The organism is Nocardioides acrostichi (assembly GCF_015319165.1).
Lineage (GTDB): Bacteria > Actinomycetota > Actinomycetes > Propionibacteriales > Nocardioidaceae > Nocardioides > Nocardioides acrostichi.
In genome coordinates, this window is the sequence record NZ_JADIVZ010000001.1 from 226,460 (window position 1) to 284,130 (window position 57,671).

At 72.3% G+C, this 57,671-nt stretch carries 51 protein-coding genes and 2 tRNA genes (2 of these 53 running past the window's edge); 43 read left to right on the forward strand and 10 right to left on the reverse strand.

Features of this window, described 5'->3' with window-relative positions:
• The 4 genes from ISG29_RS01080 to ISG29_RS01095 all read left to right on the forward strand — a co-directional run.
• Positions 1-1,339: the 3' portion of an ATP-grasp domain-containing protein gene (locus ISG29_RS01080; protein ID WP_207792624.1), read on the forward strand. It extends 101 nt beyond the left edge of the window; only the last 1,339 of its 1,440 coding nucleotides appear in the window; its start codon lies beyond the left edge, outside the window; its stop codon occupies positions 1,337-1,339.
• 1 nt (position 1,340) lies between these two features.
• Positions 1,341-2,450 carry a D-alanine--D-alanine ligase family protein gene (locus tag ISG29_RS01085; protein WP_194502198.1) on the forward strand — a complete coding sequence of 370 codons (1,110 nt, stop codon included), beginning with the start codon at positions 1,341-1,343 and terminating at the stop codon, positions 2,448-2,450.
• The gene (locus ISG29_RS01090) at positions 2,447-3,229 is read left to right on the forward strand and encodes a TauD/TfdA dioxygenase family protein (protein WP_207792626.1); all 783 of its coding nucleotides are present in this window, start codon (positions 2,447-2,449) and stop codon (positions 3,227-3,229) included. Before ISG29_RS01085 ends, ISG29_RS01090 begins: the two co-directional genes overlap by 4 nt.
• 61 nt (positions 3,230-3,290) lie before the next feature.
• Positions 3,291-3,794: a CoxG family protein gene (locus ISG29_RS01095; protein ID WP_194501522.1), complete on the forward strand. Its 504-nt coding sequence runs from the start codon at positions 3,291-3,293 to the stop codon at positions 3,792-3,794.
• A 17-nt stretch (positions 3,795-3,811) separates the two neighbouring features.
• Here the strand turns inward: ISG29_RS01095 and ISG29_RS01100 are convergent, their stop codons facing one another.
• Complete coding sequence (locus ISG29_RS01100) at positions 3,812-4,399, reverse strand: helix-turn-helix transcriptional regulator (protein WP_194501523.1); 588 nt, start codon at positions 4,397-4,399, stop codon at positions 3,812-3,814.
• Positions 4,400-4,646: 247 nt separating this feature from the next.
• Here ISG29_RS01100 and idi point away from each other — a divergent pair, with 247 nt between their 5' ends.
• Genes idi through ISG29_RS20585 form a run of 4 tightly spaced genes read left to right on the forward strand, consistent with a single transcriptional unit; the run spans position 4,647 to position 9,737 of the window.
• A complete protein-coding gene (gene idi / locus ISG29_RS01105; RefSeq protein ID WP_194501524.1) occupies positions 4,647-5,234 on the forward strand; it encodes an isopentenyl-diphosphate Delta-isomerase in 588 nt (195 codons plus the stop codon).
• Positions 5,231-6,334: a polyprenyl synthetase family protein gene (locus ISG29_RS01110; RefSeq protein WP_194501525.1), complete on the forward strand. Its 1,104-nt coding sequence runs from the start codon at positions 5,231-5,233 to the stop codon at positions 6,332-6,334. Before idi ends, ISG29_RS01110 begins: the two co-directional genes overlap by 4 nt.
• Entirely contained in the window at positions 6,331-7,836 is a 1,506-nt protein-coding gene (locus ISG29_RS01115; protein ID WP_194501526.1) for a phytoene desaturase family protein, read from the forward strand. Before ISG29_RS01110 ends, ISG29_RS01115 begins: the two co-directional genes overlap by 4 nt.
• Positions 7,833-9,737 carry a DUF5914 domain-containing protein gene (locus ISG29_RS20585; RefSeq protein WP_235958409.1) on the forward strand — a complete coding sequence of 635 codons (1,905 nt, stop codon included), beginning with the start codon at positions 7,833-7,835 and terminating at the stop codon, positions 9,735-9,737. Before ISG29_RS01115 ends, ISG29_RS20585 begins: the two co-directional genes overlap by 4 nt.
• A 4-nt stretch (positions 9,738-9,741) precedes the next feature.
• Here the strand turns inward: ISG29_RS20585 and ISG29_RS21465 are convergent, their stop codons facing one another.
• The 5 genes from ISG29_RS21465 to pepN all read right to left on the reverse strand — a co-directional run bounded on the left by ISG29_RS21465 (position 9,742) and on the right by pepN (position 15,460).
• Entirely contained in the window at positions 9,742-11,358 is a 1,617-nt protein-coding gene (locus ISG29_RS21465) for an FAD-dependent oxidoreductase (protein WP_328827455.1), read from the reverse strand.
• Positions 11,313-12,065 (reverse strand): class I SAM-dependent methyltransferase, encoded by a 753-nt coding sequence (locus ISG29_RS01135; protein WP_194501527.1) that lies wholly within the window; start codon positions 12,063-12,065, stop codon positions 11,313-11,315. The genes ISG29_RS21465 and ISG29_RS01135 overlap by 46 nt, the downstream gene beginning before the upstream one ends.
• Positions 12,062-12,379: a lycopene cyclase domain-containing protein gene (locus tag ISG29_RS01140; RefSeq protein ID WP_194501528.1), complete on the reverse strand. Its 318-nt coding sequence runs from the start codon at positions 12,377-12,379 to the stop codon at positions 12,062-12,064. The genes ISG29_RS01135 and ISG29_RS01140 overlap by 4 nt, the downstream gene beginning before the upstream one ends.
• A 4-nt stretch (positions 12,380-12,383) precedes the next feature.
• Complete coding sequence (locus ISG29_RS01145; protein ID WP_194501529.1) at positions 12,384-12,758, reverse strand: lycopene cyclase domain-containing protein; 375 nt, start codon at positions 12,756-12,758, stop codon at positions 12,384-12,386.
• A 269-nt stretch (positions 12,759-13,027) separates the two neighbouring features.
• The gene (pepN, locus tag ISG29_RS01150; protein ID WP_194501530.1) at positions 13,028-15,460 is read right to left on the reverse strand and encodes an aminopeptidase N; all 2,433 of its coding nucleotides are present in this window, start codon (positions 15,458-15,460) and stop codon (positions 13,028-13,030) included.
• Positions 15,461-15,730: 270 nt separating this feature from the next.
• Here pepN and ISG29_RS01155 point away from each other — a divergent pair, with 270 nt between their 5' ends.
• The 6 genes from ISG29_RS01155 to ISG29_RS01180 all read left to right on the forward strand — a co-directional run bounded on the left by ISG29_RS01155 (position 15,731) and on the right by ISG29_RS01180 (position 27,967).
• Positions 15,731-16,411: a 50S ribosomal protein L25/general stress protein Ctc gene (locus ISG29_RS01155; protein ID WP_194501531.1), complete on the forward strand. Its 681-nt coding sequence runs from the start codon at positions 15,731-15,733 to the stop codon at positions 16,409-16,411.
• Positions 16,408-16,998, forward strand: a complete 591-nt coding sequence (gene pth, locus ISG29_RS01160) for an aminoacyl-tRNA hydrolase (protein ID WP_194501532.1) — start codon at positions 16,408-16,410, stop codon at positions 16,996-16,998. Before ISG29_RS01155 ends, pth begins: the two co-directional genes overlap by 4 nt.
• Before the next feature lie 221 nt (positions 16,999-17,219).
• Positions 17,220-20,180 carry a hypothetical protein gene (locus ISG29_RS01165; protein ID WP_194501533.1) on the forward strand — a complete coding sequence of 987 codons (2,961 nt, stop codon included), beginning with the start codon at positions 17,220-17,222 and terminating at the stop codon, positions 20,178-20,180.
• 4 nt (positions 20,181-20,184) lie between these two features.
• Positions 20,185-21,504, forward strand: coding sequence for an ABC transporter substrate-binding protein (locus ISG29_RS01170; protein WP_194501534.1), 1,320 nt, complete (start codon positions 20,185-20,187; stop codon positions 21,502-21,504).
• A gap of 58 nt (positions 21,505-21,562) precedes the next feature.
• Entirely contained in the window at positions 21,563-23,608 is a 2,046-nt protein-coding gene (locus ISG29_RS01175) for a serine/threonine-protein kinase (protein WP_194501535.1), read from the forward strand.
• A gap of 18 nt (positions 23,609-23,626) precedes the next feature.
• Positions 23,627-27,967 (forward strand): FtsK/SpoIIIE domain-containing protein, encoded by a 4,341-nt coding sequence (locus ISG29_RS01180; protein WP_194501536.1) that lies wholly within the window; start codon positions 23,627-23,629, stop codon positions 27,965-27,967.
• Between the two features lie 104 nt (positions 27,968-28,071).
• On the opposite strand, the gene ISG29_RS01185 is transcribed toward ISG29_RS01180, so the two are convergent.
• Positions 28,072-28,365: a WXG100 family type VII secretion target gene (locus tag ISG29_RS01185; RefSeq protein WP_194501537.1), complete on the reverse strand. Its 294-nt coding sequence runs from the start codon at positions 28,363-28,365 to the stop codon at positions 28,072-28,074.
• A gap of 188 nt (positions 28,366-28,553) precedes the next feature.
• Here ISG29_RS01185 and ISG29_RS01190 point away from each other — a divergent pair, with 188 nt between their 5' ends.
• The 5 genes from ISG29_RS01190 to ISG29_RS20605 are packed head-to-tail and all read left to right on the forward strand — an operon-like array spanning position 28,554 to position 31,878.
• Positions 28,554-29,327 carry a 3'(2'),5'-bisphosphate nucleotidase CysQ gene (locus tag ISG29_RS01190; RefSeq protein ID WP_328827465.1) on the forward strand — a complete coding sequence of 258 codons (774 nt, stop codon included), beginning with the start codon at positions 28,554-28,556 and terminating at the stop codon, positions 29,325-29,327.
• A gap of 28 nt (positions 29,328-29,355) precedes the next feature.
• Positions 29,356-29,982, forward strand: coding sequence for an HAD family hydrolase (locus ISG29_RS21470; RefSeq protein ID WP_194501538.1), 627 nt, complete (start codon positions 29,356-29,358; stop codon positions 29,980-29,982).
• A gap of 7 nt (positions 29,983-29,989) precedes the next feature.
• Positions 29,990-30,745 carry a lytic murein transglycosylase gene (locus tag ISG29_RS01200; RefSeq protein WP_328827468.1) on the forward strand — a complete coding sequence of 252 codons (756 nt, stop codon included), beginning with the start codon at positions 29,990-29,992 and terminating at the stop codon, positions 30,743-30,745.
• Positions 30,746-30,760: 15 nt separating this feature from the next.
• Positions 30,761-31,399 carry a tRNA (adenosine(37)-N6)-threonylcarbamoyltransferase complex dimerization subunit type 1 TsaB gene (tsaB, locus tag ISG29_RS01205; RefSeq protein ID WP_194501539.1) on the forward strand — a complete coding sequence of 213 codons (639 nt, stop codon included), beginning with the start codon at positions 30,761-30,763 and terminating at the stop codon, positions 31,397-31,399.
• Positions 31,396-31,878: a GNAT family N-acetyltransferase gene (locus ISG29_RS20605; protein ID WP_328827471.1), complete on the forward strand. Its 483-nt coding sequence runs from the start codon at positions 31,396-31,398 to the stop codon at positions 31,876-31,878. Before tsaB ends, ISG29_RS20605 begins: the two co-directional genes overlap by 4 nt.
• A 150-nt stretch (positions 31,879-32,028) precedes the next feature.
• Here ISG29_RS20605 and ISG29_RS21475 read toward each other — a convergent pair whose 3' ends face one another.
• Complete coding sequence (locus tag ISG29_RS21475; RefSeq protein WP_194501540.1) at positions 32,029-32,790, reverse strand: GNAT family N-acetyltransferase; 762 nt, start codon at positions 32,788-32,790, stop codon at positions 32,029-32,031.
• Positions 32,791-32,853: 63 nt separating this feature from the next.
• Here ISG29_RS21475 and ISG29_RS01220 point away from each other — a divergent pair, with 63 nt between their 5' ends.
• From ISG29_RS01220 to ISG29_RS01295, 16 genes are all read left to right on the forward strand, one after another.
• Positions 32,854-33,741 carry an NAD-dependent epimerase/dehydratase family protein gene (locus ISG29_RS01220; RefSeq protein WP_194501541.1) on the forward strand — a complete coding sequence of 296 codons (888 nt, stop codon included), beginning with the start codon at positions 32,854-32,856 and terminating at the stop codon, positions 33,739-33,741.
• A 40-nt stretch (positions 33,742-33,781) separates the two neighbouring features.
• Positions 33,782-34,837, forward strand: a complete 1,056-nt coding sequence (gene tsaD, locus ISG29_RS01225) for a tRNA (adenosine(37)-N6)-threonylcarbamoyltransferase complex transferase subunit TsaD (RefSeq protein ID WP_194501542.1) — start codon at positions 33,782-33,784, stop codon at positions 34,835-34,837.
• Between the two features lie 118 nt (positions 34,838-34,955).
• Positions 34,956-35,552 carry an LURP-one-related/scramblase family protein gene (locus ISG29_RS01230; RefSeq protein WP_328827476.1) on the forward strand — a complete coding sequence of 199 codons (597 nt, stop codon included), beginning with the start codon at positions 34,956-34,958 and terminating at the stop codon, positions 35,550-35,552.
• Positions 35,553-35,625: 73 nt separating this feature from the next.
• Complete coding sequence (locus tag ISG29_RS01235) at positions 35,626-36,135, forward strand: ribose-5-phosphate isomerase (RefSeq protein ID WP_194501543.1); 510 nt, start codon at positions 35,626-35,628, stop codon at positions 36,133-36,135.
• A 13-nt stretch (positions 36,136-36,148) separates the two neighbouring features.
• Positions 36,149-37,027, forward strand: coding sequence for an Fpg/Nei family DNA glycosylase (locus ISG29_RS01240; protein ID WP_194501544.1), 879 nt, complete (start codon positions 36,149-36,151; stop codon positions 37,025-37,027).
• 26 nt (positions 37,028-37,053) lie between these two features.
• Positions 37,054-38,130: a PP2C family protein-serine/threonine phosphatase gene (locus ISG29_RS01245; protein WP_194501545.1), complete on the forward strand. Its 1,077-nt coding sequence runs from the start codon at positions 37,054-37,056 to the stop codon at positions 38,128-38,130.
• A gap of 96 nt (positions 38,131-38,226) precedes the next feature.
• Positions 38,227-38,300 (forward strand) — tRNA-Gly (locus tag ISG29_RS01250).
• A gap of 47 nt (positions 38,301-38,347) precedes the next feature.
• A tRNA-Pro gene (locus ISG29_RS01255) sits at positions 38,348-38,420 on the forward strand.
• A gap of 39 nt (positions 38,421-38,459) precedes the next feature.
• Positions 38,460-39,863 carry a trigger factor gene (gene tig / locus ISG29_RS01260; protein WP_194501546.1) on the forward strand — a complete coding sequence of 468 codons (1,404 nt, stop codon included), beginning with the start codon at positions 38,460-38,462 and terminating at the stop codon, positions 39,861-39,863.
• Between the two features lie 65 nt (positions 39,864-39,928).
• Complete coding sequence (locus tag ISG29_RS01265; protein ID WP_194501547.1) at positions 39,929-41,107, forward strand: esterase/lipase family protein; 1,179 nt, start codon at positions 39,929-39,931, stop codon at positions 41,105-41,107.
• A 50-nt stretch (positions 41,108-41,157) separates the two neighbouring features.
• Positions 41,158-41,631, forward strand: a complete 474-nt coding sequence (locus ISG29_RS01270) for an SRPBCC family protein (RefSeq protein ID WP_194501548.1) — start codon at positions 41,158-41,160, stop codon at positions 41,629-41,631.
• Between the two features lie 149 nt (positions 41,632-41,780).
• Positions 41,781-42,383 carry an ATP-dependent Clp protease proteolytic subunit gene (locus tag ISG29_RS01275; RefSeq protein WP_407940151.1) on the forward strand — a complete coding sequence of 201 codons (603 nt, stop codon included), beginning with the start codon at positions 41,781-41,783 and terminating at the stop codon, positions 42,381-42,383.
• Between the two features lie 19 nt (positions 42,384-42,402).
• Complete coding sequence (locus ISG29_RS01280) at positions 42,403-43,008, forward strand: ATP-dependent Clp protease proteolytic subunit (protein WP_194501549.1); 606 nt, start codon at positions 42,403-42,405, stop codon at positions 43,006-43,008.
• A gap of 209 nt (positions 43,009-43,217) precedes the next feature.
• Positions 43,218-44,501, forward strand: a complete 1,284-nt coding sequence (gene clpX, locus ISG29_RS01285; protein ID WP_194501550.1) for an ATP-dependent Clp protease ATP-binding subunit ClpX — start codon at positions 43,218-43,220, stop codon at positions 44,499-44,501.
• Between the two features lie 135 nt (positions 44,502-44,636).
• Complete coding sequence (locus ISG29_RS01290) at positions 44,637-45,398, forward strand: hypothetical protein (RefSeq protein WP_194501551.1); 762 nt, start codon at positions 44,637-44,639, stop codon at positions 45,396-45,398.
• Positions 45,399-45,619: 221 nt separating this feature from the next.
• Positions 45,620-46,309, forward strand: a complete 690-nt coding sequence (locus ISG29_RS01295; protein WP_194501552.1) for a hypothetical protein — start codon at positions 45,620-45,622, stop codon at positions 46,307-46,309.
• A 32-nt stretch (positions 46,310-46,341) separates the two neighbouring features.
• Here the strand turns inward: ISG29_RS01295 and valS are convergent, their stop codons facing one another.
• A complete protein-coding gene (gene valS / locus ISG29_RS01300) occupies positions 46,342-48,939 on the reverse strand; it encodes a valine--tRNA ligase (protein WP_194501553.1) in 2,598 nt (865 codons plus the stop codon).
• Between the two features lie 219 nt (positions 48,940-49,158).
• Here valS and ISG29_RS01305 point away from each other — a divergent pair, with 219 nt between their 5' ends.
• The 7 genes from ISG29_RS01305 to ISG29_RS01335 all read left to right on the forward strand — a co-directional run bounded on the left by ISG29_RS01305 (position 49,159) and on the right by ISG29_RS01335 (position 55,799).
• The gene (locus ISG29_RS01305) at positions 49,159-49,635 is read left to right on the forward strand and encodes a holo-ACP synthase (RefSeq protein WP_194501554.1); all 477 of its coding nucleotides are present in this window, start codon (positions 49,159-49,161) and stop codon (positions 49,633-49,635) included.
• Positions 49,632-49,910 carry an acyl carrier protein gene (locus tag ISG29_RS01310; protein ID WP_194501555.1) on the forward strand — a complete coding sequence of 93 codons (279 nt, stop codon included), beginning with the start codon at positions 49,632-49,634 and terminating at the stop codon, positions 49,908-49,910. The genes ISG29_RS01305 and ISG29_RS01310 overlap by 4 nt, the downstream gene beginning before the upstream one ends.
• Positions 49,907-51,094: an acyl-CoA dehydrogenase family protein gene (locus ISG29_RS01315; protein ID WP_207792630.1), complete on the forward strand. Its 1,188-nt coding sequence runs from the start codon at positions 49,907-49,909 to the stop codon at positions 51,092-51,094. Before ISG29_RS01310 ends, ISG29_RS01315 begins: the two co-directional genes overlap by 4 nt.
• Positions 51,094-52,041 carry a class-II aminoacyl-tRNA synthetase family protein gene (locus tag ISG29_RS01320; protein WP_207792631.1) on the forward strand — a complete coding sequence of 316 codons (948 nt, stop codon included), beginning with the start codon at positions 51,094-51,096 and terminating at the stop codon, positions 52,039-52,041. Before ISG29_RS01315 ends, ISG29_RS01320 begins: the two co-directional genes overlap by 1 nt.
• Positions 52,042-52,097: 56 nt before the next feature.
• Positions 52,098-53,939, forward strand: coding sequence for a serine aminopeptidase domain-containing protein (locus tag ISG29_RS01325; protein WP_194501557.1), 1,842 nt, complete (start codon positions 52,098-52,100; stop codon positions 53,937-53,939).
• A gap of 100 nt (positions 53,940-54,039) precedes the next feature.
• A complete protein-coding gene (locus ISG29_RS01330; RefSeq protein WP_194501558.1) occupies positions 54,040-55,440 on the forward strand; it encodes a bifunctional folylpolyglutamate synthase/dihydrofolate synthase in 1,401 nt (466 codons plus the stop codon).
• Positions 55,437-55,799, forward strand: coding sequence for a DUF4233 domain-containing protein (locus ISG29_RS01335; protein WP_328827488.1), 363 nt, complete (start codon positions 55,437-55,439; stop codon positions 55,797-55,799). The genes ISG29_RS01330 and ISG29_RS01335 overlap by 4 nt, the downstream gene beginning before the upstream one ends.
• Positions 55,800-55,832: 33 nt before the next feature.
• Here the strand turns inward: ISG29_RS01335 and pdxR are convergent, their stop codons facing one another.
• Positions 55,833-57,155 (reverse strand): MocR-like pyridoxine biosynthesis transcription factor PdxR, encoded by a 1,323-nt coding sequence (pdxR, locus tag ISG29_RS01340; RefSeq protein ID WP_194501559.1) that lies wholly within the window; start codon positions 57,153-57,155, stop codon positions 55,833-55,835.
• Positions 57,156-57,225: 70 nt separating this feature from the next.
• Between pdxR and ISG29_RS01345 the strand changes: the two genes are divergently transcribed.
• On the forward strand, positions 57,226-57,671 hold the 5' portion of the coding sequence (locus ISG29_RS01345; RefSeq protein ID WP_194501560.1) for a pyridoxamine 5'-phosphate oxidase family protein. Its footprint extends 283 nt past the window's final position; the window shows 446 of its 729 coding nt (coding positions 1-446); its start codon is at positions 57,226-57,228; its stop codon lies beyond the right edge, outside the window.

Genomic DNA, 57,671 nt, shown 5'->3' on the forward strand with positions numbered 1-57,671 from the left:
CGCCTCGGTGGCCGGCCGGGTGCGCGGTGCCGGGACCGACCACACCCGGCAGGCCGCCCGGCGCCGCACGGTCCTGCTCACCGGCGGCAAGATGACCAAGGCCCTGCACCTGGCGCGGGCCTTCCACCGGGCAGGACACCGGGTGGTGCTCGTCGAGACCCCCAGCTACCGCTGGACCGCGCACCGCTTCTCACGCTGCGTCGACGCCTTCCACCTCGTCGAGCCGCCCGACTCGCCCGGCTACGCGGCATCCCTGCTGCGGGTGGTCGAGGCCGAGGGCGTCGACGTCGTGGTGCCGGTCTGCGCGCCCGCCTCCAGCATCCCGGACGCCGAGGCGCGCGCGCTGCTCGACGAGCACTGCGAGGTGGTGCACCCGCACGCCGACGACGTCCGCCGCGTCGACGACAAGGCGGCCTTCGCGGCCCTCGCCGCCGAGCTGGGCCTGGCCGTACCGGACACCCACCGCGTCGCCAGCCGGGCCGAGGCGGTCGAGGTCGTCGACTCCCTGGCCCGCAGCGCGCCCGGAGTGCGCTACGTGCTGAAGTCGATCGTCTACGACCCCGTGCGGCGGCTGGACCTGACGCCCCTGCCCCGGCCGACCCGGGCCGAGACCGAGACGTTCGTGGCTGGTCTGCCCATCGACGCCGAGCACCCCTGGATCGTGCAGGAGTGGGTCGCAGGCACCGAGTTCTGCACCCACGGCACGGTGCGCGAGGGACGGCTGCGCGCCTACGTGTGCTGCCGCTCCTCGGCCTTCCAGCTCTCCTACGAAGCGGTCGAGCACCCCGGCGTCCGCGACTGGGTGGAGCGGTTCGTGGCCGCGACCGACCTGACCGGCCAGCTCTCCTTCGACCTCATGGAACGGCCGGACGGCACGGTGGTCGGCATCGAGTGCAACCCTCGCCCGCACTCGGCCGTCACCCTCCTGCGCGAACCCCGCGCGCTCGCCGCCGCCTACCTCGACCAGGGACACGACCAGGAACGCGACCAGGAACGCGACCAGGGAGGCCAGGAACACGACCAGGGACACGACCAGGAACGCGACCAGGGAGGCCAGGAACGCGCGTGGCCCATCGAGCCGGCCCTGGGCGACCGGCCGACCTACTGGCTGCACCACGAGATCTGGCAGGTGCTGCGCCACCCGCGCTCCGCGGGTCCGCACCTGCGGCTGCTGCGCCGGGGGCGCGATGCCGTGCTCGACGCCCACGACCCGTGGCCGTTCTGGCTGCTGTACCACCTGCAGCTGCCCTCGCTCCTGGTCGACGCCTGGCGTCGCGGACGCCCGTGGCTGCGGCTGGACCCGAACATCGGCAAGCTCGTGGCGCCGGCGGGTGACTGAGATGATCAGGGGCTCGAGATCCGCCCCGCGCACGGTGCTGCACATCGCAGGGTCGCCCACCAGCCACGCCTTCGCCGACCTCTCTCGGCTCTACGCCCGCGCTGCCCTCGCGACTCTGCGCGAGAGGACGCCGCACCGGCACGAGGTGATCTGGGTCGACCCGGACGGCTCGTGGCGACCGGTCGCCGACCTCGAGCCGGGGACACTGGCCGTCGCGCCGCAGCTCAGCCTGCTCGAGGGACTCGCGCACGTCGCCGACCTCGCGCCGGACGCCGCGCTGCCGCAGCTGTTCTGCCGGGCCGGCATGACCACTGTGAGAGCGGTCCTCGAGGCCATCGGCGTGCCGATCGTGGGCAACGATGCCGTCACCATGTCGCTGGGGGCCGACAAGGACCGGGCCCGGGCTCTCGTCGCGGCCGAGGGAGTGGCCGTGCCCGAGGCCACCCTCCTGCGGCCTGGCGACGAGGCGGTGCCGGGCACCGCGATGTCACCCGTCGTGGTCAAGCCCGCCGACGCCGACAACTCCGACGGCGTCACCCTCGTGCGCAGTGGGGGCGACCTGGCCGGTGCCGTGGCCCGGGCGCGCCGTCATGCCACCGGGCACGCCGGGGCTCGCGTGCTGGTGGAGCGCTACGTCCCGCTGGGCCGAGAGGTGCGGTGCGGGGTGCTGGAGATCGACGGCGAGCTGGTCACGCTGCCGCTGGAGGAGTATGCGGTCGACGAGACCTCCAAGCCGGTGCGCGACCGCGCCGACAAGTTGCGCGGCAGTGGCGCCGACCTCGCGCTCGTCGCGAAGGATGCAGAGCACGCGTGGGTCGTGGACCCCGCCGACCCGGTGACGGCGCCGGTGCATGCGGCCGCGCTCGCCTGCTACCGCGCCCTCGGGTGCCGGCACTACGGCCTCTTCGACTTCCGTGTCGACCCCGAGGGGCGGCCGTGGTTCCTCGAAGCCGGCCTCTACTGCTCCTTCTCGCCCAGCAGCGTCCTGGTCGTCATGGCCGCCGCGGCCGGGATCGGTCTCGCGACGCAGTTCGAGGCGGCCCTCACCGCGGCGCTCGGCCCCCGGCACCGATCCCGACCCCACTCACCACGCCTCAGGAGCAGCCCGTGACCGACTGGTCCTACGGCGTCGCCGTCGAACCCCTGCGCCCCCTCGGTGCCCAGGTGATGGGCCTGCGCGTGGAGTCGCTGAGCCCGGCGCAGGCCGACCTCGTGAAGGATGCGCTGGCCGACCACGGCGTCGTCGTGTTCCCTGGGCAGACGGTCGGCGACGAGGCTTTCCTCGCCTTCTTGACCTCGCTGGGCGAGCCGGTGTTCACCGTCGGCGAGACGCCCGTGCCCGGGTGGCCCGATCTCAACGTCATCTCGAACGTGGGTCGCGACCGGCCACCGCGCAGCGCCTGGCACGTCGACACCAGCTACGTCGACAGCCCACCCGCCTACACCGCTCTGCGTGCCGTGTCGGTGCCGGCGCAGGGAGGCGCCACCTTGTTCAGCGACCAGTACGCCGCGCTCGACACGCTGGCGCCCGACCTGCGCGCGGCGGTCGAGGGCCGCACGGCGACCCACGTGGTCACCGGGGTCGACCCCGGTCCCGGCGAGCAGCGCTCGGCCGAGCACCCGCTCGTGCGTCCGCACCCCCGCACCGGCCGCCCCGCGCTGTACCTCACCAGTCCGGCGCGCATGGCGCGCGTGGAAGGGCTGAGCGACGACGAGGCCGCTGACCTGGTCGTCCGGCTCCACGAGCACTCCACCGCCTCCGAGCGCGTGCTCGAGCACTCCTGGGAGCAGGGCGACGTGGTGGTCTGGGACAACGCCTGCGTCATGCACCGCGCCGACCACAGCGCCGTGGTCGGCGACCGGGTCATGCACCGCGGGATGGTCCGGTGACCCGCCACGAGGCTCGCGGCGACCCACTCCTCATCTCCCGTCGTCGGGGGTTGCGGGCAGCGTGACCTCGGTCTACACCTGGGCCGTGCTGCTGCGGACCTTCACGAGCCGACTCGAGTCCGAGGCCGAGGTGGCGCACGCGTGCGAGCGGGTGTTCGCCGTCGTCTCCGACCCCGACTTCATCTCCCGGAGCACCCCGTTCATCCGGCGGGTCACCGATCTCGGGGACGGGCGGTGGCGTTGGCACGTGGTCGACATCCCGACACCGCAGGGGAGTTTCGGCGCCGTGCTGACCCAGCGCACGGAGCTGGACCCGCCGCAACGGGTGCGCTTCCGTCACGAGCCGCAGGGAGCCGAGCTCGCGGGCGCCGACGGCACCTTCACCCTGACGCCGGTGGCCGCGCCCGACGGCCCGCGGACCCGGCTGCGGATCGATATGACGGTGCGCGCCCGGGTGCCCGCACCGCGGGTGACCGCACCCGTGGTGGAGCAGGCGATGCGCGGCGTCCTGGCCCTGATGCGGCAGCGGTTCGTCGCGGCGCTCACCGAGGAACTGGCGGACTGACGGTGCTCGGGTGCTGGCTACGCATCGCGTGGTTCGAGATGCTGTCGGGCCCACCGGACTGCCTGGGAGCGGTGGTCGACCCCGATCTTGCGATAGGCCGTGCGCACGTAGGTCTTGACGGAGTTGATGGAGAGCTCCGCGACCTCGCCGATCTCGGTGTTGGTCAGGCCGGCAGAGATCAGGTGCAACACCTGCTCCTCGCGCCGGGTCAGCACGACGCCGTCACCGAAGGCCCCGTCGCCGGGGAACGCGGCCCGCACGGGCTCGGGATCGCGGGCGATCGCAAGGACCAAGGCGGCCACCGAGTCGACCGGGTGGTGCTTGAGCACCTCGCCGTCGTAGCTGATCGGCAGCCGATGGTCGTCGGGCGCCCAGCTCCACCGCACGATCACGGGCGACCATGTGCGTACGACATCGCCCAGCACCATCTGGTGGGAGGGCCCGAGCCGCTGCGGTTCGACGAGCACGACATCGCAGGGTTCGTCGACCTGGTCCGTGCGACGGACGACGATGGCCGGATGCGCCCGCAGCGCCTGCTCGACGATGCGACGGCTGCTCTCGTAGGCGTCGAGAACGGTGACGTGCACCGTGGCCTTGTCGTGCATGACGCACCTCCTGAGAGCGTGGGGGAGACGACGAGGGTCGTTCGGACGACCCCACCCAACATGGCAGCAAAGGGGCACCCACCGCGTCGTTCCAAGGGACTAGGAGCGCCGGAGCGTGGCGTGACGGGTCTCACGCGCCCCCGACGCGGTCGACGCGCTCGAACTGCACCGCTCCTCACCCCTGGTTCCTTCGGACGGGCCCGTTCGGGGGTTGCCCCGGGTCGCCCGGCCGGGCAGCGTGCGCTCCATGGTCCGCGCCTTCGACGACCAGACTGACGACCTCGTCGTGCTGGTCGACGCCGAGGGCCGTGCGATCGGCACGGCCGACCGCACGGGAGTGCACACGCCGCACACCCCACGTCACCTGGCGTTCTCTCTCTACGTGCTCGACGACGCCGGGCGGCTGCTGCTCACCCGCCGGGCGCTGACCAAGCGAGCGTGGCCAGGGGTGTGGACCAACTCCTGTTGCGGCCACCCCCGCCCCGGGGAGGAGATGTCGACCGCGGTCCGGCGCCGAGTGGCCGAGGAGCTCGGCCTGGACATCGAGGAGCCGCGGGTGGTGCTGCCGGACTTCGGCTACCGGGCCGTCGACGCCTCGGGCGTCGTCGAGCACGAGCTCTGCCCGGTACACGTCGTCACCGTCCCGGCCGGCACCGAGCCGCGAGCCGACCCGGCCGAGGTGGTCGAGCACGCCTGGGTGGCCTGGCCCGACGTCGTCCGGCTGGTGGCCGCGGCCCCGGCGCTGGTGAGCCCCTGGATGGCCGAGCAGGTGCCCCTGCTGGCTGCGGGCGCCCTGAGCCGTCTGGAGTCGGATGAGGAGCGGGGGGTCTCGTGACGCTCGCCGACCGCGCCGGGGCACAACCGGCGCCCGACCCGGCCGCTGCGATGGAGGCGGTCGAGCGACTGCTGGCCGCGCGCTTGGAGAGGCTGGCGCAGGAGTGGTCGGTGGGCGCGTCCGAGGATCCCGTGCTGGGCGGCCACGACCTCCCGCGACTGCTGGCCGATCTGGTGCTCGGCGGTGGCAAGCGGCTGCGGCCGCTGCTGTGCCACTGGGGCTGGGTGGCCGCCGGGGGCGCGACGCGTGACGAGGATCCCGGGATCCCGGTGCGCCTGGGTGCCGCGCTGGAGCTGCTGCACGCCTTCGGTCTCGTCCAGGACGACGTCATGGACGCCTCGGTCACCCGACGCGGCCGACCCGCCGTGCACGTCGCTGCCGCGGCCCGGCACCGGGCTGTGGGGGCCTTCGACGACGCCACTCGGTATGGCGAGAGCGTCGCCGTGCTCGTGGGGGATCTCGCGCACGCCGAGGCCGACGCCCTGGTCGGTGGCCTGGCGCCCGCCGTCCGACACCTGTGGTGGCGCACCTCGGTGGAGTTGGTGCGGGGGCAGGCCCGTGACCTCTCCGGTGCCGCCCTCGGCGGAGGTGCGGACCCCGTGGCCCTGGCCTGGGAGGTGGCACGCGCCAAGTCCGGCGCCTACACCGTGCAGCGGCCCGTCGAGCTCGGCGCCGTCGCCGCCGAGGCGCCGCCGGAGGCCAGCGGCGTGCTCACCGCCTTCGGGAGAACCCTGGGCGAGGTGTTCGCGCTGCGCGACGACCTGCTCGGCGTGTTCGGCGACCCGGCACGCACCGGCAAGCCCGTGGGCGACGACCTGCGCTCGGGCAAGCCGACCGTGCTGCTGGCCTGGACCGAGCAGCGCTGCGCCGACGAGGCGGCCGCCGCGGTACGGCGGCTGCGTACGCACACCCACGACGAGTCCGACGTCGACCGGGTCGTGACCGCGATGATCGGTAGCGGCGTCCGCGCCGAGGCCGAGGAGCGGGTGCGCCGCGGCCACGCCGCGGCCGTGGCCCTGCTCGCCTCGCCGGCCCTCGACCGCGACGGCGCGGCCGGGCTGCGCGAGGTCGCCGACCTGGTCGCCTGGAGGGACCGGTGAACCGCGTCGTCGTCGTGGGTGCCGGCCTGGCCGGGCTCGCCACCGCGTGCCACCTCTCCCGCAGCGGTCACGAGGTCGTGGTCGTGGAGTCGCAGGACCAGGTGGGCGGCCGCGGGGCGCGGCTCGAGCGGGGCGGGTATGCCTTCGATCTCGGTCCCACCGTGCTCACGATGCGCGGCCTGCTGGCCGACGTCGTGGGTGCCGCCGGCGGGGATCTCGACGCGCTGCTGCCCATGGAGCTGCTCGACCCTGCCTACCGTGCGCGCTTCCACGACGGCAGCGAGATCGAGGTGCGGCACGGGCACGACGCCATGCGCAAGGAGATCGAGCTCGCCTGCGGCCCCGACGATGCCGACGCCTTCGACGCGTTCGTGCCATGGCTGCGGCGCCTCTACGAGGTCGAGATGCCGCACTTCATCGACCGCAACCTCGACGGTCCGCTCTCCCTGGTCTCGCGACCCGGGCCGGCTGCGCGGCTGCTGGCCATGGGCGGGTTCGGGCGGCTGGGCCGCGCCGTCGAACGTCGCTTCACCGACGAGCGACTGCACCGGCTGTTCACCTTCCAGGCGATGTACGCCGGGCTGGCCCCGCGTGAGGCCCTCGCGATCTACGCGGTCATCACCTACATGGACTGCATCGAGGGCGTCTGGTTTCCCGAGGGCGGCATGGCGGCGGTGCCCCGTGCCCTGGCCCGCGCCGCCACCGACGCCGGCGTCGCCGTGCACACCGGACGCCGTGTCACGCGCGTGCTGCGCCGGTCCGACGGTGCGGTGGCCGGGGTCGAGCTGGACGGCGGGCCGGGTAGCGGTTCGGACGGGCGCGAGGCGGTGTGGGCGGACGCGGTCGTGTGCACCCCGGACCTGCCGGTCGTCTACGACCGTCTCCTCCCCGACCTGCGCCCACCGCGGGCGACGCGCCGGGGTCGCTACTCGCCGTCCGCGGTGGTGTGGCACGTGGGAGTGCGTGGCGACCTGCCGGCTGGTGTGCGGCACCACAACATCCACTTCGCTCGGGCGTGGGACTCCTCGTTCGAGGCGCTGATCGGGCGCGGCGAGATGATGCCGGACCCCTCGCGGCTGGTGACCGTGCCCTCGCTGACCGACCCGTCGTTGGCGCCCGAGGGCGGGCACGTGCTGTACGTGCTCGAGCCGGCGCCCAACCTCGATGGTCGCGTCGACTGGTCACGGCAGCGCGGTCGCACCCGCGACGAGCTCGCCGCATTCTTGGCCCGCGAGGGCTACCCCACCGACATCGTCACCGAGGAGCTCGTCGACCCCCAGGACTGGCAGCGTCAGGGCATGGCCCGCGGCACGCCGTTCGCGCTCGCCCACACCTTCGGCCAGACCGGTCCGTTCCGACCGCGCAACCACGAGCCTCGGGTGCCGGGGCTCTTCTTCGCAGGCTCCGGCACCGTGCCGGGCGTCGGCGTACCGATGGTGCTCGTCTCCGGTCGCCTCGCGGCCGAGCGGGTGCTCGCCTACCTGCCCGGGAGCAGCCGATGACCACCCCGACTCCGACGTCCGCCGCCCGCGCCGACCGGGTCGCCGAGGGGTATCGCCGTTGCGCCGAGCTCACCCGGCGCCACGGCACCACCTATTTCTGGGGGGCCGCGGTGCTGCCGCGCGAGCAACGGCGCCACGTGCACGCCGTCTACGCGCTGTGCCGGCTGGCCGACGACCTCGTCGACGAGCCGGGGGCGGCGTGCTCGCCTGAGCGCACCGCGACGGAGCTGGCCGCGATGCGGGCCCGCTTCGAGCGGGCCGTGGCCGAGGGCGACAGCGACGACCCCGTGCTGGCGGCGGTCGCATCGACGGTCCGCGACACCGGCATCGACCCCGAGTGCTTCGAGCGCTTCTTCGGTGCGATGACGCAGGATCTCACCGTCACGCGCTACGAGACGTGGCCGGACCTGCTCGGGTACATGGAGGGCTCCGCGGCCGTCATCGGCGAGATGATGCTGCCGGTGCTCCAGCCCACCGACGACGCCGCGCGCGAGCCCGCCCGGGCGCTGGGCCAGGCCTTCCAGCTCACCAACTTCCTGCGCGACGTCGCCGAGGACCTCGACCGCGGCCGGGTCTACCTACCGCAGGAGGATCTGCGCCGCTTCGGCGCCGACCCGCGTCGCCGCGTCGCCGACGACGCCTGGCGAGACCTGATGGCCTTCGAGGTCGAGCGCAATCGCGAGCTCTACGACCTCGCCGACGTCGGTCTGGGCCTGCTGCCGCCCGCGTCACGACGATGTGTGAGCACCGCGCGGCGCCTCTACGCCGGCATCCTCGACCGCATCGAGGCGGCCGACTACGACGTGTTCACCGCCCGCGCCCGGGTGCCCACGTGGCGCAAGGCGGCCCTGGCCGGGCTGGCGCTCGGCGCGGGTCTGACCACTCCCGTCTCGGGCCCGGGTAGAGGGTCGCTCCCCAGCCGGGGGCCGGGCGGGGGCCGGATCCCGCTGGCGCTCAAGCCCATGCCCCGCCGCGACCGGCTCGAGCCGACCTGGCGCGACGCGCGCCCCGAGCGCATCCGACGCTCGCTCGACGCCGCACTGGCCCGCGACCCGGGCGGCTGGTACTGCGTCGGCGACCGGCGTGCGCTCCGCGAGCGTTCGGTGGTGCGGGTCGTGGGCGGTCGGGAGGTGGTGCTCTGGCGCACCTCCGACGGCGTCGCCGCTGGATCCGGCTCGTGTCCGCACCTCGGCGCGCTACTCGACGACTGCGAGGTGCACGGCGACCGGCTGCGCTGCCGCTGGCACGGTCTCGCCCTCCAGCCCGGCGGACAGCCCGGGTGGCCAGGGTTCGAGGCGCTCGACGACGGCGTGCTGCTGTGGGTGCGCCTGCCCACGGCCGGCGAGGCCGATCTACCCGCTCCGCGGCTGACCCGGCGTCCGGACCCGGCCCGATCGGTGGCCGCGGTCGTGGAGGTCGCGGGCGCCTGCGAGCCCCGCGACGTCGTCGCCAACCGCCTCGACCCGTGGCACGGCTCGTGGTTCCACCCCTACGCCTTCAGCCACCTCGAGGTCGACGAGCAGGCCAGCGACGACGACCTCCTCACCGTCGACGTCACCTACCGGCTCTCGCGCCGATGGGGAGTGCCCGTGCGTGCGGAGTTCGCCTGCCCCGACGCGCGCACGATCGTCATGACCATCACCGAGGGGGAGGGCGCCGGCAGCGTCGTCGAGACGCACGCGACGCCGCTCGGCCCCGGCCCCGACGGCAGGGGCCGCACGATGGTGGTCGAGGCCACCATCGCGACCTCGGACCGGCCCGGCTTCCAGGTGGCTCGCCGGGCCGCGGGGCTGATGCGCCCCGGCATGCGCGTTGCCGCCCGCCGCTTGTGGGTCGACGACATGACCTACGCCGAGCGCTCCGCTCTTCTCCGCATCCGCGGCGAGGACCACGGCATCTGAGCCACTAGGTCCGGACCAGCCGGCGCAGGCGGTGCACCCCCGGGAGGCGCGTGGAGGTCGGGACGCTCCAGGTGCCGTGGCCGGCGACGTCCCATCCGGCGAGCAGGGCGTCGGCGGCCTGGGTGCCGGTGGTGGCCGCCCGCTCCATGAGCGCCACCGGCAGCTCGCAGCGCACGCCGTCGCCGGCGAGCACGACCCGCGGGTCGGGCGTGCGGACGCCGGGCCGCGTGGCCCACGGGTCGGTGCCGACCAGCGGGCAGTCGCGCCGCACCAGCCACTCCTCGCCGAGCACCCCGGCACCCCCGAGCTCGGGGTGCAGGCGCAGCAGCTCGAACCACAGTCCGTCGCGCAGCGCCGCCCCGGCCGCCTCGTCGCCGAACACGTCGCCGAACACGTCGCCGAACACTTCGTCAGGCAGCGCGTACGCGTGCAGTTCGACGACGGACCCGCCGGTCGCCTGCGCCCACCGGCGGGCGCCGTCCTCGAGCCGGTCGACGAACGAGACGTTGTCGAGGCGACCGAAGCCGCTGGTGCCGAGGAACGGTGCCGCACCCTCGGCGGGCGCGCGGTCGAGCCAGCGCCGCCACACCGCGAAGGGCGGCGCCGCCCGCAACCCGGCGAGCCGGTCGCGCCACGCGGGGTCGCCGAGCCACGGGGAGGCCGCCACGAGATCCTGCAGCGGTCCGCGGTCGGTGGCCAGCACGACCGCGTCGGCCGGCACGTCACCGTCGCTCGTGGCGACCACCAGCGACCCGTCGTCGCGCTGCTCGACACCGCTCGCGCGGACGCCGGTGCGCACCTGCGCCCCGAGCCGGGCCAGGTGCCGCCCGAGGGGGGCCCAGATCGCGGTGTCGAAGTCGTCGTCGGCGACGTCGAAGAGCAGACCCTCGGCCGAGCCGAGGAAGTAGCTGTGGAACATGCCGACGAGCTCGCCGGCGGAGAAGTCGCGCGGGTGGGCGAAGAAGCTGCGCGCGAACACCTCGAGCGCGAGGTGCCGGGCGGCGTCGGGGAAGCGGAGCCGGTCGAGCAGGTCGGCGGCGCTGGTGGCGTCGAGGTCGCTGAACGTGGCCGGGAAGTCGACGTCGAGCAGGCCGAGCGCCTCGCCGACGTCGACGCGCGCCAGGTCGCGCAGGGTGAACGACGGTGACTGCGCCACGAACCCCACCAGCCCCCACGGCGGCGTGCGCGGGATGCCGGTGAAGGAGTCGCGCAGCCCGGAGCCGGCGACCAGGGGGTAGTCCTCCACCGGGCGGAGCCGCTCGAGGGACGGGTCGGCGCGGCGCAGCAGCGCGCGCAGGTTGTAGTACTGCCGGAAGAACGCGTGGAAGCCCCGGCTCATGGCCGTGGTGCGGCCCTCGACCGTGACCGGCCAGGCCGAGACCCGGCCCCCGAGCCGGTCGGTGGCCTCGAGCAGCGTGACCCGCACGCCGCGCTCGGCCAGCAGCACGGCGGCCGTGACCCCGGCGATGCCGCCGCCGACCACGACCACCCGGTGCCGGCCGTCGTCGGAGGAGAGCTGGCCGGGAGCCGGCGGCTGGTGCTCGGCCCGGACGTCGCGCCCGGGGCGCCATGCCCTCACGGCCGTCGCGCCCGCCACGCGTGCACGACGCCGTGCTGCCACCCGGGGACGGTGCGGCTCTCGACGTCGGCGAAGCCGGCCTCGCCCAGCCGCCGGCCGAACCCGCGCACGCCATCGAAGTCGAGCACGCTGCGCCAGAGGTAGCGATAGATGCCGCTGCGGGGGGCGGTGAGCAGGCCGGCGGGGATGATGACGCCCCAGCACACCCCGTGCCAGACCCAGCGGGCGAGCGTGCTCTCGCGCACGCTGTAGTCGTGCACCACGAGCACGCCGTCGGTGGTGAGCACGTCGTGCACCGCGGCGACGAGTCGGTCGCGGGCGGCCACGTTACGGAAGAGGTACGCCGCCAAGACGCCGTCGGCGGGTCCGCCCAGCGACGCCGTCACGTCGGTGTCGGCCCCCGCGCCGGTGAGCCGTTCGGCGTCGGCCTGCACGAAGGTGACGCCGGCGAGGTCGCGCTTGCGCCGGGCCTGCGCGAGCATCCCGGCCGAGCCGTCGACGCCCACCACGTCGGCCTCCCTGCCGGCCCCTCGCAGGGCTGCCAGCAGGGCCCTGGTCGAGGCGCCGGAGCCGCAGCCGAGGTCGAGCAGGCGCGGGCGGCGTCCGGGGGTCGGCGGCAGGGCGGCGACGAGGTCGCGCGCCGAGGCCCGTAGCTGGGCGTGGTACCCGGGACTGAGGGCGACCATGAGGTCGTAGCTGCGTGCGACGCCGTCGAAGGCGTCGGGCACGGTCGAGGTGTGCGCCGTCATGAGGGATCCTCTCCGGCCCGGCGGCCGAGCCGCACCCAGACCAGGATGGTGAGCGTGACCATGCCGAAGCCGAAGGCGAAGTCCTCGACCGGGATGTCCCACGGGAAGCGCCAACCGGTCATGTCGGCCGGCGCGTAGCGCACCACGGGGTGCGACAGCTTGGTGAGCCACCCGTCGACGGGCACCTGGAAGGCCAGCACGATGATCATGGCCAGCCAGAACCGGGCCGTGCGCAGCACGCCCGTGCGCAGCCACAGCAGCTCCACGGTGAGCACCACGACCACCGAGAGCACGGCGGTGAGCGTGTAGACCATCGCCTCAGACCCCCCGTGGCAGGTCGCGCAGCACGGCCGGGACCGCCTCGCCGGAGCGGATGCGGCGCACGGCGCGCAGCACGTTGCCGACCGCCTCGTAGGTGAGCAGCCCGCAGATCGGGACGACGACGAAGAAGACCAGCTCCTCCAGGGGCACCTGCAGCGGCAGCAGGATCCCCGTGGTGGTCTCGGGGTCGTAGCCCCACGAGCCGCGCGCGATCATCGCGGCGTCCCAGGCCGTGTAGACGACGACGACCGGCAGCAGGGTCAGCAGCAGACGGCGCGGGCGACGATAGACCCGCGCGCCGAGCACCAGCTCCAACGGCAGGGTGATCAGCAGGCACGCGCCCATGAGCGCGAGGTACTGGACGTGGCTCACGACAGCATCTTCGGTGCGCATCGCCTGCGCCCGGCGGTAGGTGTCGTGGGCGGCGCGCCCGATGTGGCACGGGCCGCCGGACTGCGCGGGCCGGACGTCGAGACGGGACCACTGCTCGGCACGACACTCATCGTGCGTGGCGTTCGGCTGCCCACATTCATCCTTTCGGGGGTCGATCCGCACAGTTCACGACCCCTCGAGGGACGATTCACGACCCCTCGAGGGACGATTCACGACCCCTCGGGGGACGATTCACGACCCCTCGCGGGTCAGGCGGGGAGGTCGTCGAGGTGGTCGTTCCAGAGTCGGGCGAGCACGGAGGGCACCTGATCCGACTCCAGGGAGTCGGCGAGTCGATGGCGCTGGGCCGTGCTCAGCTGCACCCCCGGGAAGGCGCGGCCCACGACGAGGGAGAAGCCCTGCCCCCGGCGTCCGACGATGGCCGGCGCCTGCTCGAGGTAGGCGTCGACGTAGGGCGAGCAGAGGTCGGGGCGCTCGGCGTCCCAGAGCCCCGAGGCCAGGGCCTCGAAGAGGCGGTTCGAGACCTCGGGTGAGGCCATCTCCTCCCACGCCGAGGACTTCGCCTCGGCCGTGGGGCGCGCGGCGCGGGCGCGGGCGGCGCCGAGATCCCCGGCGAAGGAGCCGTCGGCGGCACGCTCGGCCTCGAGAGCCGAGTCGTCCAGCGCGTCGAGTCGCGCCAGCCGCACGACGACCGCCCAGCGCAACGACGGGTCCAGGTCGACCTCGTCGGCGCGACCGGCGGCGAGCCAGGCGCGCAGCAGGTCGACGTCGCGGGTGGTCGAGGCGAGACCGCGTACCAGGGCGTGTGCCACCTCCGGCTCGGGGCGGCGGTGCTCCGGACCACTCGCCAGGCCCTCGACGCACGCGGCCGCGACCAGGTCGCCGACGTCGGCGGCACGGACGGCCGGCGCGCGCCGGGCACGCACCCACCCCAGGGTCCGGTCGAGCACGGTCGTCACCAGCGCCGGGTGCGTCTCCCGGGCCAGGTGACGGCCTACCAGTGCGAGGTAGTCGTCGAGGTCGAGGGCACCCGTGCGCACGTCGTCGAAGGCGCGGGCCCAGAGCACCGAGCGGGTGACGGGGTCGGCGAACCACGACAACCGCCGGGCCACCACACCGGCGGAGACCGCGTCCAGCCGCAGTCGCGCGAACGTCTCGCCCAAGGCGTTCGGCACGACGACCAACCCACGCCACTCGGCGAGCGGGACGGGCTCGGCGTCGACGTCGACGAGGCGTCGGGCCACCTCGACGCCGCGCGCGTCGTAGGCCGCCACGGTGAACCGGTGCGGCCGGTCGCCCTCGCGCACGAGCACGGGTACGCCGTCCTCGCCCCGCTGCACCGAGATGGTGTCGAAACCCGGACGGCGCAGCCAGGCCTCGGCCCACGCCGCGACATCGCGCTCGGAGGCGGCGTCGAGGGAGCCGACGAGATCGTCGAGCGAGGCGTTGTCGAAGCGGTGTCGGGTGAGGTGGGCGTTGACCCCGGCGAGGAAGGCGTCGTCACCGAGCCAGGTGACCAGCTGGCGGAGGCAGGAGTTGCCCTTGGCGTAGGAGATCGAGTCGAAGTTGCCGAAGGCCGCGTCGACGTCGGGCACGTCGTCGGGCAGGGGGGCGACGGGGTGGGTGGAGCGGCGCAGGTCGGCGTCGTAGGCGCCGGGCTTGCGCGAGGCCTCGTGGGCCACGAGGGTGTGCGCGAAGCCGGCGCCGGCTCCGGCGACGCGGTAGCCCATGTAGTCGGCGAAGGACTCGTTGAGCCAGGTGTCCTCCCACCAGCGCATGGTCACGAGGTTGCCGAACCACATGTGCGCCATCTCGTGGGCGATGATCGTGGCGCGGCGGGTGCGCTGGTCGTCGGTGACGCGGCCGCGGGGGAGCAGTTCGTCGCGATAGGTCACACAGCCCGGCGTCTCCATCGCTCCCCAGTTGTGCCCGGGCCCGAAGAGCTGGTCGTAGGAGTCGAAGGGGTAGGGCTCGTCGAAGATCTCGGCGTAGTGGTCGTAGCAGTCGACCGTCGTGTGCTTGAGCTCCTCGATGTCGCGGTCGAGCTCGGCGGCCAGCGAGGCACGCGCGTGCCAGCCGAACGGAAGCCCCGCGTGCTCCCAGGTCACCGAGTGCCACGGGCCGGCACAGACCACGAGCAGCGAGGGGCAGATGCGCGGGGTGGTGGCGAAGGCCCAGCGGCCCGGCTCCTGCGAGAGAACCCGCCCGTTGCCGATCACGGTCCAGGCCTCGGGGGCACTGACCGACACCGACACCTCTGCCTTGAGGTCGGGCTGGTCGAAGCACGCGAAGACCCGCTGGGCGATGTCGAGTGAGAGGTAGGCGCTGACATAGGTCTCGCCGTCGGCCGGGTCGGTCATCCGGTGCATGCCGTCGCCGTCGCTGACGTAGGGCACCGAGGCGGTGACCTCGACCCGCACCGGGACGCCGGTGGGCAGCCCCGTGAGGTGGAGGCGCCGCCCGTCGTAGGACGCCGGCACCTCGGCGCCGTCGACGAGCACGACGAGGTCGGTGGCATCGGTGAGCTCGAGAAAGGTGTCGGGGGAGTCGGTCGTGAACGTCACGACCGTCCGGCACCCGAACGTGGCGCCGGCGTGGTCGCGCAGGTCGAGGTCGATCTCGTAGGACTCCACCTCGAGGGCGGCGGCCCGGGCGCGGGCCTCGGCGAGCGTCAGGGACATGGGCCCACCGTAGGCGGGCCGGCCAGACCGACCGAGACCGACCGAGGATTGGCCCGCCCGGCCCGCCCGGGGCTAGCATCGTCAGGTTGCCTCGGCGAGGGAGCCGGCCCGAGGGCCGGCTCCGTGATCGACAGGGTGGCTGCCGCTGCGCCGCGCCCCGTCGTCCCGTGCCCGAGCAGCCACCGACCTGAACGAACCAGACCGGCTCCCAACGGCGCCGAACGGCTTCGTTCCCCGCACGTACCCGAGCCAGCATCCGAGGAGTTCCCCATGGCCGCCGAGAAGATCCGCGCCGAGATCCGCACCGAGTTCGGCAAGGGCGCCGCCCGCCGCATCCGTCGCGAGGACAAGATCCCCGCTGTCGTCTACGGCCATGGTGCCGAGCCGCGCCACCTGACCCTGCCCGGCCACGACACCATGATGGCGATCAAGCACGGCGGTTCGAACGCCCTGCTCGACCTCGACATCGACGGCGAGGCGCAGCTCGCGCTCACCAAGGACGTGCAGGTCGACCCGATCCGCCGGGTCATCGAGCACGTCGACCTGATCGCGGTCAAGCGCGGCGAGAAGGTCACCGTCGACGTCGAGATCCACGTCGTGGGCGAGGCCGCCGCCGAGACCCTGGTCGTCACCGAGAACGCCGTCGTCTCCGTCGAGGCCGAGGCCACTCACATCCCCGAGTCCTTCGAGGTCTCCGTCGAGGGCGCCGAGGCCGGCACCCTCGTCTACGCCTCCGAGCTCACCCTGCCCTCGGGCGTGGAGCTGCTCTCCGACCCCGAGCTCCTGCTCGTCAACGTCACGCAGCAGCAGAGCCAGGAGGAGCTCGACGCCGAGCTCGAGGCCGCCGAGGAAGAGGCCGGCATCGAGCACGAGGAGAGCGACGAGGAGGCTGCCGAGGGCGACGCCGCCGAGGGCGACGCCGCTGCGGCCGAGGGCTCCGACGACGAGTGACCGCACCCGTCTGGCTGGTGGTGGGGCTCGGCAACCCGGGCCCCACCTACGCCGGCCACCGGCACAACATCGGCTACCTGGTGGCCGACGAGTTGGCGTCTCGCGCCGGCTCGGCGTTCCGGGCCCACAAGTCCGGTCGTGCCGAGGTCGTCGAGACTCGGCTCGGCCCCGTCGGCCCTGAGGCACCGCGGGTGGTGCTGGCCCGACCGCGCTGCTACATGAACGAGAGCGGTGGGCCGGTCAAGGCGCTCACCACTTTCTACAAGGTGGCCCCCGAGTTCGTCGTGGCGGTCCACGACGAGCTCGACATCGACTTCGACACGATGCGGGTCAAGCTCGGCGGCGGCGACAACGGCCACAACGGCCTGAAGTCGATGCGCTCCTCGCTCGGCACCGGCGACTTCCACCGGGTGCGAGTCGGCATCGGCCGGCCTCCGGGCCGGCAGGAGGTGGCCGACTTCGTGCTGTCGAACTTCTCCGGCACCGAGCGCAAGACGCTGCCCTTCGTCGTCGACACCGCCGCCGACGCCGTCGAGTCACTCGTGACCCAGGGCCTGGAGCGCACCCAGCAGCGGTTCAACTCCTGACGACACCCGAGCACCCGAGAACCCGCTCCGGTCTCCCTCGGTGCCCCTCTCGAAGGGGGTTCAATCATCGGTGATCGGGCGGTCCGGACCGGCTTCGGTGAAGTGTGGGCGCAAGTAAAGTTGCTGGGGTACTCTCTCCTCGCTCTGCACCGTTCTCGGACCGCCTCGGCACATCCCGCCCCTCGGCGTCGTCCGCCTGCTCCAGTGAGGACTCGAACCACATGGGGATCGGCCACCACCCGCGTCGTGCTCAGCGCACGACCCGGCGTCACACCCTGCGCACGCCGGCGTTCCTGACCAGCCACCGGTTCTGGCGCGTGCCCCTCGTCGGCACCGTCGCGGGCATGCTCGTCATCGTCGGCACCACGGCCCAGGCCTCCCCGGAGCGGCTGCTCCAGTCGGTGAGCGTGCAGCTCGACGACGGCGGCGCGATCTCGGGCATCGACAGCACCACCGTCCACGCGGGATCCACCGGTGGCAGCACCGACTCGACCGCGCTGGACCCCTCGAAGACCGCCGACCAGCTGCCCGTGCGGGTGCTGACGTCGTGGCAGCTCGGCGACAAGGCCGGCACCGACCTCTCCGACATCGAGGGCAAGAGCGGCCGGGTGACGGTACAGGTGACGGTGCAGAACACCACCGTGCGCCCGCAGAAGCTCGAGTACGACACCCCCGGAGCCCAGAAGTCGGCCTACGCCCTGGTCGGCGCGCCGCTCACCGTCATCGCCTCGGCGGGCGTGGGCGACAACGGCCTGGCCCAGGTCATCACCGACGGCGACGACGGCGACGCCGTGACCAACGGCCTCCTCAGCAGCGACTCCTCCGGCGACGCCCAGGTGCAGTGGGCCGCGCTGCTCGCGCCGCCGCGGCTCGCGCCCACGGCCACGTTCACCCTGGTCGAGGACACCACCTCCTTCCAGGTTCCCGCCATCGACATCTCGGTGCAGCCCGGCCTGGTCACCGACGCCTCCGTGCAGCAGCTGCTCACCTCGGCGTTCGACGGAGACAGCGCCTCGACACTGGCGCTGGAGACCCGCACGATCGATCTCCTCGGCGACGTCAACCGGGTGCTGGCGCAAGCCGGCGGAGCGCTGGGCGACGTGCAGCAGAGCCTCTCCGGCACCGCCTCCAGCCTGGGGCAGCAGACCATCAGCGACCTCAACGGCTCGCTGTCGTCGGTCACCAGCTCGCTCCAGAGCGTGTCGGGCAGCATCGACTCCCTCGACGGTGAGATCGGCAGCGAGCTGAACTCCACCACGAGCACCCTGACCGGCCAGCTCGGCGACACCCTCGACTCCGTGCGAGTGCTGCTCGGTGACCCGTCGTCGCAGAAGCCACCGAAGGACGCCAAGAACCGCACCTGCACCTCCGAGAACCTGCCCGGCTACCCGGACAAGATGCAGGACAAGCTCAGCATCTACCAGCAGATCCTCCAGGTGCAGACCCGTCTCAAGGCGTTGCGCGGCTCCTCGCACGCCTGCGCGGACGTCGTGGCCGAGGGCCTGCTCAAGAGCATCGGCACCAGCGACGTGACCGCCTGCCCCATGGCCGACGACCCCGACGCTCCGCGCACCACGGTGACCTGCGCCATCCACCGTGCCCAGAGCGACCTCGAGACCCAGGCGCAGGGCCTGGGCGCGTTCAAGTCCGGCCTGTTGAGTCTCTACAACAGCCCCGAGCTCACCGAGCTCGCGACCGACGTGGCCGCGCTGCGCACGAGCGTGCTCGACGCCAAGACGACCGCCGCCGATCTCAAGCCGGGCAACGGTCACGACGACGACACCAGCCTCACCGAGCTGATCACCAGCCTGTTGACGCTCAACACCCAGCTGTTCGCGGTGCAGGGCAACCTCCAGAAGATCGACTTCGGGGCCGCCGCGAAGGTGGTGAGCAGCGTCGAGCAGATCAAGCGGATCGCCGATCAGCAGGTCGCAGCGCTCAACGGCCTGCTCTCGGCCGACGCCTTGAGCGCCTCGAGTGGGCGGGTGGCGGGCCTCCTCACGACGCTGTGCACCGACGTGCCGAACAGCACCAGCGACGCCTCGGTGCAGACCTACCTCGACCAGGCCACGTCCACCTGCAAGGACGCCACCCAGGCCGTCGCGGGCCTGACCGGTGACGTGACGGCGGCCAAGCAGGCCCTCACCACCAGCCGCGACCAGTGGCAGGCCGTCCAGACCGCGGCCTCGGCCCCGCTCGACGACGACGGCAGGCCGATCGACATCGGCGGCCTGGTCGGCGGGCTCAACGCTCTCGACGGCGTGGGCACGACCGTCCAGCAGATCCAGAGCTCGGTGAGCCAGGTGCTGACCCTGCTCGGTGGAGACAAGGTCAACGGCAAGGTGAAGGGTCTGGTCGACCAGATCGACGCCCTCTACGACCCCACCATCGACCAGACGCCCGACCCGAACGACCCGGACGCCCCCGCGGTGAAGTGCCCGGTCGTGTTCGACCCGCCGAATCCCGACGAGACGACCGAACCGGCGTTGAACCAGGTGCGTCGGGCATTGCTCAACGTGCAGTGTCTCCAAGACACCGTCGGCGGCCAGTTCGACGCCGGTTTCGAGGGCCTGCTCGACTCCTTCGCGGGTTTCGACACCCAGCTCGGGACGCGCATCGGCCAGGCCGACGCCGCACGGCAGAACGCCGAGGACAACGTGCGTGCCCTGACCACGGGCCTCGGCCGGGCGATCGTGCAGACGGGCCGCTCGGTGAAGTTCCAGACGCGTGGCTCGGTCAAGCGCAGCCGCGCCTCGATCGACCGCGGTGAGACCACCTTCACCACCAAGCTCGGCAAGAGCGTCGACACCGTCATCGACAACATCGGCACGACCGTCGGCGCGGCGACCCGCGACCTCGACGGCGCGAACCAGCAGTTGCGCGCAGACCTCCAGTCGGTGCTGATCGACCTCGGTGACCCGAGCAAGGGCGACACCGGTCTCCTGGGTGCCCTGCGTTCCAACGCCACGGCCACCGAGGGCGCCACCACGAGCATCGTCGATGCCAACGGTCGCGCCTCGAGCTTCGCTGCGGTCCGCACGGCGGCCCTCGGCGACGTGTACCTCCAGCGCGAGCAGCTCAAGCAGGCGCTCACGATCCAGCAGGAGTTGCCCGCCTTCGGCATCGATGTCGCTCCCGAGGACACCGTACTGACCGTCTACTCCTTCCACCTCGGAGGCTGACCCGATGCGCATCGCCCTCACCGGTGCGGCCCTGGCGCTGGCCCTGACCGCTGCGGCCTGCTCGTCGTCCTCCAGCGACGACGAGAAGCCGTCGTCCACTGGGGCGCAGGCCGGCCAGCCCGCGGCCGTCGCGCTCGCCGTCGAGACCGACGGCGCCGGTGACGGCGCGAGCCTCGAGCCGAGCATCGGGGTGGTGCTCACCCTCAGCTCACGCCCGGGGCAGGGTGAGGACTGGCGGCTGGGCGCCGCGGGCGCCCAGGTCGCGGCCTATCGCCTCGGCCTCGGCGGCACTCCGGTGACCCTCGACGTCGTCGACGACGGCGGCACCAGCCGCGGCGCGTCGAAGGCCGTCTCGCAGCTCGTCGACGACGGTGTGTCGGGCATCGTGGTGGCCTCCGAGGGCGATCACCTAGAGCGCGCGCTCGCCAACGCCTCGCGGGCCGGCGTGCCGGTGCTGCTCCCGTACGCCGAGCTGGGTTCGCTGCCCAGCGGGGTCTGGGAGACCGGACCCTCGCAGTCGGGCGTGGCTCGGGCGCTCGTGGCGGCGATGAAGGACGCCGGCGACTCCGCCCCGTTCGTCATCCGCGCCGACGACGAGAACCTGCCGGGGGTCGGGTCGGCCGATGTCGCCGTCTACCGCAAGGGCAAGGGCGGCGCCGTGGTCAAGCAGGCCGTCGCCGCGGTCCGCCGGGGTTCCGCCGACTCCGTGGTCGTCACCGGATCGGCGTCCTCGCTGGCCGCCGTGGTCAGCCGGCTGGCCGGTACCGGTCAAGACGTTCCCGTCTACCTCGACCACTCGGCGCTCTCGGCGTTCTTCGCCCGCGATCTCGTCGACGACTCCGGCACGCTGCTCAGCGGTCTGACCAGTGCGGGGGCCGACGCGGCCGACACCACCACCCTGCAGCGCAGCGACCGCGGCGACGCGGCCAGCGCCTTCTTCGCCGCACTGCGGCTGGCGGCGGGCGATCCCGACCTCAAGGATCTGCTCGGCAGCGGTCCCTTCTCCGACGTCGCGGCCGACGCCGACACCGCCAGCCACGACGCCGTGATCGCACTGGTGCGCGCGGTCCAGGCGGCCAGGTCGACCGACCCGGCCAAGGTGTCCGACGCCCTCGGCGGGCTGACCCTGGACTCCTCCGACGGTCTCGCCGGCCCGGCGCTCGACTTCTCCTCGATTCACGCCCTGGCCGGCTCCGACGTCGTTACGCTGGTCTCCACGACGCAAGATCCCGGCGTCCGACCGACCAGTCCCGACAACGCCCCACGCTTCTACTGGTTCTCCAGCACGGCCGACGGCGCTGCCTCGCAGACCACGGACGGGTGAGCGCGCCGCCTGATCGAGGGGCGCGCTGCGGTGGATCCCACTCGGGCACGGAGGTGAGATGACGCTGGAGAGCCGTCGAGCGCTCGGCAGCCGCTACGAGCTGGCCGAGCGGCTGGGCAGTGGCGCCATGGGCGAGGTGTGGCGCACCTGGGACCGCACCGGTGAGACGTGGGTGGCCGCCAAGCGGCTGCGCACCGAGCTGACGCAGGACCCCGAGATCGTCACCCGCTTCGTGCAGGAGCGGTCCATCCTCATCAGCCTGGACCACCCCAACATCCTCTCCGTGCGTGACCTGGTGGTCGAGGGCGACGACCTCGCCATCGTCATGGACCTCGTCGAGGGTCCGAGCCTCGGCGACTACCTGCGCCAGCGCGGCACGCTCGCGGCCCGCGAGGCCGTCGAGGTGGCGTGTGCCGTGCTCGACGCCCTCGTGGCCGCCCACGCGAGCGGCTGCCTGCACCGCGACGTGAAGCCCGACAACGTGCTGCTCCCGAGCACGACCGATCTCACCACCGCGAAGTTGAGCGACTTCGGCATCGCGCGCCTGGCCCAGGAGTCCACCGTGCAGGCGACCGGCCTGCTCGGCACCCCCGGCTACATGCCGCCCGAGTTGTTCTCGGCCGGCTCCTTCGGCGCGGCCTCCGACGTGTACGCCGCCGGCGTCCTGCTCTACGAGCTGCTCGGCGGCCGCACCCCGTTCAGCGGCAGCGGCACCGCCCACACCGTCGGCTTCCGGCACGTCACGGCCGCGCCGCCGCCGCTGCCGGTGCCCACCCCGTTGTGGAACCTGATCGCCGGCATGCTGGCGAAGGATCCCGCCTCCCGGCTCTCGGCCGCCGCGACCGCTCGCGGGCTGCGCGAGCTTCCCGAGTCCGCTCTCGGCGGGGAGCCGCTGGCGGTGCAGACCGCGCCCGCGACCTTCGAGACGGTCGCGTCCGCCGCCTCGGGTGCCGCAGCCGGTGAGGCCGTGCGGGTCTCGGTCCAGCCGGCCGACGTCGACCCTGGCGCCACCAACCTGCGCGGCGTGCCGGTCGAGGCGCCCCCCATGGCCGACGTCGGCGAGGTGCGCGCGTTCGTGCCCGGCGCCGCCGCCCCCTCGGCCGACGAGACGAACCTCGGCCGCCCCGAACGCACCCACGAGGCCCCCCGGCTGCGCGCCGAGGTGGTCGCTCCCCAGGAGCGCAAGCGCCGCCTCTGGCCGTGGGTCGCGGGCACGGTCGCCGCGCTCCTGGTCATCACCGGCGGGTTGTTCTTCGCCGGCGTCATCGGCGGTGGCAAGGACGACCCGGTCGCCGAGGAGCAGGCGACCCAGACGGGGGAGCAGCCCACGGCCGCGGAGGGGCAGGACGTCGACTACGACTCGGGGCTGCGTGCGCAGGTGAGCGCCGACTACGCCAGCGACGGCGACGGCGTCGCCCTCACCTGGAACCTCGACTCGGGTCGCGACGTGCTCGACGGCGACCTCATGCTGGTGCTACCGGGCTTCGGCGCGGAGGGCTCCGGCTCCGACTGCCCGAACGTGACGTGGTCCGGCGATCTCGTCGACCAGCCCTCCCGGATCAGTGCCATGACCGACGGCTACGACGCGGGCTGCGCCTGGGGCATCGACCCGGGCAGGCTCGACGGCCAGGCCGATATCGACGCCACGGTCTACGTCGACCTCTCCGGCGCCGACGACCCCGCCGGCGCGCTGAGCGACTACGTCGGCCAGGTCGACGACGCCACGCAGGCCGGGCTCGAGTCGGTCGACCAGGGCTTCGACTTCGCGATCCAGCGCCTCCAGGGCATCAGCATCTCGGCACCGAACGTCACCCGGGACGCCTCCACGGTGCCCGTCCGCTACCAGGTGAGTGCCTCGTGGGTCGGCAACAAGGCCCGCGGCGACACCCTGCTGATGAAGAGTCCCTCCGCGGAGGATCCCACCCGGGCCGTCGAGGCGGTGGCAGGGAGCCTGGACGACGTCAAGGTCGAGGTGTGCTCGGCCGGACGCGTCAGCGGCTTCAACGTGGTGGTCTTCCAACCCAACACCGGTTGCGAGCTGTCCATCCAGATGGGCGAGTTCACCGCGGAGACCTCGTTCGACGTGTTGACGACCGGAAGCTGATCGGTTCGAGGAGAGCCCATGCGCATCACCTTCACCATCGATTCGCCCCAGGGCGCTCAAGACGTCCTGCTCGAGTGCGACGACGCGACGCCCGCCGCCGACGTCGAGCGACTCGTGCTCGCCACGACGGGCGACACCGGCGATCTCGCCGTGCCGACGAAGGTCACCGACGACGCGCCTGCGCCGACGTCCCTGCAGAAGGCAGTGGTCGCCACGCTCGGCCTGCGCGAGGGGGTGCGGGTCCGCGTCGGCGACACCGCAGCGCGCTGCGAGACGCCGTCGCAGACCGGCCTCCAGCTGCACGTCGTGGGCGGCCCGGACGCCGGACAGGTCTTCTCGCTACCCGTCGGCAGCCACGACCTCGGGCGCAGCGGCACCCCGTCGTGGGCCGACCACTCGTTGTCTCGGCGGCACTGTCGGATCGAGGTCGGTGCCGACAAGGCCACGGTCGTCGACCTCGGATCCAGCAACGGCACCCGTGTCGACGGCGAGGTGGTCGGGACAGAGGATCCGGTCGAGCTGACGCCCGGGGCCCTGCTCGAGATCGGCGACTCACTGGTGGAGCTGCGGCCCGCGCGCGGCCGCGACGCCACGGTCGAGGCCGGCGAGCCCGGCTGGATCAACTTCCTGCGCCCCCCGCGGATCGCCCCGTGGCACCTGGGCCCCAGCGTCGAGGTGCCCAAGGCCCCCAAGGAGCGGGAGAGCCGCAAGTTCCCGGTCGTCGCCATGATCGTGCCGCTCGTGTTCGGTGTCGCGATGGCGCTCGTCTTGAAGCGGCCGACGTTCCTGATGTTCGCGTTGATGAGCCCGATCATGCTGGGCGCCAACTTCATCCAGGACCGCCGCGGCTCGGCCAGGGAGCACAAGCAGGCCGTTGCCGACTACGAGGAGGCGCTGGCCAAGGCGCAGCAGGAGCTCGACGACGCGGTGGAGTCCGAGCAGCAGCGCTTCCGCGCCGAGATGCCCGATCCGGCCGACACGTTCCTCACCTGCGTGCTGCCCGGCAAGCGCCTCTGGGAGCGCCGCCGCCACGACCCCGACCTGCTCGCCCTGCGCCTGGGGTCGGCCGATCTGCCGTCGACCGTGACGGTGACCGGCGCCGAGGACGGCAAGGACCACGAGCTGCACCAGGTGCCGACCGGCGTGTGGCTCACGAAGTCGCGCATCGTCGGGCTGGCCGGCCCCGACGAGGTCGTCGACGGGCTGCTGCGCTGGGTCATGGCGCAGATGGCCGCCTACCACGCGCCTCGCGACCTCTCGCTCAGCTTCCTCACCACCCGCGGCGGTGAGGAGTGGTCGTGGCTGCGCTGGCTCCCGCACCTGCGCGGCGACGACCCCGACGGCGCCCTGGCGATGGTCTGCCACGACGACGAGACGCGGCAGGCGGGCATCGCCGGCTTGGCCTCGATGGTCAAACAGCGTCAGGAGGCGGCGTCGGAGGCGGGCTCGAAGGTCACCGCCGAGAGCTTCCCGGCCCACGTGGTCGTGCTGCACGGCTACCGCGCCATGCGTGAGGTCCAGGGCCTCGGCACGCTCCTCGAGGACGGCCCGTCCGTCGCCGTGTACTTCGTGTGCGTCGAGGACACCGAGCGCTCCTTGCCCGAGCGATGCACCGCCACCCTGGTCGTCGACCCCCAGAACCCGTCGTTTGCCACCCTGCGGCGTAGCGGCGAGGCCCCGATCACCGATCTGCTGCTGGACCGGGTGTCGCCCTCGTGGTGCGAACAGGCGGCCAGAGAGCTGGCGCCCCTGCGCGACGTCGGCGCCTCCCAGGAGGGCGGCAGCCTGCCCGAGAGTGCCCGGCTGCTCGACGTCATGAGGATGGATCCGCCCACCTCCGAGGGCGTGCGCGCACGCTGGACCATGGAGCCGCGCAGCACCACGATGACGATCGGCGTCGGCATCGAGGGCCCCTTCAGCCTCGACCTCAAGAGCGACGGCCCGCACGGCCTGGTCGCCGGCATGACCGGCTCGGGCAAGACCGAGCTGTTGCAGACGATCATCGCCTCGCTCGCCCTGGCGAACCGGCCGGAGTGGCTCAACTTCGTGCTCATCGACTACAAGGGCGACAGCGCGTTCAAGGACTGCGTGAACCTGCCGCACACCGTCGGCAAGGTCAACGACCTCGACCCGTACCTCGTCGAGCGGGCGCTCGCCTCGCTGGAGGCCGAGCTCGACGTGCGCAAGAACATCCTCGCCGAGGCTGCGGTGAAGGACATCGAGGACTACCAGGATCTCTACGACCGCGAGCCGTACCGCGACCCGCTGCCGCGCCTGGTGCTGGTCATCGACGAGTTCGCCGAGCTCGCCAAGGAGCTCCCGGACTTCATGGCCGGCCTGGTGAGCATCGCGGCCGTCGGGCGTTCGCTCGGCGTGCACCTGTTGCTCGCGACCCAGCGCCCCAGCGGTGTGGTCTCGCCGGCGATCCGCGCCAACACGAACATGCGCATCGCCCTGCGGGTCGCCGACACCTCCGACTCCACCGACGTCATCAACTCACCCGACTCCGCGCGCATCCCCAAGAGCGCTCCGGGTCGCGGCCACGCCCGGCTCGGCGCCGGTGCACTCCTCTCCTTCCAGTCCGGTCGGGTCGGCGGACGACGCCCGGGTGCGGTGTCGGTCGACCTGCCACCGCCGTTCATCGCGCCGTTGACCTGGCAGGCGATCGGGTATGCCGCTCCGCGGCCGCAGCGTGGTGGCGGCAGTGCCGACCAGGACGTCTCCGACACCGATCTCGCCGCGCTGGTGCAGGCCGTCCGCGAGGCCGCCACGATCGAGGAGGTGCCGGCGCAGCGACAGCCGTGGCTCCAGCCGATCGACACGCGCATCCAGTGGTCGGACTTCGTCGAGGAGAAGGCGGTGCGCGGCGTGGTGCCGTCGCTGCCGTTCGCCCGCGTCGACCTGCCCGCGAAGCAGCAGCAGGAGACCCACGGCTTCGACCTCGACCGCGACGGGCACCTCTACGTCGTCGGCTCGGCGCGGTCGGGCCGCTCCCAGGTGCTCCGCACCCTCGCGGCCTCGATCGGGGCGCTCGCCGACCCCTCCGACGTGCACCTCTACGGCATCGACTGCGGCAGTGGCGCGCTCAACGCGCTGATCGCGCTGCCGCACGTCGGCGCCGTCGTGAGCCGCAGCGAGGGGGAGCGGGCCGCCCGGCTGATGAACCGGCTCACCCAGATCCTCGACGAGCGGCAGCGTCTGCTGGCCGAGAACGCGTTCGCCGACATCAAGGAGCAGCGGGCCAGCGGCGCTGACCCACTGCCGCACGTCGTGGTCATGATCGACCGCTGGGAGGGGTTCACCTCCACCCTCGGCGAAGTCGACTCGATCAGCGATGCCGTGCTCCGCGTGCTCCGCGAGGGCGCAAGCGTGGGCGTGCACATGGTCATCACGGGCGACCGCACCCTCATCAGCACCTCGCGCATGTCGACGCTCACCGAGAACAAGCTCGGCCTGCGCATGGCCGACAAGGGCGACTGGACCTTCCTCTCCATCCCCGCCAAGGGCGTGCCGGACAAGCTCCCACCGGGGCGCGGCTTCCTGCCCGGGGTCGTCGAGACCCAGGTCATGCTGCTGGCGCCCGAGGACTCCGGCAAGGCGCAGGCAGACGTCATCGCCCGCATCGGCCGGGAGGCGCGCGAGCGGCTCGACGACTCGACCGTGAAGCCGTTCCGCGTCGATGTGCTGCCCAGCCGGCTCACGCTGGAGCAGGGCCTCGCGATGGTGCCCGCCGACTCGCCCCAGCCGTACTGCCTCTTCGGCGTGGGGGGCGACGAGCTCACCACGTTCGGCCTGCACGTCGGTGCCGAGACCGCGTTCATCGTGGCCGGTCCCGGGAAGTCCGGGCGCACCTCGGTGTTGCTCGGCGCTGCCCGCTCCACCCTCGCCACCGGCGGCACAGTGCTCGCCATCGCCCCTCGAGCCGGTGGCCTGCGCGACCTGGAGGGCACCGCGGGCGTGCTCGCGGTCTTCCACGACGGCTCGGCGACCGAGGAGGAGGTCGAGGCGCTGGTCTCGGGTGCCGACGCGCCCGTACTCGTCGTCATCGACGACGGCGAGGGCCTGCGCGACGCTGCGTGCGGCCCGTTCCTGGCGAAGATCGTCAAGGGCCAGGTGCCCGACTGCACCCTGGTGCTGGGCGGCAACGCCGACGGTGTCGGGGCCGGTCTGTCCGGCTGGCAGGTCGAGGCCAAGAAGGCGCGTCAAGGGCTCCTGCTCTCGCCGCAGGGCATCAGCGACGGCGACCTCATCGGCATCCGGGTGCCGCGCAACCTCATCGGCGGCCCGGTGCAGCCCGGTCGCGGGCTGCTCAACCTCGGCGCCGGCTCGCTCATGCAGGTGGCGACCCTGCTCTCCTGAGGTCGTTCGGCCGAGAACCGACCGACACGCCGAAGGCCCCCGGACCACTGGTCCGGGGGCCTTCGTGAGGTCTGGGGGCGGTCAGCCCGCGATCACCTCGATGATCAGCCGAGAGCCTTGGCGAGCTCGGAGTCGACGTTCTTGAACGCGTCGGCGGCCTTGTTCAGGTAGTCGGCCATGCCGTCGAGGCCCTCGAGCACCTTGGAGACACCCTTGGTGAACTCCTCGTAGCTGCTGTTGAAGGCCTGCGAGGCGGTGTCGGTGACGAAGCCGCCCGCGACCAGGTCCTGGACCTGGCTCTGCAGCGTGTGCAGCTGGGTCTCGATCTCGGTGCGACCGTTGGTGAGCTTGCCGGCCTGCGCCGACATCTCCTCATAGGTCACGTTCACATTCGCCACGGGGTTCTCCTCGGGAGGTTGGGGGGCGGCCGGAACCTCCGGTCGCGGGTGTGTAACTGAGATCTCAGATTGCCGCGACGACCGCGGTTCAAACATCCCAAAGCAAAGTTAAGCCCAAAAGGCGCCGGGTGGGAGGGGTTCGGCCCTGCTGGTCCATTCCGGTCGGCGCTACCTCTACGCTCTCGCACGTGACCACCACCGCCATGACGCCGCCCGAGAACGCCGACGACCACGCGCTGGCCACTTGGCTCGCCGAGGCTGCCGGACGACGCCTGCTGCAGGTGCGCGAGGAGGGGCTCGAGGGCAAGGCCCTCAAGGACGCCGGCGACGCCGCCGCCCACGAGCTGCTGATGCGGCTGGTCGCCGAGCACCGCCCCGACGACGCCGTGCTCTCGGAGGAGGGCAAGGACGACAAGGCGCGTCTCGACGCCGACCGGGTGTGGATCATCGATCCACTCGACGGCACCCGCGAGTTCTCCGAGCCGCCCCGCGACGACTGGGCCGTGCACGTGGCGCTCTGGTCGGGCGGTGACCTGATCGCCGGAGCGGTCGCCCAGCCGGTGATCGGCGAGACGTTCAACACCGGCACCCCGCCGGTCGTCCCGCCCTCGACCAGCGAGCGTCCGCGCATCGCCGTGTCGCGCAGCCGGCCGCCGGCGTTCGTCGAGAAGCTGGCCGAGAGCCTCGACGCCGAACTGGTGCCGATGGGTTCGGCGGGCGTGAAGATGATGTCGGTGGTGCGCGATGTCGCCGACGCCTACGTGCACGCGGGCGGTCAGTACGAGTGGGACTCCGCCGCGCCCGTGGCCGTGGCCCGCGCCGCCGGGCTGTTCACCTCGCGCGTCGACGGCAGCGAGCTGGTCTACAACCAAGACGACGTGTACCTGCCCGACCTCATCGTGTGCCGCCCCGAGCTCTCGGAGCGCATCTTGGCGTTCATCGCCGAGCACGGCACCGAGTGAGGGTGCGTCTCGTGACCCGTCTGCCGTCGTGACCGTCCGGCACGTCCTGCTCGACGCCGACGGCGTCCTCCAGCTCTCACCGCGCGACCCGCTGGGCGTCATCGCCGCGTGGGTGGGTGGTCGCGAGCGCGCCGAGGAGCTGGGCCGGCAGCTGTGGGCGGGGGAGAAGCCGTCGCTGCGCGGCGAGGGCGACTTCCTCGACGTCGTGGGTGAGGTCGTGCCGCGCTACGGCGAGGTCGACCCCCAGGAGTTCTACGACGCGCTGTGGGGTCGCATCGAGGTGGACGAGGACTCCCTGACGCTGGCTCGTCGCCTCAAGGACGCCGGCTACGGCGTGCACCTCGGCACCAACCAGCACCGCCAGCGCGGCACCCGCATGCGCACCGAGCTCGGCTACGACGACCTCTTCGACGTCTCCTGTTACTCCTGGGAGCTCGGGGTGGCCAAGCCCGAGCCCGCCTACTTCGACCTGGCCGTCGAGCGCATCGGTGCCGAGCCGCACGAGGTCGTGTTCGTGGACGACGTGGAGGCCAACGTCGAGGCGGCTCGGAGCGTCGGACTCCTGGGCGTGCACTGGCACCTCGACCGGGGCCACCACGCGCTGCGGACGGCGCTCGCCGCACTGGGCGTCGAGGCGGCCGGAGTCACCTCGTGAGCTTCTCGTGATCCGCGGTCCCCGAGCCATCGCAGTGTTCGCGAGCCTGCTGTTGGCGCTCTCGCTCGCCGCGGTCGGCGTCTCGCACCTCTACCGGCCCGAGCGCACGCTCGACCTCACCCCACCACAGGCCTACATGCCCGCGCCGCAGCCGGCGTCCGGGCTGGCCGGGCGCGGTCACCGTGACGGCCGGCGCGGCCAACTGGTGTCGCAACGGTGGGTCGAGACGATCGCGGCCCGCACCGGTATCCCGAAGCCCGCACTGCGCGCCTATGCCGACGCGCAGCTCGGCGAGACCGACGGGTGCGACATCGGCTGGACGACCTTGGCCGGCATCGGGTGGGTCGAATCGCAGCACGGCACGATCGGCGGACGCCGGCTGCGTGCCGACGGCACGTCGTCGCGGCCGGTCATCGGCCCGGCGCTCGACGGGTCGGGCGACTTCGCCGCCATCCGGTCGACCGCGCAGTCGACGGCCTGGCACGGCGACCCCACCTGGGAGCACGCCGTCGGGCCGATGCAGTTCCTGCGGTCGTCGTTCGACCCCTGGGCCACCGACGGCGACGGTGACGGGACCGCCGACCCCCTCGACCTCGACGACGCAGCGGCGACGGCCGCGTCGTACCTGTGCGCCTCGGGCGCCGACCTCGACACCGGCGCCGGCTGGTCGGGCGCGGTGCTCAGCTACAACCGGTCGGGCGAGTACGTCGATCTCGTGCGCCGCACGGCCGACACCTACGCCCGGCGTGCCGAGCGGCACTGATCTACCCTCGGCCTCGTGCTGCTGACCTTCGACACCGCGACCCCACTGGTCTCGGCCGCGCTGTACGACGACGGCCGGGTCGTGGCCGAGCGGTCCGCGCAGGCGCCGATGAAGCACGGGGAGCAACTGGCCCCGCTCATCGAGGGCGTGCTCACCGACGCCGGCGCGTTGCGCATCGACGTCACCGCGATCGGGGTCGGGGTGGGTCCTGGGCCCTTCACCGGCCTCCGGGTCGGTCTCGTCACCGCCCGCACGTTGGCCCTCGCTCTCGAGATCCCCGTGTACGGCGTGTGCTCGCTCGACGTGCTCGCGGTCGAGGCCGCTGACACCGGCGTCGTGCCGGGGCAGTTCGTGGTGGCCACCGACGCACGCCGCAAGGAGGTCTACCTGGCCGCCTACGACGAGTCCGGCGTCCGGCTGTCGGGGCCGGTCGTGGCGAAGCCTGCGGAGGTGGCCACCGAGCTGCCGGTCGTGGGCGAGGGCGCGGTGCTCTACCCCGAGGCGTTCGGCCGGGCCGCGGGTCCGACGCAGCCGAGCGCCGGCTGGCTGGCCCGCGTCGTGGCCGAGGAGCGTGCCGAGCTGCTCGACCCCGAGCCGCTCTACCTGCGGCGCCCGGACGCCCAGGCGCCCGGTGTGCCCAAGGCGGTGTCGTGAGTTCTGTCGTGGTCGTCGTCCGCGACGCGGATGTCGGTGACGCCGACGCCGTCGCGGCCTCGGAAGCCGAGAACCTCGGCGCCGACGCCTGGTCGCCGGGGTTGATCGAGGCCGGTCTGAGCGGCGACGTGCCCACCGTGCGCTACCTCGTCGCCGAGCGGGTCGGGCCCGAGGGTCCGGTGGTCGTGGGGCACGCGGTGATCAGCGTGGTGCCCGACATCGCCGAGCTCCAACGCATCGCGGTCGACGCCGGTGCCCGCCGTGGCGGGGCTGCTACGGCCCTGCTCGACGCGGCCCTCTCGGCAGCGCGCGAGGGCCGGGCGGACCGGGTGCTGCTCGAAGTGCGCGAGGACAACTCCGCGGCGCTCTCGTTCTACGCCGCCCGCGGCTTCATCGAGATCGACCGCCGCCCCCGCTACTACCGCGACGGCACCACCGCCGTGGTCATGCGCCGCGGCATCGGCCCCTCCTGCGGCTGACCCGCTCGGTGGTCGAGCCGCCGGATGCCGGAGGCGGAGGCGTGTCGACCCCCGGCGACTCCGAAGGCAGCCTCGCCTGCCATCTCACCTGCCATCTCGCCTGCCATCTCACCGGGTTTCGACACGCTCGTCGCTGGCGCTCCTCACGGCTCAACCACCGGCGGAGTCGTGAAGCGACCCCGACCTGAAGGTGTGATGGGTGCGGTAGCCCAGCCGCTCGTAGACGGTCAGCGCCGGAGCGTTGTCGACGTACACGCCGAGCGTGGCCGCGCCCGAGGCGCCACCCAGGGCAACCCGGGTCAGGGCGGCGCTGACGGCGGTCGCGAGGCCGAGGCCTCGGTGGTCGGGGTGGGTGGTGACGCTGCGCAGGTGGCCGGTGCCGTCGGGGTCGCGGTAGAGCGTGCCGGCGCAGGCCAGGACGCCACCGGCCGCGCGCACGCCGAGCCACGTCTCCTCGCCAGGATCGCCCGGGCGTAGGAACGCCGCGGGGTTCGCGGCGTCGAGCAGGGTCGTCACCGCGTCGGGGTCGTCGATCACGCCGACGACGTCCTCGCCGGGCTGGGGCGGGGGAGCAGCCCGGGTGAGCATCCAGTGCCAGTGCCCGCGGACCTCGACGCGCCACGGACTCGGCAGGGCGTCGTACGAGGTGGCCTCGATGCTGATCCGGTCGGGCCGATCGAACACGTCGACCGCATGGGCCAGCAGCGGGTCGAGATCGCCCGGCGGCCCGAGGCACCACAGTGTCGGCCGCCCGGGGTCGGGGCCGGTGCGATCGCGGTTGGCGTCGGCCACGGCGGCGCGTCCGCGCACCAGCACCCGGTGGGAGCGGTGCACGTGCACCTGGTGCCGCACGAACGGATCCGCACTCGTGGCCACCCAGGCAGCAGCGTCGAGCTCCGCGATGCCGTCCACGGTCCTCATCCTGCCCGCCGACGTGTGAAGCGGGTTGTTGCCGGCATCGGCTAGGCATGGGTCATGCGGATCTTCTTCACCGGTGGCAGCGGCAAGGCCGGGCAACACGTGGCGCCCTACCTCGCGGGTCTCGGCCACCAGGTCACCAACGCCGACCTCCAGCCCCTCGGTCACGCCGACGTCGAGGATCTGGCGGTCGACCTCACGGACGCGGGGCAGACCTACTCGGCGATGGCCGGCGCAGCGTCGATGGCCGAGCTCGACCTGCCCGCCCTACCGTCGTACGACGCGGTGGTGCACTTCGCGGCCATCCCGCGGATCCTGCTCCGGCCCGACGCGACGACGTATGCGACCAACGTCCTGAGCACCTACCACGTGCTGGAGGCTGCCACCCGGCTCGGGATCCGCAAGGTCGTGTTCGCCTCCTCGGAGACCACGTACGGCATCTGCTTCGCCCAGGGTGAACGCCGCCCGCTCTACGTCCCGGTCGACGAGGAGCACCCCACGGTCCCCGAGGACTCCTACGCCATGTCGAAGGTCGCCGGCGAGGTCACGGCGCGGGCCTTCCAGGCGCGCACGGGGGCCGACGTCTACGGGTTGCGCATCAACAACGTCATCGAGCCGCACGAGTACGAGCGCGACTTCCCGGCGTACCTGGCCGATGCCTCCCTGCGCCGGCGCAACATCTTCGCCTACATCGACGTGCGCGACCTCGGCCTGATGGTGCGGCGCTGCCTGGAGACCGACGGGCTGGGGTATGAGGTGTTCAACGTCGCCAACGCCGACTCCTCGGTCTCCGACGACGCGGACGAACTCCTCGCGCGCTTCTACGACGACGTCGAGGTGCGTCGTCCGCTGTCGGGGCACGAGACGTTCTACTCCATCGAGAAGGCCCGCTGCATGGTGGGCTTCGAGCCGGAGCACTCCTGGCGCGAGGCGCTGTCGGTCTGACGCCGGCGCACCGGGTGGCACGATGGCCGATGTGAGCGACATGAGCGACGGCCCCCTGGTGCTCGGCATCGAGACCTCGTGCGACGAGACCGGCGTCGGCCTCGTGCGTGGCCAGACCCTGCTGGCGGACGCCGTGGCCAGCAGCGTCGAGGAGCACGCGCGCTTCGGCGGGGTCGTGCCCGAGGTCGCGAGCCGTGCCCACCTCGAGGCGATGGTGCCGACGCTCGAGCGAGCCTGCGAGACCGCCGGCGTCCGGCTGCACGACGTCGACGCGATCGCGGTGACCAACGGCCCCGGCCTCGCCGGTGCCCTGCTGGTCGGTGTGGCCGCCGCGAAGGCTCTGGCGCTGGGCCTGGGCAAGCCGTTGTACGGCGTGAACCATCTCGCCTCGCACGTGGCCGTCGACCAACTCGAGCACGGCGCCCTGCCCGAGCCGTGCATCGCGATGCTCGTCAGTGGGGGGCACTCCAGTCTGCTGCGCGTCTCCGACGTGACCGGTGCGAACGACGGGGTGGTGCCGCTCGGCGCCACCATCGACGACGCCGCGGGCGAGGCCTTCGACAAGGTCGCGCGTGTGCTCGGCCTCCCGTTCCCCGGTGGCCCGCACATCGACCGGGCCGCCCGCGAGGGCACGATCACCATCGACTTCCCGCGCGGACTCACCTCGCGTCGCGACCTCGAGCGGCACCGCTTCGACTTCTCCTTCTCCGGCCTGAAGACGGCCGTGGCCCGATGGGTCGAGGCGCGCCAGGCGACGGGTGAGCCGGTGCCGGTGGTCGACGTGGCGGCGTCGTTCCAGGAGGCGGTGTGCGACGTGCTGGTTCGCAAGGCGCTCGACGCCGCGGCCAGCGAGGGCATCGAGGATCTGCTCATCGGCGGTGGCGTCGCGGCCAACTCGCGACTGCGGGCGATGGCCGAGGAGCGGGCCACTGGCCTGGGCATCCGGGTGCGGGTGCCGCGGCCCGGGCTGTGCACCGACAACGGCGCCATGGTCGCCGCGCTCGGCAGTGAGATGGTGCGCCGCGGCCGCATCCCGTCGTCCCTCGACCTGCCCGCCGACTCCAGCCTGTCGGTCACCGATGTCCTCGCTGGGTGAAACTCGCGGCAGGTCGGTTGAAAACTGGCGGCGGGTCACGCGAAAATTGGCGGCGGGTCACGCGAAAACTGGCGGCGGGTCAGCGATTGACGCGGGGCAGGCTGGGTAGGTTGCGGGCGTGACCGAGAACACCACCCCGCAACCGCCGTCCGACCAGATGTACCTGCCGCGCTTCTTCGTCAAGCAGAAGTTCGCGATGACCACGAACCGCTACGACATCGTCGAGGCGACGCCCGACGGTGGCGAGGGCAAGCTGATGGCGCTGGCCCAGCAGAAGCGGCTGGCCTTCAAGGAGGAGGTCACCTTCTACACCGACGACACCAAGGTGCGTCCGGTGTTCAGCTTCAAGGCCCGCAAGCGCATCGACCTCAACTCCGGCTACGACATCTACGACGAGTCTCGTCAGCAGATCGGCTTCTTCCGCAAGGACTTCGGGGCCAGCCTGTTGCGCTCGACCTTCCACGTGGAGGGCCCGGGCTTCACCGGCACCGGCCAGGAGCGCAGCCAACTGGTGGCGATCCTGCGGCGGTTCACCGACCTGCCGTTCCTCTCGGTGCACTTCGACTTCCTCTCCGCCGAGGGCACGCCGCTGATGAGCGTCGACCGGCAGTTCAAGCTGCGTGACCGCTACACCGTCGAGGTGCCCGACTCCCGGGTCGACTTCCGAGTCGCTGCGGCGATCGCCGTGGGTCTCGACGCCCTGATGCAGCGGTAGTCCACCGGTCTCGCAGCGCCCTGGCCGACCGACCCGCGTCCGCGGTACGGCGAGCCTCTGGGAGGATCCACCCATGCGCGTGCACCTCGGTTCGGACCATGCCGGACTCGACCTGAAGAACCACCTGGTCAGCTGGCTCACCGAGCACGGCTACGAGCCGGTCGACCACGGACCGTTCGTCTTCGACGCGCTCGACGACTACCCGGTCTTCTGCCTGCGCGCGGCTCGGGGAGTGGCCACCGACCGGGCCGCCGGACTCGACTCGCTCGGCGTGGTCGTCGGCGGCTCGGGCAACGGCGAGCAGATGGCGGCCAACAAGGTCGAGGGCATCCGCTGCGCGCTGGTGTGGTCCGAGGCCACCGCGAAGCTGGCTCGCGAGCACAACGACGCCCAGGTGGTGAGCGTGGGCGGCCGCATGCACACCCTCGCGGAGATGACCCACTTCGTCGAGCTGTTCCTGGCCGAGCCGTTCAGCGGCGACGAGCGGCACCTGCGCCGCATCGGCATGCTCGGCGACTACGAGCGCACCCACGAGCTGCCGGCCCTCCCGGAGTCCGCCGTCGGTCTCGGCCCCGACGCGTGACTGTGCGCAGCTGATGCCCGAGGGGCACACCCTCCACCGGCTCGCCCTCGACCTCGGTGACGCCTTCGCGGGTCGGCAGGTGCGGGTCACCAGTCCTCAGGGCCGGTTCGCCGAGTCGGCGGCGCAGATCGACGGCACGGTCGTCACGGCCGCCCAGGCCTGGGGCAAGCACCTCTTCCTCGACCTCTCCGACGGCCACCACGTGCACGTGCACCTGGGGCTGTACGGCACGTGGGCGGTGCACCGTCACGTGCCAGCGGTGCCCGAGCCGGTGGGTCAGGTGCGCATGCGCCTCGTGACCGGCGACGGCGCGGGCACGTTCGCGCTGGCCGACCTGCGCGGCGCCACCGCCTGCGACCTGATCACCACCGAGCAGCGCGACAGCGTCGTCGAACGGCTCGGGCCGGACCCCTTGCGCACGCAGGCCCTGCCGCCGTCCGACCCCGACGCAGCCTGGGCGCGCATCCGTCGCAGCCGGACGTCGATCGCAGCGCTGCTCATGGACCAGTCCGTGCTCGCAGGGGTCGGCAACGTCTACCGCGCGGAGATCCTCTTCCGGCACCGGGTCGACCCCTTCCGGCCGGGGTCGAGCATGCGGATCGGTCGGTGGCAGCAGATGTGGGACGACCTCGTCGTGCTCATGCACGAGGGGGTGCGCACGAACCGTATCGACACCGTGCGCCCCGAGCACACGCCGGAGGCGATGGGGCGTGATCCGCGCCGGGACGACCACGGGGGAGAGGTCTACGTCTACCGCCGCGACGGTCAGCCGTGCCTGGTGTGCGGAGCCCGCGTCCGTACCCGAGAACTCGCCCACCGCAACCTCTTCTGGTGCCCGCGCTGCCAACCCCGTTTCCGGTCGCGGGCCGAGGCGGCGCGCCGACTACGATGAGCGCGGGTCGACCGCGAGGAGGACGAATGAGCGACTCCTCACGTGGGCCGCTGCGCGCCTGGGACCGGATGCTCTCGGGCGACTTGCGCACCCCGCGCCTCATCGGCCTGCTGATGACCCTCTCGGCGTTGATCGTGGCACTCGTCGCGGCGTTCCCCGGCTACACGCCCTTCACCTCCCTGATGGTGCCGCTGCTCATCGGGAGCATGCTTCTCTACCCGCGCCAGCTGCCCTGGTTCGTGAGCTGGATCCTCGGGATGATCCTCATCTCGCTCCTGCTCCAGGACCAGATCACGGTGCGGGTCGCCGGTGCGGCCGGCGTGCAGATGCTGATGTGCGCGATCGTGCTCGCCACGGCGTTTCGTCGCTCCCGCCTGGGCGTGGGCGGCATGACGGGCGAGTCGATGTTCGTCGACCTGCGCGACCGGTTGCTCAGCCAGGGCTCGATCCCCGAGCTGAGACGCCCGTGGCACTGCGAGTCGGCCCTGCGCTCGGCGTCCGGCACCCTCTTCGCCGGGGACTTCGTGGTCGCGACCCTGCTCGAAGACGGACACCGCCTCGAGGTGGTGCTCGTCGACGTCTCGGGCAAGGGCGACGACGCCGGCACCCGAGCGCTCCAGCTCTCCGGCGCCTTCGGCGGCCTGCTCGGCGCGAGCGACTCGGGCGACTTCCTGCGCGCCGCCAACGCCTACCTGCTGCGCCAGGAGTGGGACGAAGGCTTCGCGACCGCCATCCATCTCTCGGTCGACCTGGTGTCGGGTCGCTTCGAGGTGCGGACGGCGGGGCACCCACCCGGCGCCCGCCGCGCGGCAGGCTCGGGGCGGTGGGAGTTGCTGCGCTCCTCAGGGCCGGTGCTCGGATTGATGGCGGACGCCGAGTACCTCGCGGTGGGCGGCGAGTTGCGTCCCGGCGATGCGTTGCTGCTCTACACCGACGGCATGATCGAACGGCCGCGCCGCGACATCGAGCTCGGCCTGGACCGCATGCTGGGGGAGGCCGAGTCGCTGATGAGGGGCCGGTTCGAGGGCTCGGCCCGGCGCTTGGTCGAGGAGCTCGGCAACCGTCAGGACGACCGCGCGATGGTCGTGCTCACGCGCACCTGACACCAGCCCGTTTGGGCCTCGAGCGCCGGTGGTGAGTACAGTTCGGGGGTCCGCGGGGGCTAGCCCCCGGGGCCACGCGGGGCAAGCCCGGCGTGTGGGGATGTAGCTCAATGGTAGAGCCCCAGTCTTCCAAACTGGCTACGCGGGTTCGATTCCCGTCATCCCCTCCAAGAGGCCCTCCGAGCCTGCCCTCGCGCAGGTCCGGGAGACCACTTGGCGGGGCGTAGCGTAGTGGCTAGCGCGCCTGCTTTGGGAGCAGGAGACCGCAGGTTCGAGTCCTGTCGCCCCGACACCCACCGAACCATTCACAGACCCCGAGGAGAACCTACGTGAAGAGCGCCGTCGAGACCTTGACCCCGACCCGGGCCAAGCTGACCGTCGAGGTGCCCTTCGAGGAGCTCAAGCCGAGCCTCGACGCGGCGTACCAGGCCATCGCCCAGCAGATCAACGTGCCCGGCTTCCGTCGCGGCAAGGTGCCGCCGATGGTCATCGACCGTCAGGTCGGCCGCGGTGCGGTGCTCGACCAGGCCATCAACGAGGCGCTGCCGCAGATGTACATCGAGGCCCTGCGCGAGAACGACCTCGAGCCCTTGGCGCAGCCCGAGGTCGAGGTGACCAAGATCGAGGACAACGAGCTCCTCGAGTTCACCGCCGAGGTCGACGTGAAGCCGCAGTTCGACCTGCCCGACTACGAGGGCGTCGCGGCCTCCGTCGAGGATCTCGAGGTCTCCGACGACGACGTCGAGGAGCAGCTCCAGGCCCTGCGCGAGCGCTTCGGAACCCTGCTCGACGTCGAGCGCGCGGCGGCCGACGGCGACTTCGTGACCATCGATCTCGTCGCCCTCCAAGACGGTGAGCCCGTCGAGGGTGCCGAGATCTCGGGTACCTCCTACCAGGTCGGCCGCGGCGGCATGATCGACGGCCTCGACGAGGCGCTCGTCGGCATGGGTGTCGACGAGGAGAAGACGTTCGCCTCGCAGCTGGTCGGCGGCGGCCTCGTCGGCGAGGACGTCGAGGTCAAGGTCAAGGTGACCGGCGTGCAGGAGCAGGAGCTGCCGGAGGTCGACGACGAGTTCGCGCAGATGGCCTCGGAGTTCGACACCGTCGAGGAGCTCAAGGACGACGTGCGCGGCCGGCTCACCAACGGCAAGCGCCTCGAGCAGGCCGCGGCCGCCCGTGACGCCGTACTCGAGACGCTGCTCGACCAGGTCTCGATCCCCCTGCCGGAGACGCTGGTCACCGACGAGCTCAACGGGCGCCGCCAGAACATCGAGCAGCAGCTGATGATGAGCGGCATCACGATGGAGAAGTACCTCGAGGACGAGGGCCAGACCCAAGACGAGTTCGAGGCCGAGCTCGAGCGGCGCGTGCGCGACGCCGTCGCCGCGCAGTTCGTCCTTGACGCCATCGCCAAGAAGGAGGAGCTCGGGGTCGACCAGTCCGAGCTCTCCCAGCACCTCGTGCGGCGCGCCCAGCAGTCCGGGCAGGATCCGCAGGAGTTCGCGAACCACATGTTCGAGCACAACCACATCCCCGACCTGGTGCAGGAGATCCTGCGGGGCAAGGCGCTCGCCCAGATCGTGGAGTCGGCGACGGTCACGGACGCCTCCGGTGCGGTCGTCGACCTCAAGAACCTCCAGCCCGACGGCACCCTGGCGGACCCCGCCGAGGCCTCGGAGGCCGCGGAAGCCGAGGCCACGGCCGACGGCGGGGAGCCTGCGGAGCAGGACTGAGGTCACGTCACGACCGGTAGCCGCTTGGGTGTACATATGTTCACCCAAGCGGCTACGGTGGCGTCATGACCACCACGTCCACCCCCGGGCCGACGATGCTCGACGCCGCCTCCCTCCTGTGCGAGGTGGCCGACGAGCTGGTCGTGCGCAGCGCGCGTGACACGCACACCGCCTGGCTCGACCGCCTCTACGGCGTCCAGCGCACGGTCAGCGGTGCCACCCGCCCGGCTGTGCACGAGTCGCTGCACCGTGGCATCGCCACCGCCGTCTACGCCGGCGTGGGCGGCGGGCTGCGCGCGGCGTCGACGGGGCTCGACAAGCTGGCGGCCACCGGCGTCGGCCCGCACCTGGAGCAGGGGCGTCGGGGGCGCTTCGTCTCCTCGGCCGTCAACGGCCTCATCGGCGACCGACTCCTGCGCGAGCGGCCGCAGATGGCGATCCCGATGGCAGTGCGCCACCACGGCGCCGACGTCGTGCCCGATGGCCCCGGCCTGGCGGAGGCGTTCCCCGACGCCACCGGTCGGCTGGTCGTCTTCCTCCACGGCCTGTGCGAGAACGAGTCGTACTGGAACCACCGGCGCGAGCGGCTCGGCACGACCTACCCCGAAGCCCTGGCCGAGGCCGGCTGGACCCCACTCATGCTGCGGGCCAACACCGGGCTCCCGCTGCGCGAGAACGGCGCGGCCCTGACCGGGCTGCTCCAGCAGGTCGTGGAGTCCTGGCCCGTGCCGGTCGAGCGGATCGCGCTGGTCGGGCACTCCATGGGCGGACTCGTCCTGCGGGCGGCCGGCGCGGTCGCCTCCGACATCGACGAGCCCTGGACGGCGTTGGTCAGCGACGTCGTCTCGCTCGGCACGCCGCACCTCGGCGCTCCCGTGGCCACCGGTGTCGGGCACGGCAGCACCGGGCTCTCCTGGCTGCCCGAGACGGCCGCCTTCGGGCGGATCCTGGAGCAGCGCTCGGCCGGAGTCCGCGATCTCGTGCGCGGCCTGGCCGAGGACGTCCCGCCGCTGCCCCACGCGCGCTATCACCTGGTCGCGGCCACGCTCACGTCCTCGCGCCGTCACCCCGTCGGCGCCACGGTCGGCGACCTCCTCGTCTCGCCGTCCTCCGCCTGGGGCCGCGACCGGCGGGGGCGCGAGCTGTTCCCGGGCGCCGACGTACTGCATGTCGGACGCACCGACCACTTCGGTCTGCTGTGCCATCCCAGGGTGCTCGAGTCGCTGCTCACCTGGCTGGCCTGAGCGATCCCCGCCGAGCCCCCGTCGCTCGTAGCACGGGGGAGGATGAGCCCATGAGTGAGCGAGCCGAGCGCGAGCTGCGCGCCGAGGGACGCACGACGGCCAGTCCTGCGCACGTGTGGGCGGTGCTGTCGGACCTCGACCGGATGCCCGCCTGGAGTCCCGAACTGCTGCGCATGGTGCCGCTGGGGGGCGGCGGGCTGCGCGAGCGGCAGACCTACCTGGGCATCAACCGGCGCAAGGCGGTGGTCTGGCCGACGCGCAACGTCGTGGCCGCGATCGTGCCCGAGCGACTGCTCGTCTGGGACACGCCCAGCAGTGGGGCCCGGTGGATCTGGGAGCTCGTCCCGACCGGCGACGCAGGCACCACGGTCGTGCACCGACGCCCCGTGCCCGCAGGGCTGCCTCTCGCGGCCAGGGTGGTGGCCGGGCTGCTGATGGGCGGCGCCGAAGCCCACGCCGACGAGCTCGAGGAAGGCATGGCCTGCACGGTGGAGCGGATGCTCGCCGCGGTCGTGGCCGGCTGAGCCCGGGCTGGGCGATCGCCGGGCGGCGAAATCTGCTCTCGGCGAACAGAGCCCCTGGCGCCGTGGAACTGTCTGTGGCGGCGGCTAGGGTCTCACGTGTGAACGAGATCTCCAGTCCCGCAGGCGTCGAGGCGTCCATGGGTTCGACCATGGGCGGCGGCGCCGGGCTCAACGTGCTCGACGACCACATCTACCAGCGGCTGCTCCGTGAGCGCATCGTGTTCCTCGGCTCCGAGGTGCGCGACAGCAACGCGAACGCCATCTGCGCCCAGCTGCTGCTGCTCTCGGCCGAGGATCCCGAGGCCGACATCTTCTTGCACATCAACTCGCCGGGCGGCTCGGTCGACGCGGGCATGGCCATCTACGACACGATGAACTACATCCCGAACGATGTCGCCACCGTCGGCATGGGGCTGGCGGCGTCGATGGGTCAGTTCCTGCTGTGCGCCGGCACCAAGGGCAAGCGCTACGCGCTCCCGCACGCGCGGATCATGATGCACCAGCCGTCGTCCGGCATGGGCGGCTCGGCCTCCGACATCAAGATCCAGGCACAGCAGTCGCTGCACATCAAGAAGGTGCTGCTCGACCTGATCGCCGAGCACACCGGCCAGCCGATCGAGCAGGTCATCGCCGACGCCGACCGCGACCGCTGGTTCACCGCCGACCAGGCGCTCGAGTACGGGCTGGTCGACGCGGTCATCCGCAGCAGCCGCGAGGCCGCCGACCAGGGCCGCCCGGCCCACCACGACTGAGAGCCGAGGAGAACGCGCGATGAGCTATTACATCCCGCAGTGGGAGGAGCGCACCTCCTACGGCGTGCGCCGGATCGACCCGTACGCGAAGCTGTTCGAGGAACGCATCATCTACCTCGGCACCCCCATCTCCGACGATGTCGCCAACGCGATCATCGCCCAGTTGCTGTGCCTGCAGTCGATGAACCCCGACCAGGAGATCAGCATCTACATCAACAGTCCCGGCGGCTCGTTCACCGCGCTGACCGCGATCTACGACACGATGAACTTCATCAAGCCCGACGTGCGCACCGTGTGCGTCGGCCAGGCCGCCTCGGCCGCCGCGATCCTGCTGGCCGCCGGCACGGCCGGCAAGCGGATGGCGCTGCCGAACAGCCGCATCCTGATCCACCAGCCCTACACCGAGGGCACCTTCGGCCAGACCTCCGACATCGAGATCCAGGCCAACGAGATCATCCGGATGCGCGAGCTGCTGGAGAAGATGATCTCCGACCACTCGGGCAAGTCGATCGAAGAGGTCAGCCGCGACATCGAGCGCGACAAGATCCTCACCGCCCCGCAGGCGGTCGAGTACGGCCTCATCGACTCGATCTTCGAGTCCCTCAAGACCCCCGCGCTGGCCTGACGCAGCGCGGTCGTTCCACACAACTGCACACGACGATCCGCTGATGCCCTCACGGCCTCGGCACGGTCTCACCGGCGTTGTCACCCCCCATGGGTGGCGCTCGAGGAGTACCGTCATGCGGGTCGCACCCGCCCCCGGCACACGCCGGGCGCGGGCGCACAGAACGTCTAGGGTGGCCGCCTCGGTGGTCGCAGAGGGAGGAAGGCCACGTGGCACGCATCGGTGACGGTGGCGACCTGCTGAAGTGCTCGTTTTGCGGTAAGTCGCAAAAGCAGGTCAAGAAGCTCATCGCAGGTCCGGGTGTCTACATCTGCGACGAGTGCATCGACCTCTGCAACGAGATCATCGAGGAGGAGCTGAACGAAGGCAGCGAGGTCAGCCTCGACGAGCTGCCCAAGCCCCAGGAGATCTTCGAGTTCCTCAACTCCTACGTGATCGGCCAGGAGCAGGCCAAGAAGTCGCTGGCGGTCGCGGTCTACAACCACTACAAGCGGGTGCAGGCCGGCGTCACTGCGCAGGGCGGCAAGCACGCCAAGGACGAAGCGGTCGAGGTCGCCAAGTCCAACATCCTCGTCATCGGACCCACGGGCTGCGGCAAGACCTACCTGGCCCAGACGCTCGCGCGCATGCTCAACGTGCCGTTCGCGATCGCCGACGCCACGGCCCTCACCGAGGCCGGCTACGTCGGCGAGGACGTCGAGAACATCCTGCTCAAGCTGATCCAGGCCGCCGACTACGACGTCAAGAAGGCCGAGACCGGCATCATCTACATCGACGAGATCGACAAGGTGGCGCGCAAGGCCGAGAACCCGTCGATCACCCGCGACGTCTCCGGTGAGGGCGTGCAGCAGGCGCTCCTCAAGATCATCGAGGGCACCACCGCCTCGGTGCCGCCCCAGGGCGGACGCAAGCACCCGCACCAGGAGTTCATCCAGATCGACACCACCAACATCCTCTTCGTGGTGGGCGGTGCGTTCGCGGGGCTCGAGCACATCATCGAGCAGCGGGTGGGCAAGAAGACCCTCGGCTTCACCGCTGAGGTCAAGAGCTCGGCCGAGCGGTCCGAGGAGGATCTGCTCGCCATGGTGCGCCCCGAGGACCTCACCAAGTTCGGACTCATCCCGGAGTTCATCGGTCGGCTGCCGCTCATCGCGAGCGTCGCCAAGCTCGACCGCGAGGCCCTCGTGCAGATCCTCACCGAGCCCCGCAACGCGCTGGTCAAGCAGTACCGCAAGCTCTTCGAGCTCGACGGCGTCGAGCTCGAGTTCAGCGACGACGCGATCGAGGCCATCGCCGACAAGGCGATGGAACGCGGCACGGGTGCGCGCGGGCTGCGCGCGATCATCGAGGAGGTGCTCCTCCACGTGATGTTCGACGTGCCCTCGCGAGGCGACGTGGCCAAGGTGATCATCACCGGCGCGGTGGTCACCGGCGACGAGGCGCCCACGCTGGTGCCACGTGAGGCGGAGTCGAAGAAGCGCAAGTCCGCCTGATCGCGCATACCCCGGGCCGTGTGCCCGGCTTGATCTGACATCTAGACCGATGTCGTGATCATTGCGCGCGGGTGCGCATCGTCGGTCAGAGTTGACCTCCACCTGGAGACGTCTGGGGACGGAGGAATCGTGGCCGTGACGCCATTCGTCGACGAGCGGCACATCACGGTCGAGAAGCGGCTGGCGCTCTCGGCGTTCGTGTTCCTCTCCCTGCTGTGTGTCGCGGTCATCGTCGGCGGGATCCGTTCGGACGTCGTGCCGAGCAGTCTGCTCGCCGGGGTGCAGCGAGCGCTTGCGGGCACGACGAGCACGCCGATGCCCGTCATCGAGCGCGTGACGTGGGTGCCCGGCTCGAACACAGCTCGCCCCGTGGCGCCCTCCCCGTTCGACCTGCCGGCCTCGACCTCGATGGTGACCGGCAACGCGACCGTGAGGGAACAGGCCGCTGCTGTGCTGGGCAAGGCTCCGGTGCGGGCCGCGACGCCCGCTTCGAGCACCGCGAAGTCGGGGAACGGCGCGGGGGCGAGTCACCCCTCCCGGGCCGAGCACGCAGCCGGGTCCGCCGCCGGACACGCAAGCGGCACCACCGGCTCCACCGGCTCCCCGACGCACGGAGGCAGCCACGGTCCGGGCGGTGCCTCTGGACCCGGCTCGCCTGCCGGCCAAGGGCCGCCCTCGCCGGAGCCCCCGGCAGGTCCGGGCCCGGACAAGGCGAAGGGGCAGGGCCCGGGCAAGGCGAAGGGGAGGGGCCCGGGCAAGGCGAAGGGACCGGGTCCGGCCAAGGCGAAAGGGAAGGGGAGCGCCTCCTCCGCCTCGAAGAGCGGCCATACGAAGGGCCACAAGAAGGGCCACAAGCAGGGCCGCGAGAAGGGCCGCGAGAAGGCACCAGGCCCGTAGTCGGCTCCTGAATCGGCATCCCTCGACGGGGTGTGGCACACCGAGACGAGGAGTCTGCGTGAGCTTTTCTGCTCATTGTGGCGATTCGGCCTCAGAATCCGGCCACGTCAGCCACGCTGGTGCCCTAGGGAGTATCTCGGGGGTGACAGATGGTCCAGCGACGTCGGGATTCGCGGGAGTGTCAGTTCGATCGTGAGAAGCGTCTTGCGCTCTCGGCCTTCGTGATCTTGACCCTGCTGTGCGCCTTGGTCGTGGCGAACGGGATCCGGTCCGAGGCCATGCCCGCGACGCTGGTCGCGCGCAGTGACTCAGGCTCTCTGCGGACGCCGTCGCCGCAGGGGCGTGCGTGGCCCTCGGCCACCCGTCCCGCGCTGCCGGCCACGCAGTCCGACCCCGCGCAGGCCGAACGACAAGCAGGATCCTCGAGGCCGGGCGCCGCCACCGGCTCCGCTCGTGAGGGCGGTCGGGCCAGCGAGACCATTACCGTCGCCAACCAGGCGGCCGCGTCGAGCTCCCTGGACGCCATCGCGGCCAGTGCCCTCGCCGGCACCCAGATGCACGTGACGTCGGGCTCGTCGCACGCCTCGGCGCAGACCTCCGCCGCCAGCGCCCAGGCCCAGCACACCGGTGCCGTGACGCTACCGGCCGCACCGCCGGTCTCCGGCTTCTCCGCGGGCACCTCGCCGGGCAGCTCCGGCTCCGCGCCCGGAGGCCCGGGGCAGGGCGACGCCGGCCACGACCACGAGAACGGTGCCCGCGGTGGTCCCGGTGCGAGCGATCAGAGCAACGGTCAACAGCCTGCCCCGGGGGACAATCCCGACGACGACGCCGACCCGGACCGTGGCGAGGCCGATCTGATCCTGCGCGACCCGGAGCTGCCGTCCGTGCCTCTGCTCGATCCGGAGGGCTGATCCGCTGCCTCTCGGCGGTGCGGCAGACCGGGTCAGGCGAGCTCGGCCTCCACGGCCAGCTCGTCGAGGCCACTGTCGGGCTCGAAGGTCAACGTGCCCACGACCCGACCGCTGCGGCGCAGGTCGTCGGCTGCCTTCTCGGCACTGACGACCAGCCTCTCGGGCCCGCGCACCACGACCTGGGCGAGCTCGGCCTTCATGCTGACCTTCGCCTTGGACTTCGCCCCGCGAATGCCGATGAGGGCGGTCGCGACGGCCTCCAGCACTGCCGGCTGCGTCGCCGCGGCCGCACCCAGGTCGAGCTCGGTCGGCCAGGGCGCGCGGTGCACCGAACCCTCCTGCCACCACGACCAGACCTCGTCGGTCACGTAGGGCAGGAACGGGGCCAGCAACCGCAGTTGCACCTGGAGCGCGATGGCGAGCGCAGCGCGCGCCGACTCCGTGGCCGGCCCACCGGCCTCGTCGTAGGCGCGCTCCTTGACCAGCTCGAGGTAGTCGTCGCAGAACTCCCAGAAGAAGCGCTCGGTCACCTCGAGAGCAGAGGTGTAGTCGTAGTCGTCGAACGCCGCCGTCGCCTCGCGGACGACGAGGGCCAGGCGTCCGAGGAGGGCGCAGTCGACGGGCTCGGAGACGGCGAAGGTGTCCAGGCGGGTGGCGCCCACGCTGCCGAGCACGAACTTCGAGGCGTTGAGCACCTTCATCGCCAGGCGCCTGCCGACCTTCATCTGGGACTCGTCGAAGGGCGAGTCCATGCCGGGGCGCACGCACGCGGCGCGCCAGCGCACGGCGTCTGCGCCGTACTTGTCGAGGATCTCGGTCGGCACGACCACGTTGCCCTTCGACTTCGACATCTTCTTGCGGTCGGGGTCGAGGATCCAGCCCGAGAGCATGGCGTGGCTCCACGGCGTGACGCCCTGCTCGTAGTGAGCGCGCACGACACGAGAGAACAGCCAGGTGCGGATGATCTCGTGCGCCTGGGTGCAGAGGTCCATCGGGAACACGCGGCCGAAGAGGTCGTCGTCGATGCTCCACTGGCCGGCGATCTGGGGGGTGAGCGACGACGTCGCCCAGGTGTCCATCACATCGGGGTCGCCCACGAAGCCCCCGGGGACGCCGCGCTGGGACTCGTCCATGCCGCGCGGGGTGTCGGTCGAGGGATCGACCGGCAGCTCGGCGTCCGAGGGCACCAGGGGGTGGGCGTAGTCGGGCTCGCCCTCGTCGTCGAGGGGGTACCAGACCGGGAAGGGGATACCGAAGAACCGTTGGCGGGAGATCAGCCAGTCGCCGGTGAGACCGCTGACCCAGTTGTCGTAGCGGTGCCGCATGTGGGCAGGCAACCAGGTGATCTCGCGGCCGTGGTCGAGCATCTGCGTGCGCAGGCCCGCGTCGCGGCCGCCGTTGCGGATGTACCACTGGCGGGTCGAGACGATCTCGAGCGGCTTGTCGCCGCGCTCGTAGAAGTTCGCCATGCGCGTGGTGGGCGTCGGCTCGCCGTCGAGGTCGCCGCTCTCGCGCAGCATCGAGACCATCTCCTCGCGCGCGGAGAAGATCGTCTTGCCGGCCAGGCGCTGGTAACTCTCGTCGGCCGCCTGGAGCCACGGCGGGGTGTCGCGGGTCAGTCGGCCGTCGCGGCCCACCACCGTGCGCACGGGCAGGTCGAGCTCGCGCCACCAGGTGACGTCGGTGAGGTCGCCGAACGTGCAGCACATGACCAGGCCGGAGCCCTTGTCCATCTCGGCGGCGGCGTGCGCCACGACCGGAACCTCCACGCCGAAGACCGGCGACGTCACCGTGGTGCCGAACAGCGGCTGGTAGCGCTCGTCGTCGGGGTGGGCGATGAGCGCGACAACGCTCGGGATGAGCTCGGGCCGCGTGGTCTCGACGTGCACCAGGCTGCCGTCGGGCCGGTGATACCCGACGCGGTGGTAGTGACCGGGGTACTCACGCGCCTCGATCTCCGCCTGGGCCACGGCCGTGCGGTCGGTGACGTCCCAGACCGTCGGGGCCTCCGCGAGGTAGGCCTCGCCGCGGGCGAAGTTGCGCAGGAAGGCGCGCTGGCTGATCTCGCGTGCCCGGGAGCCCGCGGTGGTGTAGGTCTGGGTCCAGTCGACGGAGAGACCGAGCACCCGCCACAGCTCCTCGAAGACCTTCTCGTCCTCGACCACGAGCTCCTCGCACAGCTCGACGAAGTTCGGCCGGCTGATCGGCAGCTGCCTCTTCGGGTCCGGCTTCTCCGGGGGGGTGAAGGCGGGGTCGTAGGGGAGGGAGGGGTCGCAGCGCACGCCGTAGTAGTTCTGCACCCGGCGCTCGGTCGGCAGGCCGTTGTCGTCCCAGCCCATCGGGTAGAAGACCGACTTGCCGCGCATCCGGTGGTAGCGGGCGACGAGGTCGGTGTGGGTGTAGGAGAAGACGTGGCCCACGTGCAGGCTGCCGCTCACCGTCGGCGGTGGGGTGTCGATGGCGAAGACGTTCTCCCGCGGCTGGGTGCGGTCGAAGGCGTACGTCGCGTCGGCCGCCCAGCGGGCCGACCACTTCTCCTCGAGGCCTTCCAGCGCGGCCTTGTCCGGTACGACGACGGCGGGCGTGGTGCCGGTCGTCGTGTCGGTGGGCGGCGTGGGGCTCTGGGTCATGGTCTCGATCCTAGGTTGGGCCGTCCGCCCCGGCCGAACCGGTTCTCGAGCAGCGCTGTCGCCCCCTCGTCGGGGGGACAGTCCTGCGAACCTGCTGTGAGACTGCGCACAGACCTCTACAGTCACAGGAGGACCATCGTGCGGGTGGTCTTGACCAGTCCCGCCCTACGGCCGCGCTTTTACTACAGTCGTCGGGCGCAAGCTCACGGGGGAGAGGCGATGCACGTGCAGGTTCGCGACGCCGCCAGAACAGGGTGTGACGTGCAGGGTGTTCCTGCCGTCACGCAGGCGCGCGAGCGCTTCGGTGCCCGCTACCTCGACCACGTGTTCACGGCCCACGAGCAACAGACCTGCCGGGCCCGCGGCGCCGGCTGCGACGCCTCGCTCGCGGCGCGCTTCGCCGCCAAGGAGGCGGTGCTCAAGCTCCTCGGTGCCCCCGACGAGATCGCGCTGCGCGAGATCGAGGTCCGCAGCGACGACCGCGGTGCACCGACCGTCCGGTTGCACGGTGCCGCGCTCGCCGCGGCGAGGACGCTCGACGTGCGCGACCGCGACATCGCCCTCAGCCTCAGCCACGATGCCGAGGTCGCGATGGCGACCGCGGTGACGGGCGCTCTCCTCCCAGTGCGCGCTCCCGCGCGCACCTCCCACGATCCGCACGGACGGATCTCGACTCTGCAAGGAGCCACCGCATGAGTACGTCGACCGACCAGCTCGACTCCGCTGTCGAGGAGGAGGTGCGCCGGGTGCTGGTCGAGTTCGGCAAGCTCTCCGTCGACGCGACCACCCCGGACTCGCTGCCCAGTGACGCCAGCCTCTGGTCGCACGGTCTCACCTCGCACGCCTCGGTGACGGTGATGCTCGGATGCGAGGACGCCTTCGACGTCGAGTTCCCGCAGCGGCTGCTCACCAAGCAGACCTTCTCGTCGGTCGCCTCGATCGTGGCGGCCGTCCGCGAGGTGCAGGAGTGAGCGCGCTCGTCGCGACCGAGGCGTCGACCCCGACCGAGCTGCGCGACCTCGCTCGCACCATCGGGCGCGACGTCGCCGCGGTGCATGCCGCCGACGTCGACCGGCAGGCCCGGTTCCCGAAGGAGACCATCGACGCGCTGCGTGAGGCCCGGCTGCTCGGCGCGCTGGTGCCGGTGGAGCTCGGCGGCCTCGGCCACGACGTACGGCAGATGGCGGCCGTCGTGCGCGAGCTCGGTCGCCACTGCGCGTCGTCGGCCATGATCCTGGCGATGCACGACAGCCAGGCGGCCTGTCTGACCCGCCACGGCGACACCGAGCCGTTACGGGCCTTCCAGCGCCGGATGGCCACCGAGCAGCTGCTCATCGCCTCGGCGACCACCGAGATCGGCATCGGCGGCAACACCCGCTCCTCCTCGTGTGCCGTCGAGCGCAGCGGCGGGAGGTTCACGCTCACCAAGCAGGCGCCCGTCATCTCCTACGGCGAGTACGCCGACGCCGTGCTGGTCACCGCGCGCCGGGCCGACGACGCGGCCGACTCCGACCAGGTGCTCGTGGTCTGCGAGCGCAGCGACGACTCCACCCTCGGGCTCGAGCCGATCTCGGGCTGGGACACCCTGGGCTTCCGCGGCACCTGCTCGCGCGGGTTCACCCTCACCGCCACCGGCCCCGAGTCGTCGGTGTGCGAGGTGCCCTTCGGCGACATCTCGGCCGCGACCATGCTGCCGGTCTCGCACCTGCTGTGGTCGTCGCTGTGGCGGGGGCTCGCCGACGAGGCAGCCGACCGGGCCCGCCGCTTCGTGCAGAAGGCCGCGCGTCGCGACCTCAGCACGATCCCGCCGGGGGCGCAGCGCCTGGCCGAGCTCCAGGTCGAGCTCCAACAGCTCGGGGCCTCCGTGGAGCACCTGCTCGGTCGCTACACGGCAGTGCAGGACGATCCCGAGGCCACGTCGTCGCTCGACTTCATGATCTCGATCAACACCTTGAAGGTGAATGCGTCGACCGCCGTGGTCGACGTCCTCAACCGGGCCATAATCATCTGCGGCATCGCGGGCTACCGCGAGGACTCCGAGTTCAGTCTGGGCCGGCTGCTGCGCGATGCGCACGGCGCGGCCGTCATGGTCAACAACGACCGGATCATGGGCAACACCGCCCGACTCACGTTGATGCTGCGGGGGGAGCAGTGATGACGAGCCCGACCACCGAGACTGCCGGGAGCCCGAGAGCCCCGGGCACCTGCTATGCCGACGCCGCCGCGTTCCGCTCCGCCCTGCTCGACGCCGGGCTGCTCGTGCCGACAGCTGCCACGGGTCTCTACCAGCGCTCCGGCGACTTCGAGGACGCCGTCCGGGCCGTCGAGGCCTGGGCCGGATCGCTTCGGCTCGACGCCTACCCGCGCCGCTCGCTGCCGCCGATCCTGCCGCGGGCGGACTTCCTCCAGACCGACTACCTGCGCTCGTTCCCCGACCTGGCCGGCATCGTCAGTGTGTTCACCGGGGGCGACGCCGAGCACCGGGCACTGCTGGAGGATCTCGACGCCGGTGGCAACGGGTCCACCGTGCTCGAGCCCGCCGAGACGGTGCTCAGCTCCGCGGTGTGCCACTCCGTCTACCCGACCCTCGACCCGGCCATCCCCGACGAGGGCCTCCGCCTGGAGGCCAGCGGATTCGCCTTCCGGCACGAGCCGAGCCTGGACCCGGTGCGCATGCAGTCGTTCCGGATGCTCGAGCACGTGTGCGTCGGCACCCCGGCGCAGGCCGAGGCGCACCGTGACGTCTGGCTGCCGCGGATGGCCGAGGGGCTGGGGTCGCTCGGGCTCGACGTGCGCATCGAGGCCGCCAACGACCCGTTCTTCGGTCGGGTCGGCCGGATGCTGGCGGCGAACCAGCAGCAGGCCTCGCTCAAGCACGAGCTCGTCGTCGACATCCACGACGAGAAGCCGACCGCGATCGGCTCGACCAACTACCACGAGGACCACTTCAGCGTGCTCTTCGACCTCACGACTCCCGACGGGAATCTCGCGCACTCCGGGTGTGCCGCCTTCGGTCTGGAGCGGATCGCGTTGGCGCTGCTGTCCCGGCACGGGCTCGAGCCGGGGCATTGGCCCACCGAGGTGCGCCGGGAGCTCGGCTGATGGGCCCGGCGACCACAGCCCAGGCCGGCTCCACGGAGGTGGGCGGGAGCGAACCGATGCACCGAGAGGCGATGATGCCCGCCCTGCGCGCCGCGGCCTCCGTGCGCTACCCCGTGCCCGGCGGGAAGGACGGCGACGCGGCCCCGGCGACGGTGCCCACCCATCAGCAGGTCTGGTTCGGTGAGTCCGGCCGACCCTGGTACGGCTGGCTCTCGCTGCCGGCGAGGGGCCAGATGCGTGCGGCGGTCGTGCTGTGCTCGCCGATGGGCGAGGAGGGACGTTCGTCGCACCGCACGTTCCGTCGCCTCGCGGAGTCGCTGGCCGAGGCCGGCATCGCGTCCCTTCGGTTCGACTACGACGGCACCGGCGACTCCGCCGGTCAGATGACCGACCCCGACCGGGTGCGGGGGTGGCTCGACACGGTGGTCGCCGCGCGCGACTACCTCGCCGACCTCGGCGTCACCGAGGTCTCGGCGGTCGGGATGCGCCTCGGTGCGACGATCGCGGCCCGTGCCGCCGCCGAGCACGCCGACACCGGCGCGCCGCTGTTCGAGCACTTCGTCTTGTGGGATCCCTGCGTCAGCGGCAAGGCGTTCCTGCGGCAGGGAGAGGCTCTCTACGGGTTCGGCGAGGAGGGCCGCTCGCCGCAGGACGGCCTGCGGCACACTCCGGGGTTCCAGTACACCGAGGACACCGCCCGCGAGATGCGGAGCCTGGATCTCTCGCGGCTGGCCGTCGACGCCCCGCTGCTCGGCGGGCGCGCGCTGGTGCTGCTGCGTGACGACCGCCCCCTCCAGCCCGGCATGGGTCGCGCCCTCGACCTGCTCGAAGCCGCCGTGCACGGTGCCGTGGACCGCCTGGACGCTCTCGACCAGGCCGACCTGCTCGAGACCCCGCCCAGTGACTGCGTGGTGCCGGAGCGGAGCCTGGCCGACGTCGTGACCTGGCTCTCCGACCACAGCGGCACCGAGCGCACCGTGGTCGCCGCCCCCGAGCCCGACCGCGGGGTCGTGATCTCCCGGCCGGGGCGCGGCGACGTGATCGAGCAGTCGACGCTGCTCGGCGCGGGCGAGGGGCGTCCCGGGCTGTACGGCGTCGTGAGCGAACCCGTGGTGGTGCCGGAGAGCGACGGGCCGCGCCCCTGGGTCGTGCTGGTGAACGTGACGGTGGAGCACCACATCGGTCCGGGGCGGCAGTGGGTCGAGCTGGCCCGCGACTGGGCCTCGCGCGGGTTCCGCGTCGTCCGGCTCGATCAGTCCGGTGTGGGCGACGGTCCCTCGCGGGTCGACCTCTCAGACGACATCAACTTCGACGAGAGCTGGCTCGACGACGTGCCGGCCGCCGTGCGCGAGCTCGGGGCCGACGGTTCGCCGGTCGCGATGATGGGCCTCTGCTCGGGCGTCTACTCCGCCCTCGAGGCGGCGGTGCGCTCCGAGGTCGACGCGATCTACGGCGTCAACCTGCGCCTGACCCTCTACGAGGCCGCGCGCGGCACCTCGGCCTACTCCAAGCAGCGCCGCGCCGCGATCGTGCCGCCGCGACCGATCGCCCGGCTCGCGGCCCGGCACCGGGTTCTCGCCGGTGGCATCTGGCGGCTCTACCGGCAGTTCGCCTTCTGGAACGCGCCGGCGGCCGTGCTGTGGCGGGTGGCCCGCCGCGGCACCCACATCGAGGCCGTGGCGAACCCTCAGGACGCCCGGCACTTCCGCGAGGTGCTGGTCTGGCTGCCGTGCATGTGGTGGCTCCGGGCGCGCGGCCGGGTGCGGCTGGCTGCCTCGCGCAACGTCGACCACGCCATGCTGGCCCGGCGGGCCCAGCTCGAGGTGCGGCACCGGATGACGCGCTTCCTGCTGCGCCGCTACCCCACCCGCGCCGGCCACCTGCTGCCGCCGTCCTGACCCGCGAGGGGTCGCGAATCGTCCCTCGAGGGGTCGGGAATGGTCCCTCGAGGGGTCGGGAAATGCTGACCGACGCGCGACGGCCTAGGCTGGCGAGAACATGACTGACACACCTCTGGACGCCGGCGTCCCGCGCCTGGCCGAGACCGTCTCCGAGGTCGAGGACGCCCTGCTCTCGCGGTGGCCCGAGACACGTATGGAGCCCTCTCTCGATCGCATCGGCGCGCTGATGGAGCTGCTCGGCGACCCACAACGCTCGTTCCGGGCGGTGCACCTGACCGGCACCAACGGCAAGACGTCGACGTCGCGCATGGTCGATGCCCTGCTGCGTGCCGTCGAGCTGCGCACCGGCCGGTTCACGAGCCCGCACGTGGAGCGCATGGCCGAGCGCATCGGCATCGACGGCGAGCCGCTCGACGACGAGGCGTTCGTGCGGGCCTTCAACGACATCGCGCCGTATCTCGCCATGGTCGACGACGACCAGCCGCACCCGCTGTCGTTCTTCGAGACCATGGTCGGCACGGCCTACGCCGCCTTCGCCGACGCACCCGTCGACGTCGCCGTCGTCGAGGTGGGCCTGGGGGGCGCGTGGGACGCCACCAACGTGATCGACGCCGACGTGGCGGTGCTGCTGCCCGTGGCGGTCGACCACGCGCGCTACCTGGGCGAGACGCCCGAAGCGATCGCGCAGGAGAAGGTCGGCATCGTCAAGCCGGGCTCGGTGGTGGTCTCGGCGCAGCAGACGCCCGAGGTCGCGGCGGTGGTGGCGGCGCGCGCGGCCGAGGTGGGCGCGACCGTGCTGACCGAGGGAGTCGACTTCGGCGTCGTCGCCCGCACGCCGGCCGTGGGCGGGCAGCTGGTCACCCTGCGGGGCGCTCGTGCCACCTACGAGGATCTCTTCGTGCCGCTCTACGGCGCCCACCAGGCGCAGAACGCCGCGGTCGCGCTGGCCGCCGTCGAGGCGTTCGTCGGTGGCCGGGAGCCACTCGACGGCGAACTCGTGAGTGCCGCCTTCGCCGAGGTCACCTCGCCCGCGCGGCTCGAGGTCGTGCGCCGCAGCCCGACCGTCATCCTCGACGCCGCCCACAACCCGCACGGCGCCGAGGCCACCGCCGCCGCGCTCGAGGACTCCTTCACCTTCGACCCGCTCATCGGCGTGGTCGGCGTCATGGGCGACAAGGACGCCGAGGGCCTGCTCGCCGCCCTGGAGCCGGCCCTGGCCCACGTGGTGGTCACGCAGAACTCCACCGCACGGGCGGTGCCGGCCGAGCAGCTCGCGGTGGTGGCGCGCGAGGTGTTCGGCGACGACCGCGTGAGCGTCGTCTCGAGGCTGGACGACGCCATCGCCGCGGCGGCCACGCTCGCGGAGGCCGGCGACAGCGTCGGATCCTCGATCGGGGCGGGAGCCGTCGTGGTCACCGGGTCGGTCGTCACCGCGGGGGAGGCCCGGACCCTGCTGGCGCGGCCCGAGCGTCGTCCGGCAGCGGGTGAGGAGGCGTGAACCGGTCGCCCCGTCGCGGCATGTGCGCCGCGATGCTGACCCTCGAGGCCATCACGCTGGGCCTCTCGACCCCGGTGATGATCGCGCTGACCGACGTGGGCACGGGAGCGGCGCTGGGCATCGGTCTGGGGCTGGCCGCGGTGTGCCTGGTGCTGGCCGGTCTGCTGCGCGCGGAATGGGCCTACCTGGCGGGCTGGATCGTGCAGGCGGCCGCGATCGCCCTCGGCTTCGTCGTGCCGGCCATGTTCTTCCTCGGCATCGTCTTCGGCCTGCTGTGGGGCACCGCCGACCTGCTCGGCCGGCGCATCGACCGCGAGCGCGCCGAGGCCTACGCCGCCCACGCCGCCGGGAGTGAGTGAGACCGAGGCGCTGCGTCCGCCGCGACGAGTGCCTCAGAGCACCCTCGCCAACGCGTCGAGCACCCGCTCGAGCTCGTCGTCGGTGCACGCGCCGAAGCCGAGCACCAGCCCTTCGAGACCGGCACTGCGGCAGTAGTCGCTCAGCGCGGGGATCTCGAAGCCCGCCCGGCGGGCCTCGGCGCGGGCCGCGTCGGCCAGCTCGCGCGGCAGCTCGACGGCGGCGTACATGCCAGCCACCGGGCCGGTCAGGCGTCCGCGGAAGGCCTCGGCGACGCGGGCGGCACGCGCGGCGTAGACCCGGCGCGCGGAGCGCACGACGCGATCGACGTACCCCTCTCGCAGCAAGGCCAGATAGGCACGCTGCACCGGCCAGGGCGCGGTGTCGTGGGTCAGGGCTCGGTGTCGGTCGAGCTCCGGCGTCAGGGCGGGTGGCGCCACCAGCCAGCCCAGGCGCAGGCTCGGCGCCACCGACTTCGAAGCCGTACCCAGGTAGGCCACCCGCTCACGGTCGAGGCTCGCCAACGCGGGCACCGGGGCCACGTCGTAGCGGAACTCGGAGTCGTAGTCGTCCTCGATCACCCACGAGCCGGACTCGCGGACGGTCGCGAGCAACCGCAGCCGCGTCGCGCCCGGCATCGTCGCGCCCAGCGGGTGCTGGTGGGCCGGCGTGACGTAGGCGGCGGCCGTGCCCGCGAGGTCGACGTCGGCGGCCAGCGCAGGGAGGTCGCGCACGGTGCGTCCGGCGGAGCGCACCGTCTCGACCGCGGCCCGGTAGCCGGGATCCTCGATCCCGATGGGGCCCGGGGGGAGGGCCACGAGCAGATGGCGCAGCCCATCGGTGGTGCCGCAGCACACGCGCACCTCGTCGGGGTCGACGTCTAGACCGCGCAGACGGGCCAGCCGCTCGGCCAGGGCGATGCGCAGTTCGAGGAGCCCGCGCGGGTCGTCGTAGCCGCGCGGCGGCGTGCTGGCCGCGACCTCGCGCCAGGCGCGTCGCCACGACGCGGCATGGCGCGGATCGATCCAGGGGGTGCCCGTGTCGAGGCGCACCAGGCCGCCGGCGGCGGCCTCAGGCGCCCGCCGGCGAGGACGCGCTGCGGGCGCGGCTCGCCCCGCTGCCACGAACGTGCCCGAGCCGTGGCGGCCCTCCAGCCACCCCTCGGCCACCAACTGGGCGTAGGCCTGCTCCACGATCGAGCGGGCCACCCCGAGGTCGCGCGCGAGCGCGCGACTGGAGGGCAGGGCGTCACCGGGGCGCAGGCGTCCGTCGGTCACCTGGGTGCGGATGCCGCTGCTCAGCTGCACCCCCAGGGGGCGGGTGAGGGAGCGGTCGAGGGCGACCGTGAGGGTGCGCAACGAAGTGGCCTGTCGAGATAGTCGAAGAGTGGCACTTTCTACCAGGCCACCGAGTCGACACGATGATCGCATGACCTCCTCGCCGTGCGCTCCGCACTCCACCTCCCTGCCGCCGCTCTCGCCCACCGCTCGCACCACGCCCACCCGAGGCCGCATCCGCCAGGTGGTCGAGCGCGAGCGACTCCACGAGGTGCTGCGCGAGGCGCTGGTCGCCCACCTGGGATTCGTGCGTGACGCGGGGACCGGCGACGCCTCGACCGTCCGGCCGGTGGTGCTGCCGGTCGCCATCGCCGTCGACCCCGAGGGGCCCGATGAGGGGGGCACGCTCTACGTGCACGGATCGGTGGCGGCCGGGTGGGCCGAGTCCGTGATCGGTCAGGAGGTGTGTGTCAGCGTCACCCTCCTCGACGGCCTGGTCGCGGCGCGGTCGGGCTTCCACCACTCCATGAACTACCGCAGCGCTGTGGTGCTGGGCACGGCGCGGCGGGTCGACGACGAGGAGGAGCGCCTCCGGGC

Coding starts and splice junctions, on each gene's coding strand:
- ISG29_RS01085 (WP_194502198.1), top strand. CDS start 1,341: ATGATCAGGGGCTCGAGATCCGCCCCGCGCACGGTGCTGCACATCGCA.
- ISG29_RS01100 (WP_194501523.1), bottom strand. CDS start 4,399: ATGCACGACAAGGCCACGGTGCACGTCACCGTTCTCGACGCCTACGAG.
- idi (WP_194501524.1), top strand. CDS start 4,647: ATGGTCCGCGCCTTCGACGACCAGACTGACGACCTCGTCGTGCTGGTC.
- ISG29_RS20585 (WP_235958409.1), top strand. CDS start 7,833: ATGACCACCCCGACTCCGACGTCCGCCGCCCGCGCCGACCGGGTCGCC.
- ISG29_RS01135 (WP_194501527.1), bottom strand. CDS start 12,065: ATGACGGCGCACACCTCGACCGTGCCCGACGCCTTCGACGGCGTCGCA.
- ISG29_RS01140 (WP_194501528.1), bottom strand. CDS start 12,379: ATGGTCTACACGCTCACCGCCGTGCTCTCGGTGGTCGTGGTGCTCACC.
- pepN (WP_194501530.1), bottom strand. CDS start 15,460: ATGTCCCTGACGCTCGCCGAGGCCCGCGCCCGGGCCGCCGCCCTCGAG.
- ISG29_RS01155 (WP_194501531.1), top strand. CDS start 15,731: ATGGCCGCCGAGAAGATCCGCGCCGAGATCCGCACCGAGTTCGGCAAG.
- ISG29_RS01165 (WP_194501533.1), top strand. CDS start 17,220: ATGGGGATCGGCCACCACCCGCGTCGTGCTCAGCGCACGACCCGGCGT.
- ISG29_RS01170 (WP_194501534.1), top strand. CDS start 20,185: ATGCGCATCGCCCTCACCGGTGCGGCCCTGGCGCTGGCCCTGACCGCT.
- ISG29_RS01175 (WP_194501535.1), top strand. CDS start 21,563: ATGACGCTGGAGAGCCGTCGAGCGCTCGGCAGCCGCTACGAGCTGGCC.
- ISG29_RS01180 (WP_194501536.1), top strand. CDS start 23,627: ATGCGCATCACCTTCACCATCGATTCGCCCCAGGGCGCTCAAGACGTC.
- ISG29_RS01220 (WP_194501541.1), top strand. CDS start 32,854: ATGCGGATCTTCTTCACCGGTGGCAGCGGCAAGGCCGGGCAACACGTG.
- tsaD (WP_194501542.1), top strand. CDS start 33,782: ATGAGCGACGGCCCCCTGGTGCTCGGCATCGAGACCTCGTGCGACGAG.
- ISG29_RS01235 (WP_194501543.1), top strand. CDS start 35,626: ATGCGCGTGCACCTCGGTTCGGACCATGCCGGACTCGACCTGAAGAAC.
- ISG29_RS01240 (WP_194501544.1), top strand. CDS start 36,149: ATGCCCGAGGGGCACACCCTCCACCGGCTCGCCCTCGACCTCGGTGAC.
- ISG29_RS01245 (WP_194501545.1), top strand. CDS start 37,054: ATGAGCGACTCCTCACGTGGGCCGCTGCGCGCCTGGGACCGGATGCTC.
- ISG29_RS01265 (WP_194501547.1), top strand. CDS start 39,929: ATGACCACCACGTCCACCCCCGGGCCGACGATGCTCGACGCCGCCTCC.
- ISG29_RS01270 (WP_194501548.1), top strand. CDS start 41,158: ATGAGTGAGCGAGCCGAGCGCGAGCTGCGCGCCGAGGGACGCACGACG.
- ISG29_RS01275 (WP_407940151.1), top strand. CDS start 41,781: ATGGGCGGCGGCGCCGGGCTCAACGTGCTCGACGACCACATCTACCAG.
- ISG29_RS01280 (WP_194501549.1), top strand. CDS start 42,403: ATGAGCTATTACATCCCGCAGTGGGAGGAGCGCACCTCCTACGGCGTG.
- valS (WP_194501553.1), bottom strand. CDS start 48,939: ATGACCCAGAGCCCCACGCCGCCCACCGACACGACGACCGGCACCACG.
- ISG29_RS01305 (WP_194501554.1), top strand. CDS start 49,159: ATGCACGTGCAGGTTCGCGACGCCGCCAGAACAGGGTGTGACGTGCAG.
- ISG29_RS01310 (WP_194501555.1), top strand. CDS start 49,632: ATGAGTACGTCGACCGACCAGCTCGACTCCGCTGTCGAGGAGGAGGTG.
- ISG29_RS01320 (WP_207792631.1), top strand. CDS start 51,094: ATGACGAGCCCGACCACCGAGACTGCCGGGAGCCCGAGAGCCCCGGGC.
- ISG29_RS01325 (WP_194501557.1), top strand. CDS start 52,098: ATGCACCGAGAGGCGATGATGCCCGCCCTGCGCGCCGCGGCCTCCGTG.
- ISG29_RS01330 (WP_194501558.1), top strand. CDS start 54,040: ATGACTGACACACCTCTGGACGCCGGCGTCCCGCGCCTGGCCGAGACC.